Raw genomic sequence first — 56,290 nt, forward strand, 5'->3', positions numbered from 1 at the left:
GCGATGTCCAGGCGGCGCTTCATGCCGCCGGAGTAGGTGGAGGCGGGCTTCTTCGCGGCCTCCACCAGGTCGAAGCGCTCCAGGAGTTCGGCTGCCACCCGCCGTCCCTCGCTGCGCGAGAGGTGGTGCAGGTCCGCCATCAGGAGCATGTTCTCCTCACCGGTGATCAGACCGTCCACCGCGGAGAACTGGCCGGTGACACCGATCGCGGCACGCACCGCCTGCGGGTCGGCGGCCAGGTCGTGACCGCCGATGTGGATGTCACCGGAGCCGGCGTCTGCGGTGATCAGGGTGGAGAGGATGTTCACGGCGGTGGTCTTGCCGGCGCCGTTCGGCCCGAGCAGAGCGAACACGGACCCCGCCGGGATACACAGATCGATCCCGTCGAGGACGAGTTTGTCGCCGTAGGACTTGCGCATCCCGATGGCGGAGACGGCGGCCGGCGGCTCCTGGCCGTTTCCGCTCCTGGATGTGGGCATGACAGATGAAGGCATGGGGCCCTCCCGATCGAAGGCTGGAGTGGAGTGGCTGGAAGTGGAGCGGAAGGTGGGGGCTCAGGCGCGGGCGCGGCGCACGTCGATGTTGCCCCAGCGGGTCCGGGCGCGGACCTCGACGGTGTCCTCGGACTTCACCGGGCTCTCGGACGCGGTCAGCGTGTTACGTACCTGCCCGCGACCTGAGCTGACGTCGAGCCAGGCGGCGGTGCCCTCACGGATGCCGACCTCGATGGCGCCGTAGTTGGTCTCCAGGTGGACGGTGCCGCAGGCGACTTCGGCGACGCGCAGCGTGCCGTGGGCGGTGGTGGCGGTGACCGAGCTCTCGGCGCGCTCGATGGTGATGTCGCCGTTGGCACCGCTCACTCGCAGGTCGCCGGTCGCGGCGCCGACGGTCGTGGCGCCGTGCGAGTTCTTCAGTACGGCGGTGCCGTCGACGATGCCGACGCGCAGACTGCCGGAGCTGGTGGTGATCTCGGCGGGACCCTCGACCCGGTCGACGGTGATCGAGCCGTGGGACGCGGTCAGCTGGAGCGGCCCGGTCGTGTCGAGGCGGACGTCACCGGACGAGGTCTTCACGCGGACCTCGCCGAGTCGGCCGTCGCCGACCACCTGGGCCCAGGCACCGGTCATTTCGACGCGCGAGCCCGTGGGCAGTTCGACCGTCACGTCGACGGTGCCGGTGGGCCCGACGAGGTAGCGCGACTTGGGCGTCCTGACAGCCAGGACGCCCTTCGCGTACGTGACCTCGGTCTGCTCGGCGGCCCGCACATCCTTGTCCTTCTTCGGGTCGCGGGGTCGCACCTCGACGACCGTGTCGGCGCGGTCGGCCGCGGCGAAGTGGATGGACCCGGCGTCCACGTGGGCGTTGACCGAGATCGGCTGGGGAGTGTCGAAAGAAGGCATGGCTGTCCCGTCCTCTTGGGTCCTCTTGGGTGTTCGTGGCGTCCCGCTGGTGGGACGTGGTGGGGGCGACGTCGTATCCGCGGGGCCGGTCAGTGCACCCAGCCCGTGAAGTTCTGGCCGACGGTCGTGGTCTTCTGGGGGGTACGGGGGGTGGCGGCGCCCGTGTCGACCGCGGCCGAGACGACGCGTACGAGCCATGCGTTGACCGACAGGCCCTCGCCGGCCGCCGCCTCCTCGGCGCGGGTCTTGAGGTGGGCGGGCAGACGCAGATTGACGCGGGCGGTGCCGCCCTCGTCCGTGTCGGCGGGAGCCGGGGCCGGTGCGGGCGCCGACGTGCCGAGCGATGCGGACCGGTCCTCGTACTGCGGCAGCACCACAACGAAATCGGGGTCGAGACCCCGCAGTCGTACGTCGACCGAGCCGGGGGCGAGTTCACGCGTGATCTCGTCCATGGCGGCGGACAGCACATGGAGCAGGGTCAGGCGGGTGGCCGACTCCAGCGGCGCGGTGAGCCGCGCGGCGAGCTCGCGAGCTTCGTCACCCCCGGCTTCGGCGGCGACCGCCAGTTCCCTGTGGAGCTTTTCGACGTACGGCGTGAGGTCCATGACGCAATAGTGGCACCACTATGGCGCCACTGGCAAGCACAATGGCGCAACACGTGACGCCATCGAGAGGCTCAAGGTGTCTTCGGAATGAATCTCCACAGGTCAGAGACATATGAGCCTGTGGCACCAATGTGCCGCAGGGTGGCACCGCGCGGGGTCAGCGGGCCCCTCACGACCAGGAACTGTTCCTCGGGGTCGAGGAATCGATGGACAGCCGTTGCCGCTGAGGCCGATCATGATCGGGCCGACCTGGAGATCCTCTACGTCCGTAGCGGCCATCGCCGGGTGATCTCCGGTCGGCCTCACCACTGACAGAGGCCGCGCACCGGCACCGGCCCACGAAAGGTAGATCTTGCCCACCAAGACACTGCACGTTCCCACCGCCGACGGCCAGGCCGATGCCTTCGCCGCGTTCCCCGACCGTGGCGGGCGGCACCCGGGAGTGCTGCTGTACCCGGACGCCTTCGGCCTGCGGCCCGTACTGCGGGAGATGGCCCGCGAACTGGCCGAGCACGGGTATTACGTGCTCGTCCCCAACCTCTACTACCGGCACGGTCCTGCGCCGGTGATCGAACTTCCCGAGCACATCGGTGCGGAGATCCGGCCCGCGGTCTTCGCCCAGCTGATGCCCTTGATCCAGGAGCACACCACCGAACGCGCCCTGCGCGACGCCGATGCCTACCTCCGGTTCCTCACCACCCAGCCCGAGGTCGGCGCCGGACCGGTCGCCGCGATCGGCTACTGCATGGGCGCCGTCCTGGCGATGCGCACCGCCGCGGCCCACCCCGGCCAAGTCGCCGCCGTCGCCGGATTCCACCCCAGCCCCCTGGTCACCGACGCGCCCGACAGCCCGCACCGCCTCGTCCCGGAACTCACCGCCGAAGTCCACGTCGGCCTCGCCGAGAACGACATGAGTGCCGAGGACCTCAAGGAGCTCGACAAGGCCCTGGATGCCGCAGGTGTCGGCTACACCACCGAGGTCTACCCCGGAACCCTCCACGGCTTCACCATGTCCGACACCGAAGCCTTCGACCCCTCCGCGCTGCGGCGCCACTGGGACCGTCTGCTCCCCCTCCTCGACCGCACCCTGACCGACGGCTGACGCTCACCGGGCGACCAGGCCGCCCACCCGGGTGATCAGCGGTGGCAGGCCGGAACACCCGCTCATAGCCTCGGCATATGACCAAACGACAGATCGCCCACCTGGCATGCACCGTGGCCGTCGTGGCCTCGGGGCTGGGTGCGGCCGCCCCGACATCCAGCCATTCGACGGTTCACGGGGTGAAGCCCGGCGAATCGATCCAGAAGGCCGTGGACGCCGCGAAGCCCGGCGACACCATCGTGCTCTCCCCCGGCACCTACCGCGAGAGCGTCCGCATCACCACCCCGAACCTGACGCTCCGGGGATCGAGCGTCTTCTCCACCGTCATCGTGCCCGGTGAGGCCGCTGCCGGCGGCGCGTGCGCCAAGGACGGCCACGGCATCTGCGTGACCGGGACGAAGAGCCGTCCCGTCGAGCGCGTCACCATCCGCTCGCTGACCCTCAGGGGCTTCACCCAGGACGGCCTGTCGGCGACCTGGACGGACCAGCTGAGGGTCCAGCGGGTGACCGCCGAGAAGAACGGCAGGTGGGGCATCGCCCAGCAGAGGTCCGTGCGCAGTGTGCTCAGCCACAACACCGCCCGGAGCAACGGCGACGCCGGGCTGTTCGTGGCCAACACCGTCGAGGAGGAAGAAGGGGCCTCGGACGCCAAGGGGACGGTGATCAGCCACAACCGGCTGTCCGACAACCGGATCGGCGTCACGGTGAGGCGCCTGCGGAACCTGACCGTCGACCACAACGAGGCGACCGGGAACTGCGCCGCGGTGTTCGTGGTCGGCGACGAGTCCACACCGCGCGCCGGAGCGATGAGCCTGCGCGGGAACCACATCCACGCCAACAACAAGCACTGCCCGAAGACCCCCCGCCTCCCCTTCCTCCAGGGCTCGGGAATCGTCCTCACCGGCGCCGAGCAGACGCTGGTGGCGGACAACAGGGTCGTGGACAACGTGGGCACCTCCCCGCTGTCGGGCGGCATCGTGCTGTTCAAGAGCTTCGTGGGTGCCGTCAACGAGCGGAACGAGATCCGCGACAACGTGGTGCTGCGCAACGGCAATGCCGATCTGGCCAACCGGGACACGGGTAAGGGCAACACCTTCCACGGCAACACGTGCGGGGTCTCGGAGCCCGCCGGACTGTGCTGACCGGCCTGCTCCCCCTCCCTCTCCCGCGGCACGACAGCAAAGGCAGGTCAGCAGATGACGACGGTTGATCCCGCTCCCCCGCCGCCCATGCGGCTGAGGGAGCTCGTTTTCGGGGCGGCGTGCGCCGCCGCCGTACGCGCGGCCGCCCGCCTCGGCGTGGCGGACGCCCTGGACGACACACCCATGGCCGTGGAGGACCTGGCGGCGGCGGTGAAGACCCAGCCGCAGACCCTGCGACGACTGCTGCGCGCACTGTCCTGCCAGGGCGTCTTCGCTGAGCAGCCCGACGGCTCCTTCACGCACACGGAGATGTCCCGGCTGCTGCGCGAGGACGATCCGCACAGCCTGCGGTACATCGCGCTGTGGTGCACCGAACCGTGGACGTGGGAGGTCTGGCCGAAGCTCGACGAGGCGGTGCGCTCCGGCCACAACGTCTTCGAGGACGTGTACGGCAAGGAGTTCTTCCCGTACCTCAACGAAGACGCACCCGAGTCCGCGTACGTGTTCAACCGCGCCATGACGACCTCGAGCGAGCAGTCCGCGCGGGACGTCGCCGACCTGCTCGACCTGCAAGGCGTCTCCTCGGTCGCGGACATCGGGGGCGGTCAGGGGCGCGTCCTGGCGAGTCTGCTGGAGAAGCACCCCGGCCTGAACGGCACGCTGATGGACCTGCCGGGAGTCGTGGAGAACGCCGATCCGCGCCTGCGGGCAGGGGGTTCGCTGGCCTCCCGGGCCCGTGTCGTGGCCGGGGACTGCCGCGAGGACATCCCGGTCCACGCGGACGTGTACGTCATCAAGAACATCCTGGAGTGGGACGACGACAGCACCCGCAGGGCGCTGGCCAACGTCCGGAAGGCGGCGCGTCCCGGTGCCCGCGTCGTCGTGATCGAGAACCTCGTGGACGACACCCCCTCGATGAGATTCACGACAGCCATGGACCTGCTGTTGCTCCTCAATGTCGGTGGTGCGAAGCACACCCGGCAGAGCATGGTCGAGCGGCTGACGGACGCGGGTCTGGTCATCGGCGAGGTCCGCCCGGTCAACGCGTACCTCCATGCCTTCGAGTGCACCGTGCCCGCCTGATCAGGAGAACGAGGAAGCAAGCCGGAGGCCGCCGGCTCCGCGTCTGTCGCGGAGCCGGCGGCCTCTGGGTTCTCTGCCGCGTTCGGTTCAGGAACCGGCGTCCCGCTCCCAGGTGTAGAAGCAGTGCGCCATGGCGTCCTTGGGGCTGCGCCACGTCGTCGGGTCGTACGCGCTGACGTACGCCGACAGCTTCTCGCTGGCGCTCCGGAACTCGGGGTGCCCGGTCAGCTTCGCGATGGCGGGTGCCGGGTCCTGCTCGGCCTCGATGAGGTGCAGATAGACGTCGCCGAACTGGAAGAGGCTGCGCCTGGTGACGCCGACCAGGTGCGGGAGTTCGCCGCGGTCGGACGCGGTGAACACGTCGGCGATCGCGGGGGCCGAATCGGGCGCCATGCGGGCGACGATCAGGGCGTTGTGCATCGAGTGTCCTTCCTGGGTGTGCGGTCAGCCCGGCATGACGGGTGCGTGCCGGCGCTCGCGGGCGACCTGCTCGATACGGTCCCGGATGAGGGCCATCTGCGTGCGGGAGTTGCGGTTGATGTTGTCCGTCATCCAGTCGTCGTCGACCGGAGCGTCGGGCTTCATCGCGAAGTCCTGCACCCAGCGCATCTGTACGCCGCCCGGCATCTCCTCGTACTCCCACCGGATGTTCATGTGCGCGAAGGGTCCGGTCTCGACGCGGTGGGCGTGGACGGTCCGCTTCTCGCGGTCCACGGTGCGCTCGGAGACCCAGCTCCAGACCTTCCCGGACTCGTCCGGCAGCATGGTCAGGCGGAAGGTCGTCGCGTCGCCCTCGCGGGAGAGCACCTCGACTGAGGCGTACTCGCTGAAGAGCTGGGGCCAGTTCTCGATGTCGTTGGTGATGTCCCAGACGAGGTCGAGAGGAGCGTCGACGGTGATGCTGTTGTCGGTGTGTCCGGACACGTCAGACTCCCGTCTTGAGGGTGCTGTTGACGAGGCCGATGAACTCGCCGGGTGTCTTGCAGCGCTCCGCGTCGGTGGGCATCGGGCGGCCGTACCGGTTCTCCAGCTCGCCGACGATGCCCAGCAGGCCGAGCGAGTCGAGCCCGATGGTGCCGAAGGGTGCGTCCGGCGCCTTTTCGAGCTCCCGGGGGTCGACGGTGACTCCGGCCGCCCGCTTCATCAGCGCGGCCAGTTCGTCGTAGGACAGTTCCGTGGTGATCATGCGTGTTCTCCTTTCCGCCCGGTCCTACCGGGCGGAGTCGCCGCCGCGGCGCACTACCAGCGCCGCGTTGGATCCCATGAGTCCCCTGCTGAGGACGAGGGCTGTGCGCAGCTCGGCGGGCCGAGCCCGAGACATCACCAGATCGAGGTCGTGGCAGATGTCGAAAACATTGGGGGTGGGAGGCACGAGGCCGTGTTCCAGCGCGAACACCGCGGCCGCGGTGTCCAGCACGGGTGCCCCGCAGTAGGCCCGGCCGATCCCGGTCTTGGGCGCGGTGACGGGGACGCGGGTACCGTGCGCGCCGAGGGCGTCGGTGATCGCCAGCGCTTCGGCGCGGTCCGCCGCCGGTACGCCCAGGGCGTCGGCGAACACGACGTCGATCTCCTCCGGGGCGCAGTCCGCCTCGTCGAGAGCGCCCCGGATCGCGTGGGCGAGGCCCTCCCGGGACTCCTCCCAGCGCGAAGCTCCGGTGAACGTGGCGGCATGGCCGGCCAGGACGGCCCGGACGGCCGCCCCCCGGTCGAGGGCACGCGTCTCGTCCTCCACGACGAGCATGGCGCCGCCCTCCGCCGGGACGAAGCCGCAGGCTCCCTCGGTGAAGGGGCGGTAGGCGCGCTCGGGTTCCTCGACGACGCTGAGCTCGGGATATCCGAGCTGGCAGACGATCGAGTAGGGAGCGAGGGGGGCCTCGGCGGCGCCGACGACCATCGCGCCCGTTCCGCGCCGGACGGCACGGGCGGCGTGGGCAATGGCGTCCAGGCCGCCCGCCTCGTCGCTCGCGACCACTCCGCAGGGGCCCTTGAAGCCGCTCCGGATGGAGATCTGGCCGGTGCTGGCTGCGTAGAACCAGGCGATGGACTGGTACGGGCCGACGAACTTGGACCCCTGTCCCCACAGCTTCTGCAGCTCCCGCTGGCCGAACTCGCCGCCGCCCGACCCGGCGGCGACGACCACTCCGATGGAGTAGGGCTCCGCCGGGCTGTCCCGGCCGAAGCCGGCGTCGTCGAGGGCGAGTGAGGCCGCGGCCATGGCGAAGTGGCTGAACCGGTCGGTCTGGACGAGGAAGCGTTCCTCGATGAGGTCCGAGGCGTCGAAGCCCCGGACCTCACCCGCGACCCTGAGCGGCAGGTGCTCGCACCCCGCCCGGGTGATCCGGTCCAGGACACCGAGGCCTTCCCGGACGGACTTCCAGTACGCGTCGGCGCGCAATCCGTTGGGGGCGATCACACCGATCCCGGTGACGACCGCGCGCCGTGGACGCTGAGTGCTCATCGTGCCCTCCCGCCCGGCCCGCTCAGGAGCACCGCGGACTGGAAGCCGCCGAATCCGCTGCCGACGGAGAGCACGTTCCTCAGCTTCCGGGGGCGGGCGGTGCGCGGTACGTAGTCCAGGTCGCACTCGGGGTCGGGGGTCTCGTAGTTTGCAGTCGGAGGTACCACCTGGTGCGTCAGCGCGAGGACGCAGGCGACGACTTCGATCGCGCCGATCGCGCCGAGCGAGTGCCCCACCATGGATTTGATGGAGCTCATGGGCGTGGCGTAGGCGTGCGCGCCCAGCGACTGCTTCACGGCGGCGGTCTCGTGCCGGTCGTTCTGCCGGGTGCCCGAGCCGTGTGCGTTGACGTAGTCGATCAGCGTGGGGTCGAGCCGGGCCTGGTCGAGGGTGCTGTCGATCGCCCGGGCCATCTCCAGCCCTTCACCGGTCAGGCCGGTCATGTGGTACGCGTTGCCGTAGGTGGCGTAGCCGGTCATCTCGCAGTACACGTGCGCCCCGCGGGCTCGGGCGTGTTCGTACTCCTCCAGGACGAGGACCGCCGCGCCTTCGCCCATCACGAAACCGTTGCGGTCGTCGTCGAAGGGCCGGGAGGCGTGCTCGGGGTCGTCGTTGTCGGGTGACGTCGCCTTGATGGCGTCGAAGCAGGCCATGGTGATCGGTGTGATCGGCGAGTCCGACGCCCCGGCCAGGCAGACGTCCGCCCGGCCCTCCTCGATGGTGTGGAAGGCGTAGCCGATCGCGTCGAGACCGGAGGTGCAGCCGGTGGAGACGGTCTGCACCGGGCCGCGGGCGCCGAACCGTTCGGCCACGACCGAGGCGAGCGTGCTGGGCGAGAACGCCATGTGCAGTTTCGGCTCGGCCGTGCGGTGGTCCACGTCCCACCACTGCCCGCGCTCGCTGACCAGGACGTAGTCGTGTTCCAGTCGGGTGGTGCCGCCGACCGCGCTGCCCAGGGAGACCGCGACGCGCCAGGGGTCTTCCTTGTCGGTGTCGAGGCCGGAGTCGCGTACGGCTTCCCCGGCGGCGACCGTGGCGAACTGGATGTACCGGTCCGCGTGTTGGCACAGTTCCGGGTCCAGACCGTGCGCGAACGGGTCGAAGTCGCACTCGGCCGCGATGCGTGAGCGCAGGCCGGCCGGATCGAACAGGGTGATGCCACGGGTCGCGGTACGGCCGTTGGCGAGGAGGTCCCAGAACGCCGTCGCTCCGGTGCCGCCCGGAGCGACCACACCGATCCCGGTGATGGCCACTCGCCGGGTCACTCCATGGCCCCCATTCGCTCGGACGGCTGTCCGTGCTCCTGCGCGGACGCGGGCGGCCCGGTGGCGGCGAGCCCTGCGTCGTGCACGGCGTCGTCGGTGGCCTCCGTGTCGACGTGGCCGAGGCTCGGACGCGGGGCGAGCGGGCCCAGGTGGAAGACCATGCGGGCTTCCACGTCGCCGACGTTGCGGAAGCGGTGCCGCACGTCGATGGGGATCAGGAGCCCCTGATCGGGCCGGAGGGGGTACGTGTCGCCGTCCAGGTCCACTTCGAGCTCGCCCGAGACGACGTACACGAACTCCTCGGAGTACGGGTGGTAGTGCTCACCGATGCGCTCGCCGGGCTCAATGATGGCCAGGCCCATGAAGCCGCTGGTGGAACCCACGGTTGCCGGTGTGAGCATGGCCCGCAGGTCGCCTCCGCGCCTGCGGTTGGGTTCCGTCTCGCTCAGGTTCACGATGCGAGGACGCTGCTTGAGCATGGTTGATACCTCCGAGTGTGGCAGTGACGTGCGAGGGAACGGCTGCGGCCGGAGCCGCGGCACCCGTCAGGAACTCGCCGAGCTGCGGTCGGTGACAGGCAGCATGTCGGCGTGCGACAGGAGCCGGTTGATGTTGCGGTCCGCCTCCAGGGAGCCCTCGACGCCGATCGCGGCACCGTCGAGAAGACGCTCCAGCTCCGCGGCCTTCCCGGGGCCCTTGAGGCCGAGTGAGGCGACGGGGTCGAGGTCGAGGTCGCCCGTGATGTCGATGAGGCGCACCACGATGTCGTCGCGCTGGAAGACGGTGCTGCCGTACACCGGGCTTTTCGGGTCGTCCGCCGCGGCCTGGTCCTGATGGGCGAGCAGCCGCGCCAGCTCCATCCCGCAGCCTTCCTTCGCCGGGTAGTACAGAGCGTGACGCCGCAGGTCGGCCGGTGCCGGCCGGCCGGACACGATGTGCTGCACGGCCGGGAGCGCCGCCCTGGTGAAGAAGACACGCGCCGATTCGGGGTCGGTCAGGTCCCGGTCCTGCTCCAGGTACGGGTTGATGGCTTCCTCGACCGCTCGCACCTCGGGCTGGCGGGCGACGTGGCGCAGCGCCACGAGGAGGTCGCCCTCCACCTCCACGGCCCGCACGACGCGATTGCCGTGCATGAAGAGCGAGGTACGGCGCAGCCGTGTGTTCTCGTCGACCTGGGCCTGAGGTGACTCGTACCCGGCCAGGAGCTCCGCGACCTTCGATTCGGAGCCCGGCTTGACGGTGAAGGTCAGGGCGTGGCGTGCCACACCGTCGCCCACGCGGGCCGTCACCTGTTCACCCGTCGACGCCGGATCCGGCGTGAGCTGCTGACGCTGTCCGGTCTCCCGGAGGATGCTGTAACGCATCGACCGGGTGTCCCGGACACAGCTGTGCATCGGCCTGACTGTTTCGACGTGCTCCTCGCTGTTGACCCAGGCGAGGAACGGCGGAGCGCTCTCCCACTCGCTCGTGATGAGCCACTGCGAGGGGTTCTCGATGGACTGGCAGAGCTGGTCACTGATGTGACCGGGGACGGACGCGACGTGCTTGCGCATGAGTTCGTACGCGTCCAGGAACTGCTGCTGGGCTCCCTCGTACAGGTCGAGCAGCAGGATCACCCGCAGTTTGGAGCCGTCGAAGGCCGACTGTGAAATGCGTCCCGAGATGGTCACCCGGCGCACCTCTTCTCTGTTCATGGAGGGTCGGGAGGGACCGCCGTGCCCGAAAGGCCGGGGTCGTCATGTGCCGATCGTCGACGCGTTCCGCCTGTGCGCGCGAGTCCCACGGGGCGGACGAGTGAACCGCGCGTCATTCGGGTGCCCCGGCGCGCGAACCGTTCTTCGACGGGCATGAATCTGCATCTCACTCCTGACTCGCGTCGCAGGTGACGCTGGAGGCAAGCAATGAACCGATTCGAAGAGGCCGGCGAGGTCGGTCACCGCACACCCGTCCTCATCGTCGGCGGCTCTCTGGTGGGCCTGTCCGCATCACTGTTCCTGGGGCGCCTCGGCGTGCCTCACACACTTGTCGAGCGCCACTCGGGCACGTCGATCCATCCACGCGGGCGTGGCAACAACGTGCGCACGATGGAACTGTTCCGGGGCGCCGGTGTTCAGCCGCTCATCCAGGAGGCCGCGTCCGTCATGGCGCGGAACAACGGAATTCTGCAGACACCGAGCCTGGTGGGCGATGTCGGCGAGTGGCTGTTCAAGGAGATCGACCCAGGCGGCGGCCTCGCCCGCTTCACCCCCGCCGGATGGTGTCTGTGCAGCCAGAACGATCTCGAGCCGGTGCTGCTGAAGAGCGCTCGGGAACTGGGCGGGGATCTGCGGTTCTCGACGGAGCTGATGTCGTTCGAGCAGGACTCCGAGGGGGTGACCGCGCAGGTCAAGAGCCGCGACACGGGCGAACACACGACCATTCACGCGGACTACCTCGTCGCGGCGGACGGCCCGCGCAGCCCCATTCGCGAGCACCTCGGCATCGGGCAGAGCGGCCCGGGCGACCTGTTCCACAACGTGAGCATCACCTTCGTCTCCCGCGGCCTCGCCGACGTCGTCGGCGACCGGCGCTTCATCGTCTGCTACCTGACGAACCCCGAGGCCGACGGGGCGCTTCTGCCGGTCGACAACCTGGAGCGCTGGGTTTTCCACGCTCCCTGGCACCCCGAACAGGGCGAAACCCTGGAGGAGTTCACCGACGAGCGGTGCAGGGAACACATCCGGCGGGCCGTGGGAGTACCGGATCTCGATGTGGAGATCACGGGCAGAGCCCCCTGGCACGCCGCCGAGAGGGTCGCCGAACGGTACGCGGACGGCCGGGTGTTCCTCGCGGGCGACGCCGCCCACGAGATGTCGCCCACCGGGGCGTTCGGCTCCAACACCGGTATCCAGGACGCGCACAACCTCGCCTGGAAACTCGCCGCCGTACTGGGCGGATGGGCCGACCCCAGCCTGCTCACGTCGTACGACGCGGAGCGCCGGCCGGTCGCGGAGGCGACGAGCGCCCGCGCCTCGTCGCGTTCGGTCGAGCACAGCCACCCCGGTTACGCCCCCGGCCCCGGAGGCAGCGGCCCCGGGGGAAGGAAGGGTGGAATCCTCAACGTGGCACTGGGCTACCGCTATCCGCAGGGCGCGGTCCAGGGCGCCGACCGCGCGCTGCCGGTCGTACCCGACACGCTGTCGTTGACGGGTGAGCCCGGCAGCCGGGCCCCCCACATGTGGCTGAACCGCGCCGGTACCCGGGTCTCCACCCTCGATCTGTACGAGCGGTCCCTGGTGCTCCTGAGTTCCGGAGGCGGCGCCGGCGAGTGGCACACCGCGGCGACACGCGTCGCACAAGGGCTGTCGGTACCGCTCGACTCGTACCGCATCGGCGACGGGCCCGACGCGGACCTGTCCCCCGCGGGCGACACGGACTGGGCGGAGGTCCACGGCGTCACCGCGGACGGTGCGGTACTGGTGCGCCCCGACGGATTCGTCGCGTGGCGGTCCGAAGGAGCTTCGGCGGACCCCGGAGCGGCGCTGCGCAAGGTCCTCACGTCGATCCTGGGCCGGGGGTGACCCCTTCGTCGTCGCGCTGACGGGCACCAGCCGGAGGTGACCGCCTCGTCCCCTGACGGAGAGCGGTCGCCTCCGGCCGGCTCACGGCATCGGGGGCGAGTTCTCCCTTCGAGAGCTGAACGGTGGCTCGTGTCGGAGGAGATGTCAGCGGCGTGGTGGTGATGCCGGTGCGGAGGCGTCGTCCCGTATACGGGCGGCAGTGGTGCGCCGCGCGACGATCCGCGTGGGGCGGTGCGTGCCGCTGAGGGCGAGCGCGATCAGCGGGAGCAGGGTGAGCGTGGCGGAGACGGCGCCGACCAGGGCGGGTCCGGTCAGGCCGAGGGAGGAGTCCAGGGCCCGGCCGGCGAGGGCCGATCCGGCGGCGATGCCCGTGTTGTACGCGGAGGTGGTCAGCGCCGATGTGAGGGTGGGGGCGTCGCCGGCGAAGCGGACGGCCAGGGAGGTGACCACCGGGTTGACGGTGAATCCCGTCAGGGCCATGAGGAACACCAGGACGACGGCCGTGACAGGGCTGCTCGACAACGGGATCAGCAGGAAGAGGGTCAGGGCGGTGGCCGCCGCGGCGGTGACGGTGGTGGCCATGGGACGGCGGTCTCCGAGCCGGCCGCCGATGGCGGTGCCGCCGAGCGCGCCGATACCGAAGGCGATCAGCACCAGCGGGACCGCCCCGGCCGGGATGCCGGCACGACCGGTCAGCAGCGGGGTGATGTAGGTGTAGGCGGCCAGGACACCGCCCATGATCAATACGGCGGCGGCCAGGGCCAGCCAGAGCCGGCCCTGCCGCAGGGCACGGACCTCGGCCCGTACCGACACCTGGGCACGCTGCTCGGTCCGGGGGATGAACCGGCCGACGAACACGGCGGCCAGGCAGGCGAGGACGGCCAGGGCCCAGAACGGGCCGCGCCAGCCGGCCAGTTGGCCGGCGAGAGAGCCGATCGGCACTCCGACGACGTTGGCCAGGGTCAGGCCGCCCATCATGACGCCGACAGCCCGGGTGGCGTTGGCGGGACCCGCGGCGGCGGTGGCGATGACGAACCCGACGGCCCAGAACGCGCCGGTGGCCAGTGCGGTGACGGCGCGCGCGACGAGGACGACGGTGAAGGAGCCGCTGAGCGCCGCGACGACGTGTCCGAGGGCGAAGACCGCCAGGGCCAGGACCAAGGTCTTCCGCTGCGGCAGGCGCAGAGTGGCCAGCGCCATGGTCGGCCCGCCGACGATCATGCCGATGGCGAAGGCGGTGATCAGCAGGCCCGCCTGGGAGACGCTGACGCCGAGGTCACCGGCTATCTCCGGCAGCAGGCCGGCGATGACGAACTCGGTGGTGCCCATCAGGAACGTACCGGCGGCGAGGACCCACACGACGAGGGGCAGCTCGCCGTGGGTGGTCCCGGTCGGGGAGGACATACGTGTGCTTCTCTCCTTGAGGGTGGCCGGCGGGGTCAGGAGGCGGCTTCGATGGTGATCCGGTCGGCGCCGGCCATCCGGTCGGCGTCGGCGTTGATGTGGCCGAGGATAAGCAGGTCGGCGTCGGCGGAGTCGCCGTCGCGGTGGAAGAGGGCCAGGTTGCCCCAGGGCGCGTAATAGGCCAGGTCACCGGCCTTGGGCGCGGTCGGCTCGGGAGCGCCGGAGATGTCCAGCGCGCGGGGCAGATCGGCGATCCGCTCCGTCTGGTGGAAGTCCTCCAGGTCCAGGGCGAGCGGGAGCAGCTCGGCGAAGTCCCGGGCGGTGGGGCTGTCGTTCAAGGTGGCGTCGACGGGGCGGCCGTCGAGGGTGACGCGGATGTCCATGGCGGTGTTCCTGGCGGTGTCGGTCGGTGGGGTGGCTGCCAACGTCTCCTGCTGCCCGGAGGGCGCCGCGGAGGCGGACGGCGGGGCGTCCGGTGAGCCGTCGGCACAGGCGGTCACGGCCAGCAGCAGCGCGGCTGCCGGGGCGGCGCGGACCAGGGCACGGCGGGCGGCCCTCATGCCGGGGCCGGCCCCGAGGAGAGCGAATGTGGTCACGGTGTGTCCTTCGCGAGGGTGCCCTGGGGCCGGGCGGGCCGTGCGTGCCCGGCCCCGGCGTCCGAGCGTGGTGGGGTCAGGGCTTCAGGAGGGCCTTGATGGCGCGGCGCTCGTCCATCGCTTTGTAGCCCTCGGCGACCTGGTCCAGGGGCAGGGTGAGGTCGAAGACCTTTCCAGGGTTGATCCGGCCGGTCAGGACGCGGTCTATCAGGTCGGGCAGGTATCGGCGTACGGGGGCGGGGCCGCCGCGCAGGCCGACGTGGGAGAAGAACAGCTCCTGGCCGTCGATGGCGACCTCGTGGGGGACGCCGACGAAGCCGACGTTGCCACCGGGCCGGGCCGAGTGCAGGGCCTGCTGCATGGCCTGGGCGGTACCCACGCACTCCAGCACGCTGTCGGCGCCGATCCCGCCGGTGAGGTCCTTGATACGGGCGACGCCGTCCTCACCGCGCTCGGTGACGATGTCGGTGGCGCCGAACTCACGGGCGAGCTTCTGCCGGGGCTCGTGGCGGCTCATCGCGATGATCCGCTCCGCGCCCATCTCCTTCGCCGCGATCACCGCGCAGAGGCCGACGGCGCCGTCGCCGACGACGACAGCAGTCGAACCGGGCCCGACCTCGGCCGCCTCGGCGGCCCACCAGCCGGTGCCCATCACGTCGGAGACGGCCAGCAGGCCGGGCCAGAACGCTTCCGCGGGCACCTCGTCGGTGGCGACCAGGGTGCCCTGGGCGTTGGGGATGCGTACGTAGTCGGCCTGGCAGGTGCTCATGAACTCACGGTTCAGGCAGTTGGACTGGAAGCCGTTGCGACAGTTCGCACACGTGTTGTCCGAGGTGGCGAACGAGCCGACGACGAACTGCCCCGGCTTGACCGAGGTGACCTCGCTGCCGGTCTCCTCCACGATGCCGACGTACTCGTGGCCCATCGGGTGCGCCTCACCGGTCGGCTCCAGGCCGCGGTAGGGCCACAGGTCCGAGCCGCACACACAGGTGACGGTGGTGCGGATGATCGCGTCGGTCGGCTTCAGGATCTTCGGGTCGTCGAGGGTCTCGAAGCGGATGTCTCCGGGGGCGTGGATCACTGCTCCGCGCATGAGGGGTTCCTTACGTGCCGAGGCGTCCGATGCGGGGCTGTTCCTACGGACGCCGAGTGCGATTGCCTGCCCGGGCGGGGAGAAACCTTCCGTCCACCTGCCCGGGGCCGGGCATCCCCTTCCCGCCGCTCCGGCAGCGGGGCGGGAGTGCCACGTCATCCAGGTAACCGGATATCCCTGCGGGCAGCGAGTCACCAGCAAGGGGTGTACTGGCAGTGCACCCCTGTCGCGCGGTTCGGGACGTACGGTCGGGGTGTGGACAACCATGAAGAAGTCCGCGAGTTTCTGACCTCGCGGCGAGCAAAGGTCACCCCGGAACGGGCCGGGCTGCCCACCGGCTCCCGGCGCCGCGTGCCGGGACTGCGCAGGAGCGAGGTCGCCGCCCTGGCCGACGTCAGCGTCGAGTACTACGCGAAACTCGAACGCGGCAACCTCGCCGGCGCCTCGCCCGCCGTCCTGGAGGCCGTCGCCCGCGCCCTGCAACTGGACGACGCCGAGCGCGCGCATCTGCTCAACCTGGCCCGGGCCGCCGACGGCTCCGACGCCCTGACCCGGCCCCGCCGTCGGCGTATCAAGGGCCGGTGGACGCCGCACCCCAGCCTGCAGTGGACCCTGGACGCGATCACCGCCGGACCGGCGTTCGTCCGCAACGGCCGCATGGACATCCTCGCCGCCAACCAGCTCGCCCGCGTCTTCTACGCAGATGTGTACGCCGCCCGCCACAACCAGGCGAACCTCGCCCGCTTCAACTTCCTCGACCCCGCCTCCCGCCGCTTCTACCCCGACTGGGACACCTTCGCCGACGTCGCTGTCGCCATCCTGCGCACCGAAGCCGGCCGCAACCCGCACGACAAGGAGCTGCACGACCTCGTCGGTGAACTGTCCACCCGCAGCGAAGAATTCCGCACCCGCTGGGGTGCTCACAACGTCCGCCATCACGGCACCGGCACCAAGCGGTTCCACCACTCGGCCGTCGGCGACCTCACCCTCGCCTTCGAGGGCCTGGACATGGCCGCGGAACCCGGGCTCACGCTCACCATCTACACCGCCGAGCCCGGCTCGCCCTCCGAGGAGGGCCTGCGCCTGCTCGCCTCCTGGGCCGCCACACAAGAAGCCGACCCACAAGAAGCCGGCACCGACACGGAACCGTCCACGGCAGGGTGACCACGGTCGACGCGTCAGCCGGATGGAGAAGTCGCCCACGGCCGAGGGACTGGCGGTCCGGGGCGAAGAAGCCGACCGGGCCGACGGCGACATCAAGGCCTGGCTGCAGCGCGTCGGCCTCGCTGTCTCCTGAACCAACCTGGGCGTTCCAGGGACGAGGCGAGCGAAGATGCGCACCACGTTCTCGACCGCGTGGTCACACATCTTCTGCACCGCGATGACGCTCTCGGCTCCGCGTACGCATCCGGTTCCTTGCTCCGACCCCCTGGCGCCGAGGGGCCCAAGGCCCGCCCAGGAGAGACCGCGACCCGCAAACCCATGGGCAGATCGTGCACCAGCTTTGTGCCTTCGCCGACGAGAGCACCGCGGCATTCGCCTTGCTGAAGCGTGAGCTCTCATGCGATCCCGAGCCCGGGCAGGTGGCCGAAGGGCGGCCTTGCCGGCTTCCGTAGGCGTATCCCGCCGGGGGTACATACGGCCCCCTACGGGGTACATTCCCGGGTCCGGTAGGGGACGCCCCCGATAGGCCGGAAACCTGCGGCCTGTGAGTCTGCCGATATGACCTCCAAACTCGCCGCCAAGCGCAGCCCCGCCCTCGTCGCTCCGCTCCTACTGGCGCTGTACGGCGTCCTGCGACTCGTCGACGGATTGGACGGGACTCACGGCCCCGGCCTGGCCTGGAACCTCGGACACACACTGTTCTTCATCGGCTTCGTACTCTTCGGCGTGGTATCCATCCGGCTACGACAACTCGTCCCCGCCCCCACCCTTCGCGCTCGTCTCGTCGCGAACGTGGCTGCGACCGCCGGCCTGTTCGGCGTCGCCTGCTTCCTCTGGGTGATCCTCGGTGACCTGTTCGCAGACCTGGATGCCGCGGCACCGTTGCCTGAACCGCTGGAGATGATCGGCCCGCTCGCGTTCCAGCTGGGCTTGCTCACCTTGCTGGTCATGCTGGTAGCTACCAGGCCGCGTCTGCTCCCTGCGTGGAGTCCGCTGCTGGTCCTTGCGGGCTTCGTTCTCTTCGCGGCCAACCTTGATCTGCTGCCGATAGGCGCCCTGCTCCTGATGGCCGGGCTGACTCCGGTGGCCCGCATACCCACGCCCGCCAGGTCCGAACAGTAAGGCAGTACCGCAAGGAAACCGGCCCGACAGAAGTGCCCGACGACTCAGAGGGGCCGGACTCGGGTGCTCTATGACGTCGAACCCGGACCGCCCCCATCGAAGTCGGACCGGTGAGGTGGTGTCGGAGTGTTCATGCTCCGATCAGAGTCTCGGCCGCGACACGGTCACTTCCAGACGGCGACCGTTTCGCTCTGGCTGCCCTTGACCCACGTCACGTCGGACGGCGCCGCACTGTCGCCCTGGTCGGTGAGGTAGATGGAGCAGGCTTCGTAACTCTCCCCAGTGGCTGCCTTGTTGAAGTCGGTGTAGGAGTGCTCGTCGGTGCACTTGTCGAACTTCGGCGCCTCGGACTGGCTGAGTTCGCCGTCCTCGCCGACGGTGGGAGACGGGAAGCCGGGCATGATGTTCAGCAGAGTGAGCCGCTCCCCGTCGGCCGCCACGTCGAAGTCGGGCCCCTTGACGGAGCCGTCCTTGGTCTTCGTGACGCGGTAGTGAAGGTAGTACGGCGTCCGCCCGGCGTACTCCGCGGCGTCTTCCAGCACGGCCAGGTCCTCGTCGCTCCCCGCATCCACTCGCAGCACCGTCACGTCGATGTCGTCACCAGTGGCCTTCTCCCCGTACCTGAGCTCCTGACCGGGTCCGGAGCAGGCGGTGAGAACGGCGGCGCAGACGGCGACGGCGAGCAGGAGGGCGAACTGCGGTCGGCTCTTCACGAATGGTTCCTCTCGGGGAAGGACTGCTTGCGGGTTTCTCCCAACGCCGATGAGGTGAAGGGAGACTGGAGATAAACGTCGGGTGATCTCCCGTACGCCGACCTCAGGCCGGTACGTGCGGAGCCCTTGCGGCGCTGCTCGGGGCCGGTTGTTGAAGGAGGAGACCTGCACGCTGTTGCCGCGGCGGGTCAGCTCAGTGAGCCGAACACATCGCGGGCGGCGCCAAACGGCGGCGTCCCCAGCTCCTCGCCGAGCCCACTGGTCGACCGGGAATCCTCCTTCTTCACGTCGTACGAGCCCTTCGCCCCGGATCTGACCGAGAGACGCACCGCCGACTCCAGAAACGGCTGGCTCCGGGGACGGACCGGGGAATCGGCTGCAGGGTCTCACTCACGTGGCAAGCCCTCTCACAACATCGCCAACCCTGTCCCAAGGCACTGCAAAGCCGATGAAATCCTGCTGAAGCAGCGGACTCTGTCGGCACTGGGGCCGTCCTGTCATGCCATCACGACGGGGACTAAGCCCGTGCCGGCTGTCGGCTCGACGGTGGAATCCGTAACGGTCAGGCCAGGGAACAGTTGGTGTCACGGGGCATCTTCGGCTCCGGCAAGGCGATCCCGAACGACACGATGCATCCGGGCAACCACCCAAGGATGATGGCGAGGTCGGTCACGGTGGCCGGATCGACTGGTCGATGGCGAGCGTCGCTTCAACCTCCTGCCGGGACCATCAGCACGCCACCGGGGCTCATAAGAACCCCCACGAGCGCCGTGAAAGACGCACTCCCCGGCAGCACCGCCCCGACGAGAGACAGGGTGGACAGCTCACCCCGGTCATGGAACGCATCCGCATCGTCCGCCGCAGTGGCGGACATCCGCGCATGCGGCCTGACCATCTCGGCGGCGACAAGGCACACTCCCCCGCCGCAACTGCACCGCTACCTGCACGAAGAGGCAGCAAGGGCGGCCGACCCGCAGGCTTCGACAAGGCGATCTGCGAGAGAAGGAGCGAAATCGAGCCAACGATCCGCGCGGTGAAGGACTCCCGGGCCGTGGCCACGCCAGGCAGGTGACGCACCTGCATTCGAGCAGGTCATGGCCCGCACCCGAGTGCCGCGCGTCGTCGGTAGGCCACGAACGACTCCGAACGTGGTCCTTGCGGACACGACGTACTCATCCCGCGCGATCCCCACCCACCTGCGCCGACGCGGGGTATGGGCAGTCATCCCGCAATCTGCGGACCAGATTGCAACCGAAAGAAGCGAGGCAGTGCAGAAGGCAGGCCACCGGCCTTCGACCGCGATGCCTACCGACAGCGCAACACTGTCGAGCGGTGCATCAACAAGCTCAAGCAGTGGCGTGGCCTCGACACCCGATACGACAAGGCCGCCACCATCTACCTCGCGGCTCTCCACGTCGCCGGAATTCATATCTGGTCCGCAAGGTGACCCGGAAGCGGGAGCTGAGATCTCAGATGCGGAGCTCCTGCGGGAAGCCGGTCCAGCGGAGTTCAGCGGGGAGATGGCCAGTGTCGTTGAAGAGGAGAACCGCCGGGGGACGGCCGGGCGCATAGCGGATGACGGTTAGCGCCGCGTTGGCGTGGTTGATGCCCATCCAGCGCCACTTCGGGGTATCGAGGGCGGCACGGAAGAGCCAGCCGACGAGGAAGTTGTGTGTGACGACAAGTTCGTGGCGCGGCTCGTCGCCGACGACGGGCCCGGTGAACTCCGCGAGCGCCGCCTCCGCAAGGCCGGGGCCTTGCTCGCGATCCTCGACTGGGAACTGGTGCAGGAAGCCCAGCATGGCATCGGCAGTCTCCGAAGGCAGTTCGTCGCGCGACGGAAGGTAGGGGATGTAGTCGCCGGCCGTAGCGGCGAGCTGCAGGGGGACGCCGTCGAGCTGTTCACCGACCAGCCGCGCGGTCTGTGCGGCACGAGAGAGCGGCCCGTGATGGATCGCCGTCAGAGGGACCCCACGCAGCCGCTCTCCGAGCAGGGCGGCCTGGCGGCGGCCGGCCTCCGTCAGCTCGCTCTCGTCCGACGTGGCCTCGCCGTGTCGAGTGAGGTACAGGTAGCGGGCGGCTGTGCGGGTCATGCGCGAGTCCTCCGTGGGAGTCGATCTTGCGGACTCCTGGAGTGACGCAGACGCGTGCAGGCCGGTTCCGCGGAGAGCTGGTATCCGTCATGAGGCGGCTTAACGCGTCGTGGACGCCGACAAGATCCAACAGACACGGCCTAGTCGCCGGTCGTGCCGTCGAGCATCTCGCGCAGGATGTCCAGGTGGCCATTGTGGCGGGCTGTCTCCTCGGTGAGGTGAAGGAGGATCCAGCGCAGATCGACGTGGAGGCCGTTGCGGACGGCTCGCTGGGCTTGGCTGTCCAGGCCGTTACCCGCGACCAGTTCGCGGTAGCGCGCGCTCTGTTCGGCGTATTCGTCGAGCAACTGCGTGAGCGGGAAGTCGACGGCGATACGCATCTCGCGGTCGGGGTCCTCGTCGGTCCAAGGGCCCCGGTCTTCCTCACCGAGGAAGACCACCTGGAACCAGTAGTACTCGACCCAGCGGAGGTGGTTGATCACTCCGCTCATGGTCATCAGCGGTGAGCCGGGCAGGAGCGCCTTGCGTGCGTTCTCTGCGGAGACGTCCTGGCACTTGGCGCGGGCGGTGTCACGTGTGTAGTCGAGAAACGTGGTGAGCTGAGTGCGCTCGTCCCACGCGGGAGGTGTGTCGTCGATTCTGTTCATCGCGCGAAGCGTCCCCGATTACCACGACCGGTGTCCAGGTATTTATCGACGGGACCTACCTGCACCACCTAGCCCTTTGTCCGGCGGCTCGCTTCAGCGAATCCGCCCCGTGGGCCGCCCGGCATGACCCGCCGGGCAGCCCTAGGACCTGTCCGGCGGATCATGCTGGACAGGCACCGGTCCGGGGAGCCGGGCGGCGCGAGTGGTGAACCGGGGCCGCCCGCCCGGATCAGTGGTGCCACGCGTCACCCTTCACGTTGTGGATCATGCGCTGGAGGACCTTGAGGGTGTGGGCGTACTCTTCGTCCGGAATGCCCTCATGTACCTGGCGGCGCAGCTCCGACTGCCGCGCCGCCGCACGGGAGTACAGCTCCGCGCCCGATTCGGTCCGCAGCAGGTGTCCGTCCTCGCTCTGAAAGACCAGGCCCCGGGCGACGAGGCTGTCGATGTCGCCGGGCAGGTCATCGTCGGGGCCCGGGTAGTAGCTGAGGAATTCGGTCAGTTCCGCGCGGCCCCAGCCCTTCGGGCGCTCGCCGAGGTGGTGCAGGACCCACCAGGCGGGCTGGGTCAGGCCGAGGACGCCGAGCGCGGTCCGGATGTTCTGGACGACGGCCTGGCCGGCCGCGTTGGCCCAGTATCCGATGGGTTGGGCGATGAGGCCGGCGTCGTCGTGGGAGGGGGCGAAGGGGGCTGAGGTGCTGCTCGAAGTGGTCATGGGAAGAACGTAGAAACTCAACTTGACTTGAGGTCAAGCGCCTTGGGGTAACGAGTCGGGTCGGACGGCCGACGGGCGGACTTGTCCGGTCGCTCATGTTCGGAGCCAGATAGTGAGGGCTGCGGCTGTTGCGGTGCCGAGGAAGACGTAACCGTGCTTGTCGTATCTGGTCGCGACGGCTCGGAGTTGTCTGAGCCGGTTGATGGCTCGTTCGACGGTGTTGCGTTTCTTGTAGCGCTCTTCGTCGAAGCCGGGTGGTCGTCCGCCGCGTGAACCTTTGCGTAGGCGGGCGGCCTGGCTGTCGGTCTTCTCCGGGATGGTGTGCCGGATGCCGCGTCGCCGCAGGTACTCGCGGCAAGGCCCGTTGGTCGGCCCGCCGCGCGAGCGGCCCAGGCCCTCACCTTCCGCACACTTTCATCAGCCGGGCGCGGAGGTTCTACCACGCGGTTTCGCCCTGGTGTTCTGGGCCTTCGGCCCCCTTTGAAGCGGGGATGGGCGGCGGGTCGATGCGGGCGCCGGCGGCGTGCTGATGCGCCCGCACGATGGTGGAGTCGACCGATACGTCCCAGTCAATTTCGCCGGCCACGTCCGCCGCGGCCTGGACCTGTCGAAGCAGACGCTCCCAGGTCCCGTCACCGGACCACAGTCGGTGCCGTTCGTAGACCGTCTTCCACGGACCGAACCGTTCAGGCAGGTCACGTCACTGAACACCCGTTCGCACCCGGTGCAGAATCCCGTCGATCACCTGCCGGTGGTCCCGCCAGCGGCCACAACGCCTGTTGCTGACCGGCAGGAACGGCCGCAGCCGTTCCCACTCGGCATCACTCAGATCACCCCGCCCCATGTCCACATCAACGACCCGGACATGAAGTAGTCACATGATCGACCGGACAAGCCCTAGCCGTCCGAGGCAGTAGCCGACGGCGGTACCTCGACGACGAAGAACAAGAAGGTGGTTTTGGTCGAGAGGTCATGGAAGCCGTCAGGGAACAGTTCTCGGGCGGCCGGGTCCGGCTGCGGCTCGCTGATGACGGAAAGGCGGAAGCCGGCGGCGGTGAAGGCATCGGTCATCGCGTGCAATGGCTTGCGCCAGAACCGCATCGGGACGGACTGCCCGTTGAACGTCCAGTCGAAGGTGTAGCTGGTGGTCGCTGAGTAGTCGGGCCGAGGATCCTGGAACGTGTAGGCCACGAAAGGGTGGTCCACCGACGCGATCAGCCGGCCGCCGGGCCTGAGCACGCGCCGGATCTCGGCCAGCGTCGGTCCCCAGTCCTGCAGGTAGTGCAGGACCAGCGACGCGACCACGTCGTCGAACGTCTCGTCGGCGAACGGCAACGGGTCGCTCAGGTCGACCGCATGCAGGGCCACCTCGTCACCGAGCCGCCGCCTGGCCAACGCCAGCATCCCGGCACTGGCGTCGATGCCGGTGACGACGGCACCGCGGTCGCGCAGTGCAGCGGACAGGGGGCCTGAGCCGCAGCCGGCGTCCAGAATCCGGCGACCGGCCACATCTCCCGCGAGGGCTATCATCGCGGGCCGCTCGTAATACGCGTTCGCAAGGCTGTTCTCGTTCTCCGCCGAATACGCCTCGGCGAAGCTGTCGTAGTCGTTCACCTGGACCGAATCTGCAGGCTGGGCGAGACTCTCGGGCACGTTGGTTACGCGTTCCATCATCGCAGCCTAGTAGTCACACGATCCCCCACCGGCAGGCCGACCGCGAGCGGGGACGTGGATGGGGCGAACCTCAACTCCCCCGCAGCGGCCGTCAACTCCGCAACGGGGGTGGACGGCCACTACGGGCATCGGGCTGGGCCAGCACCAGCATCCGCTTCCGTGCGGTACGCCCGATACCCATGGCGACACCATTCCGGACGTCCGGACCGTCCGGCACCCACAGCGCGATCTGTTTCTACGTCGGCTCCCGTACGGCCCTGAGCAGGTCATCCGGCACGAAGCTCGTGAGCAACAGCGGAGAAGGCTGGGAGAACAAGGGCGTCCACCCCGTGACGTAAGGGCGGCGCCGCGCCCACGCCGCAAGCGTCCCCGCGAGGCCGAGCGGGATGGCGCAACCCGTGTCGGCGAGGTTGCCGTCGTGGTCCGGGCCCGGCGGGGTGGTGCGCGCAGAATCAAGAATGACTGCGCCGACGGGCAATGACGTCGGCATGCGGCCGAGCGCAGACTCGTCGCAGGGGGCAAGGGGCGGACACACGAGGTGCGTGGTGCGAAAGGAAACGAGCCCGCGCGCGAGCCCTCGTTCGTCACGGTCCAGGCTCCGACCCATCTCACGACCTAGGAGCGAAGATGCGCAGACGAGGTCTGTTACTGACGGCACTGGCTACGTTGAGTCTCACAGCGGGTTCCGTCGCGACGGCCGCCCCCGCGAGCGCGGACAGTTGCGTCGACGGGTGGTTCTGTCTCTACTACAACTCGGGCGGAAGCGGTTCGTTCGTCAGGATCGGCGAAAACATTCCCAACCTGTCGAGCATCACGTTCGACGCGTGCGGAACAAACTGCAATGGCATCGGGCAAAGCGTCTGGAACAACGCCGGTTCGGCGCGGAACACGAGCGATTACTACGATGCCATCGTCTTCTACCGGTTCGACTACAAGGGCCCGAGCGACTACGTCCCGACCAACTACCTCAGCAGCCTGCCGAATACGTACAACGAAGACGCGTCAGTGCTGTTCGGGCCGTGATGAGAGGGACCGTAGTCACGGCGTGTGCTGTCGCCATGTGTGTGGCGGTCGGCGGCGCGGTGGGATACGCGACGACCGCCGGCGACGGTACGGAGAGAACCGGGACCGCACGGGCCGAACTCCCCGTGCAGGCATATCTGCTCAGTTACCAGCAGCGCGACGACCTGAACAGGGCGTACGAACGGCTGGTGGAGCGCTGCATGCGTGAACGGGGCGCGCCGGTGAAGGCGCTGACGCACGTACGCCCGCCTCTGAAGGACTTCTTGGAACGCCGTTACGGCTTGACCGACCTGCAACAGGCCGAGCGGTACGGCTACGGGCTTCCCCCCTCCAGAGACGCCGCGCCACCCACCGCGCCAAAGCTGACGGCGGCCCAGCGCCGTGTCTACGACGGCGCGTCCGGCGGAGGAAGGCAGCCACAAGGCTGTGTGGGCTGGGCCGTACGCAAACTCGGCGACACCTCCAGGGCGCGGAACACCCCCTTCGCGATGGAACTGCAACGGAAGACATGGGAGGCGTCGGCCAAGGACCCCCGTGTCGTCGCGGCGGTGGCCAGATGGGCGTCGTGCATGAGTGCGCGCGGCTACCACTTCTCCTCGCCCATGGACACGCACGGCAAGGCAGTCGTCGGCAAGACCGCGGAGCGGGCACAGGCCACTGCGGAGGTTCGCTGCAACCGGTCTTCCGGCGTCGTCCGCGAGTGGTTCGCGGTCGAGGCCGCCTACCAGGAAGAAGCGATCGAACGTGACAAGGACACCCTGAACGCCGAACGATCCACCGCGTTGCGAGTCGTCGACCGGGCACGAGCGGTGCTCAACGACTGACGCGGCGGCCGGCTCATAGCGGGGACTGTGGCCCCGGTCCACACGGCGCTTCGGGGCGCCGACGGTCAGTTGGCGAGCAGGGGTGAGGGGGCGCTAGCACAGCTACCGCCCCCTCACGAGGGTCTTCTCCGCACGAAAGGAGGTGAGCCGCCGACCACCACAAAGCCGACGTACTGGTTCCGGTCGGGGCCTGATTACGCCCGCCACCGGCTTGCCGGAATTGAGGCTGCTTCTGCCGCATACGAGACCTGAGAGGTCCCCGGGAGACGGCTCCCCCCTCGCAGTCTCGGAGGAGAATCAGGCGAGGCAGAACTCGTTGCCCTCGATGTCCTGCATCGTGATGCACGACTCGTTGACGCCATCGGCGCGCTGCGTCAGCACGTGTTTCGCGCCGAGCGCCATCAGCCGTGCGCATTCAGCCTCGAGTGTGGCCAGGCGCTCATCACCCACGAGCCCTGTGCCGACCCGCACATCAAGATGCACCCTGTTCTTGACGATCTTGCCTTCGGGAACTCGCTGGAAGAGCACGCGCGGGCCCACACCCGAGGGATCAGCGCACGCGAAGTAGACCTCCTCCTCAGGCGGCAGCGAGTGGTGGTACTCCTCCCACGTGGCAAAGCCCTCCGGGACTGTCGGTACGACGTACCCCAGCACCTCGCACCAGAAGTCGGCGAGGCGCGCAGGTTCCGCGCAGTCGAAGGTCACTTGGAACTGCTTGATCGTTGACATCGGCGCACGATAACAGGGGCCCTGCTCATCCCCCCGGGCGAGTGGACCCACACGTTGCCGGGAGGACGGCCCCTGCCATCCGCTGCTGTGTCGTGCGGTCACCGGGGTGAACCGACGTCGGCGCCTCTTCCAAAGGGCGGGGCCCAGGATCCGATCTCAGCCGGCCACTCTCGTGCCAAACGGATTGGCGTCATCCGTCGGTCAGCTGCTGGATGGCCTTGAGCGCCTGGCCCGCTCCGTTCTCGGTCATCAGATGTTGCGCCGCTGTTGCGGCGGCTCGACTGTGTGCCTGCTGCTTCACTACTTGGTCAAGTGAGTCGGCAAGCCGTTCGGCGGTGAGGGATCGGAAGGGGATCGGGTCGGTGGCGGCGCCGATGGCGGCAAGTCGCGCCGCCCAGAACGGCTGGTCCGCAGTCACCGGTACGGTGACCGCGGGCACTCCAGCACGCAACGCGGCGGCCGAGGTGCCGGCCCCGCCATGGTGGACCACCGCAGCCAGCCGTGGAAACAGCAAGGCGTGCGGTACGTCCCCGATCGTGAGCACGTCGTCCCCGTCGGCGGCAAGCCCGGCACTGCCGGCTTGGAGTATGCCGCGCAGCCCGGCGCGGCGCAGGGCTTGCACAGCGATCTCGCTCAGCCGCTCGCCGTCACCGGCCGCCATGCTGCCGAAGCCGATGAGGACGGGTCGGGGTCCGGCACGCAGGAAGTCCTCCAGATCAGTAGGCAGCGGTTCGGCCGCCTCATGATGGGGCCACCAGTTGCCCACGACCTCCAGGCCGGAGCGCCAGTCGGAGGGACGAGGCACCAGGACCGTGCTGAAGCCATGCAGGATGGGCCAATTCGCCTGAACCTGTCGTCGACGCATCTCGGAAGGCGAGGCAGGGGGCAGCTGGAGGCGGCGGCGCAGCTGCGCGACAGCTTGTTCGTAGACACGGTCGGCCATGCGCAGTGCGAAGCGTCCGGTGGCTCGGTTGGCGAGACGGCCCAGTGAGCGGGAGCCTGTGACGACGGGCGGGAAGTCGCCGGTCGGTGCGGTGGGTTGGAGGTACACGCCGAGGCTCGGTGTGCCCGTGGCCTCGGTGAGGTGCCAGCCGAGCGGAGCCGTGGTGGTCGACAGCAGGAGCAGGTCCGTGCCATCGTCCATGACGTCGGCGAAGCCCTGACCCAGTTCGGTGATGAACGCGGCAGCAGTGCGCATCAGTTCACGTTTGCCTGTGCCGCTGCCACGCACCCGTGTGTCGGCGGGGAGGCTGCGAAATTTGAGCCCTGCGTCGCGTACGAGGGGTGCGAAGGTGTCTGTGGTGGCGAGGGTAACGTCGTATCCGGCTCGGCATAGTTCGGCGCCCAGACCCGTATAGGGCGCGACGTCGCCGCGCGATCCGGCTGCGGCGATCAGGATCCTCATTGGTCCTCCTCGGAATCGGTACGGCCACCTGCGTGGCGGGCCGCGTTGGCGTGAACCGCCTTGCGCGTATAGGCGGCCAGGCCCGGGCGTTGCTGCGACGGCGGTATGACCAGAGCGAATGCGCGCGGGTCGGCGACGAAGTCGTCCGCGATGCGCCGGTGCATGTCGGGCGGGCAGGAGGTGAACCATCGTGAGATGTGCAAGCGGTGCTCCTCGGCGAGGTCCATGGCCCGCTCGCCGTTGCTCAGCTCCCCCTCGTCGAAGGCCGCGAGCAGCTCCGCGCGCCAGGCGGCGGCCTCGCCCATGAGCTGACGCCAATCCTCTTTGGTGTGAGCAGCCGCGCGCGCCATCGCCTCGCGCTGTCCATCCGAGTGCGCCCACTTCAGTTCTGCCTCGGTGGCATAGCTCAGGTCGAAGGTGATCTCACCGAAGACCTCGAAGCGTTCCTGAGGAGTCAGGGACACCCCGGTCTGCTGGACCTCCATCGCCCGTTCCGCCACCTCGGCCAGCCGCTGCAGCCTGGCGATCTCCTCACTCAGCTGCCGCTGCCGCGCCCGGAGCCGCTCCAAGGGGTTCACCTGCGGATCCTTGAAGATCGCGGCGATCTCGTCGAGAGGGAAGCCGAGCTCACGGTAAAAGAGGATCTGCTGGAGACGGACCAGGTCAGCCTCACTGTAGAGCCGGTATCCGGCGTGGCTGCGGTCACTGGGCGAGAGCAGTCCCGCCTTGTCGTAGTGATGCAGAGTCCGCACCGTCACCCCGGCGAAGGCCGAGACCTGTCCCACGGAGTAACTCATCCACCTGCCCTTTCGTCGGTACACAGCTTCAAGCCTGACGTAAGGGGAGGGTCAACTCCTGCCCGCTGGGCCTCGGAGCGCGGCCGTGCCTACCTCAAGTCCTGGAGGATCGTCCGTCCCGCCCACTGCAACCACAGACGGAGGGGTACGACACCGCCCGCCGGCAACGCATCGGCTACATCGACCCGCAGGCGGACGCCAGGATGGCGCTGTGCCGTGCCGGGCAGGACGCCGAGGTGCCCTCGTACCTGCGGGCGCGGCCGGCGATGCGGTGATGGACGAAAACGCGGCGAACTGCCAGGTGTCCGGCCGGCTACATCAGCCACCAACCACCAGACCCCACCGTCAGGTTGGAAAGGACTCAGTGCTCGGACCTCGCTGCACCGTGGGGCCGAGACCCGCCGCACCGGCGACGCCGGCAGAAGACGCGAACGTCTCCTGTGCACCGTCCGGCTCGACTGCCTCGAACGTAGTCACCCGGCTGCCCATCAGCACGGGCCGCGATCCGTCGGAAGGCCGCCGCCTGGCGGATGACGCTCCCCACTGCCGACAGCAGCAAACCCTGCACCACCAGGGTGGTGACGATGACACCTCAGGTCACGAAGACGATCGTGTCGCGGTCGGGGAAGGGCGCTGCCGAGTCGAGGACCGCCGGTACTGCCAGGGCGACTGCCGGCGAGACCGCGCCGCGGAAGCCGGACACGGCACTGACCACCCGGGAGCGGTAGTTCACGCGGCGAAGACGCTGCTGCGGGCGGCGGTCCAGCAGTCGAATCAGGCGGTCAGCCGAGAGCGCGGATCGCGGCGAGGACATCCGTCATCAGCGCCGGGTCCGCGTCCTGGGCGCCGCTGACGGAGAGGCGATCGACCACGCCGGCGTAGCGGCGGTGGATCTCCCGCGCGACCGCGTCCGGTTGCCCGGACACCGCGAACGTCTCGAACACCCCGTCGTCGATCAGCTCGCCCATCTCCGTCCACCGTCCTCGTACGGACAGCCGGTGCAGCTCCTCGTGGAGGGAGATCAGGCCGTGGGTCTCCATGACGGGCCGGTAGGCGGGCGTGGAGGCGTAGAAAGCGACCCGTTCACGTACCGCGACGCGACTGGCGCGGATCTCCTCCTCGGTACGGCCGGTCGCGGTCAGGACGTTCCCCACGACTTCGAAGGGGCGCTTCGTCCAGACCTCACCGGCCTCCTCCGCCTTCGCACGGGCCTCGCGGACGCCCGGGAGGACCTTGCGGGTGAGGTATTCGACCGAGGTGAAGGGGTGGCTGAGGAAGCCGTCGGCGACCGCGCCCGCCGTGGCGGTCATCAGAGGTCCCACACCGGCGAGGAGGATGCGTGGGACACCGCCGGGCACCGGGTCGGGGGCGAAGACCGGGGTCATGAGGGTGTGGGTGTAGAAGTCGCCCCGGAAGGCGAGCCGTTCGCCGGTCTGCCAGCTGTTCCAGATCGCCCGGACCGCGTGGACGTACTCCCGCATGCGGGCGGCCGGGCGGTCCCACGGCATGCCGAAGCGACGCTGAATGTGCGGCTTGACCTGGGAACCGAGGCCGATGACCGCCCGTCCGCCCGAGGCTTCGTGCAGACCCCACGCCTCGTAGGCGAGGGTCATCGGGGTACGGGCGAAGGCGATCGCCACCCCGGTGGCCAGCTCGATCCGGGAGGTGCGGTCGGCTGCCCTGGCCAGCTGGATGAACGGGTTGTGCGAGGTCTCGGCGACCGTCACCCGGTCCATGCCGCGGCTCTCCGCGTCCATCGCTGCCGCGAGGATGCGGCCCGGATGCGCGGGAGCGGAGACGTCGAGGCGGAGACGGCCGGACGGAGTGGCGGGTGCGGTCACGTCGGGCATTCTCCTCGGGGTACGGAACGCGCCGTGCACCGCCCCCCTGCGCTCAGAACCGGACCCCGCCGACCGGCGATCCCAGCGGCCGCCTCGTGATCCACAAGTTCAACCGGACCGTGGACCGGCTGGCGACCCGGCTGCTTTCGCCGGCCAGGTCGTCATCTGACCCGACGGTCATCTCCAGCTCGGGGTGCTGCGCCATTACCGTAGGGCAATAGTTGCCATGTGGCGATAGTCTCTGCGAGGAGCTCCGAGTGCGGGGGCCTCTTCACCCTACGACCCCCGCCACCTGCGTGAACTGATCACGCTGGCCATTGGCGGCCGTTGAGCGCACCGAGGCGGAGCGGCCCTGGTGCGACCCCGGGGGCTTTCCCCTGCTGGGACCAGCGTGCTTATATTTGCCACATGGAAACAGTTGAGCGGGCAGAGGTGCTTGCCCTGGCATCCAACGCGGGAGGTCCGCTACGGGGTGTGCCGTACCTGGACGGTTTCGTCGAAGGGATCAATGAGTGAGTAGCAGTGAGGCCATCATTCGGCAGCGCGTGACGAAGGCCCTGCACGGGCGTGCGGACGAGATCGCTGATCGGTGGGTCGAGCTCCAGCAGAGTCAGCCGGAGCTGGAGGCGGGCATCTCCGAGCGTGAACTGCGTGAAGAGGCCGATGCCTTGGTCGCCGCTCTGGTCGCCGGGATGGACGGCGCGCTCCCGGTGGACAGAATCGTGAACTCCCACAGCGAGCTCAAGCGAGCGGTCAGCGATTTCTCCCTGCGCCGGGCGAGGGTGGGCGCGACACCCACCGCCACGTCGCTGGCCCTCCTCTCGATCAAGGAGGCGGTGCTTGAAGCCGTGCAGCGGAGCACCGACGAGTCGGAGGAGCTCTTCTTCGACGCTTTGCTGATCAACCGGCTGCTGGATGCGGCGGGCGCCCTGTCCTTCGAAACCTATGTCGAAGGCCGGGAGGAGATCATCCGCAGGCAGAGTCGGCAACTGCTGGAGCTGTCGACGCCCGTCGTACGTCTGTGGCAGCAGGTACTCGCTGTCCCCCTGATCGGCACGCTCGACACCGCCCGCACCCAGGTGGTCATGGAGAGCCTCCTCCAGGCGATCCAGGACCACGAAGCGCTCGTGGCCATCATCGACATCACCGGGGTTCCGACGGTGGACACAGCCGTCGCGCAGCATCTGATGCAGACGGTCAACGCCGTTCGGCTGATGGGGGCGGACTGCGTCATCAGCGGCATCCGTCCGCCGATCGCGCAGACCATCGCCCAACTGGGCATCGATCTGTCGAAGATCCTGACGCGCGCCACTCTCGCCGACGCGCTCTCCGAGGCGATCAAGCTCACCGGGGGCGCCGCGCCCGCGACCCGTGGGGCGGCCCGTTGACGGCCGACCGCCCGACGACGGGTGTTCCCATTCTGCGGCTCGGCGACGTGCTGGTCACCGGGCTGCTCAACGAACTCGACGACAAGACCGCCCTGGCCTTCATCGATGAACTCACCGAACGTATTTCGGCGGAGCGCATCCGAGGGGTACTGATCGACATCTCGCGACTCGAGATCATCGATTCCTTTGTGGCGCGCACCGTGATGGAACTGACCACCATGGCACGGTTGTTGGGCGCTCGGACGATCGTGGCGGGCATGCGGCCACCGGTGGCCATCACGCTGGTCGAACTGGGAGTCGAGCTCGTCGGTGTGGAGACCGCCCTCGACGCGGAGCGCGGCATGGCCGCCCTGGGATGGCGTCACGTTCCGCAGCCCCCGGAAGGGGCACGACATGACGCAACTCGCTAACGACTCCAGCGCTGCGGCAGACGGCCTCGAAGCCGCTTCCGCCGCACCGGAGTCCTGCACCCATATCGTGCTGCGGACGGAGGAGGACCTCCTCGCCGTCCGCCACGCGGTGCGCGCCGCGTCGCTGAGGCTCGGCTTCGGCATCGTCGACCAGACCCGAGTGGTGACCGCGGCCAGCGAACTGGCGCGCAACGCGTACATCCATGGCGGCGGCGGAGCTCTCACCATCGAGTATCCGCGCCGGCAAGGAACACCCGGAGTGCGCTTGACCATAAGTGACGGCGGCCCCGGCATCCCGGACCTGGAGGCCGCCCTCACCGACGGCTTCACCACCGGCGCCGGCCTCGGCCACGGCCTGGGCGGGGCACGCCGGCTCATGGACGACTTCGAGGTGCATTCCGCACCAGGCGAGGGCACGACCGTGATCGCCACGCGGTGGGTACGCCCGTGATGTCCGTACCCGCAATGGCGACCGTCCGCGTGCCCATCGATCACTACAGCGCCGTCCACCTCGCCGCCGCAACCACCCGCGCACTCGCCGAGCGGTGCTGCCTGCCCGGAGCTATGCCGGATCAGGCAGCGGTCATCGCGTCGGAACTGGCCAGCAACCTCGCCAAGCACGCACGCGACGGCGCTCTGTACATCCAGCCGCTCCCGCTCGGCGGCGGTCTGGAGATCATGGCCGCCGACCGCGGCCCCGGCATGTCCGAGCTCCAGCACTGCCTCACCGACGGCTACACGACCACCGGAACCATGGGCGCCGGCCTGGGTGCGGTGATGCGCATCGCGACCGACTTCACCGTCCGGACAGACACCGGATCGGGCACCCTGTCCTGCGCCAGGCTCGCCCTGCCCGACCGGACAGAGGCAGCACGGCAAGAGGTCGGACTCGTCTGCGTGCCCGCGGACAGCGAGCAGTTCTGCGGAGATGCCTGCGCCGTCGTCGACACGGATGAGGTGCGCACGGCGATCGTCATCGACGGGCTCGGCCACGGCCCGCACGCCGCCGAAGCCGCGCAGACCGCTCTGCGGTCCTTCCACGCGTCCGTGGACCGTCCGCTGACGCACATCCTGACGGCGATTCATCGGTCCCTGCGCCGAACCCGCGGCGCGGCCGTGGGGATGTTGCGCCTCGAAGCGGAACGGGCCGAATACTGCGGGGTCGGCAACGTGCGCGCCGTGGCGACGTCCCCCCACCAAGTCCACCACCGGCTGACCGGACAGCCCGGCGTCGTCGGCTGGAACATGCCGGCCCCGCAGTGCCACTACGTGCCCCTGGTCCCGGGCACGACAGCTGTACTCCACAGCGACGGCATCGACAGCAGATGGACGCACATCCCCTCGCGCTTCCTGCTGCGCCTGCCTCCGCCCCTGCTTGCCGGCGCAGTCGCCCACGGCCACCGTTCCACCCGTGACGACGCCACCGTACTCGCCGCCAGGCCCCATCAAAGGCACCGATGACCGAGAAGTCCTTCTACGCTCCGCCGCAGTTGCGCCAAGCCGTGCGGCACATGGCCGACCACTACCGGCTCCCCGTCGAGGTCCGGGCTCGCCTGGTGCTCTCCGTTTCCGACGTGGCCGCCGAGGAGCTCGGCGCAGGCCGGCCCGTGGTGCTCAGCTCGGCCCACGAGACCGGTTCGCACGACGACTCGACCGTCCTCGCCATCGCCCTGCGAGCCCCGCGGGCACGCCGGCCGCTGAGCGCCGCGGACCTGCCCATGCCCGCTGTGGCGACCGGCCCTCACTCGATCGTCTGGCGGGTACCCGTGCCCCACACACCGGGCTTGTCGCTGCCCGGCAGGCCCCCCGGCCGGAGCACCGACTGCGTACGCCCGGAGCTCCCGGCCGGACAGCCGTCGCCGGTGGAATCCCGGGCCCTCGACGAGGAGCTCCGCGCCACCGTCGCCCAGGCCGACTCGCTCACAGCCGAACACCGCCGCCTCAAGCACGAACTCGCCGAGACGAACGCCGGCGTGGTCGCCCTCTACGTACAACTCGAAGAGCGCGACGAACAACTACGCAAGGCGCACGGCCAGATGCTGCGCGAACTCGAAGACGCGCTACGCCCCCAGCCACTGGAGATCGACGGCCTGGAACTCGGTGTCCACTACGCGCCCGCGGACCCCAACACCCCCACTGGCGGCGACCTCTACGACTGGTTCGCCCTGCCCGACGGAACGCTGCACATCACCGTCGTCGACGCCCTCGGCCACGGGGTACGAAGCACCCGCAGCGCCCTCAGCGTCACCCACGCAGTGCGTACCCTCGCCCTCGAAGGCCACGAGCTGCAGTCGATCCTGGCGCGAACCCACGAGATCCTCATGCCGCTGGCACCGGAACTCATGGCGACCGTTCTCCTCGCACGACTCGACCCGGCCACCGGGAAACTGCAACTCGCCAACGGAAGCCACCCTCCCGCGCTGCTGCTCAGGGCCGACGGCACGTCGAGCTACCTCGAAGTACGTGGCCGAGGCATCGGATTCCCCCTGCCGGGCAGCGAGGAACTGCTGCACGCCGAAGTCCACTTGGGCGATGTGCTCATCCTCTACACGGACGGCCTCACCGAAAGCCGGAGGGACCCGTGCGAGGGCGAACTCCGGCTGGTCGAGGCGGCCTGCCGGCACGCGGGAAGTCCTCTCGCGGAGATCCCCAGCGCCATCGCCGCTGAGATGCACACCGTCGTGCTGCACCCTGACGACACCCTGGCCCTGGCCATCCGCCGCACCGGCCCCCTGCCCTAGGCGGAGGTAAACGCGTCCGGCTGCCAGGGCACCCATGTCTGCTCCACAGCAATTTCCTGGCACCGCCGGCCAGACCCCCGAAGTGTGGCGTGCTCACCCCACGACCCGTGCGCCTGCCCTCAACGCCCCCGCCTCCCCACCACTGGGCCCGGCGCCCAGCCCTTCCCGTCGCTCACCACCGGGCGCGGCCTCCTGCGATTGCGACGTGATCTGCACATGCCCGTCCGGTACGCCCCATGAAGTTTCCGTCCAGCGGCACCGGCCGCGTCGGCAGCAGACGCCCCTGCGAGGCGCGGCGCCCGCCCCCCCATGTGCGGGTTTCTCCGTGATGTTGCCCGCGCTGGCCATGAGGCCGTTTCCGCGGTACTCCGGGTAGAGCTCTTCGTCGACTTCACCCATCACCGCATAGGGCTGCACATCAACGGATCGGCCCGTCTGTCGGGTGACCGGGAGCTGCGGGCCGCCCACCCTTCGATACCGGTGGATTCGGCACCGGGACGACAGCCGGACATGTGGATACATCTCACCCTCCACGAGGCCTACGTCCATTGCTCCAAGCACATCCCCCGCCTCGAACCGGTGCCGCACCCGTACCGCCGTCCGCCCGAGCGGCCCAAGGACGGCGACTACTTCACCGAGCCGGTCGCTCACCGGCACCGTGCGCAGGGGTAGGCCCGCACACACCGAGGGCAGTGACTCTCAGGGGCGGGGGCCGCGGTCAGGGGCACTGCGCTTAACGGCGGCGCCACGCTCAGGGGCGGGGGCCGCGACCGAACCAGTCGAGGCAGACGACCAACGCGTCGTCGTCGGCGTCGGCGCTGAGATACGACGAGAGTTCCTGCAGGATCGCGCGGGGCACGGCGGCTGCCGGAAGAAGGCTCGCTGCCTGGATCGCGCGTGCCAGCTTCCGCTCGCCGTATGCCTCACCTGCCTCCGTGGCAGCGGCATAGACACCGTCGCTGACGAAGACCAACCGGTCACCCGGCAATGTGTCGAACTCCTGCGCTACGTACTCGGTCTCCTCGAACATCCCCAGGGGCAGCTGCGCCTCGAAGTTCACACGTTCCACGGTCTTGTCGCGCTGGCGCCACAGCTGGGGCGAGCCGGCGTCCACCACCTTGGTGTGCCCTGTGGCCAGATCGAAGGAGAGCAGGAGGGTCGAGACGTACTCCTCGCCCCGGTGCTGTGCGTAGAGGGCCTGGTCCGCCAAGGCAGCCTGGTCGGCGATGCCGATCCCGGCTCTTCGGGCATTGCGCAGAGCGTTGACGGCGAGGTTGGTGAGGAGGGACGCCTGAATCCCTTCACCCATGCCGTTGGTGACACTGAGGGTGAGCGTCTCGGAGGTCGTTGCCCAGTCGAAGTTGTCGCCGTGGATGGCGTACGCCGGCTCCAACTGCGCACCGACGGCGTATTCCTCGCGGGTGCAGGCCCGACCCGGGAGCAGCTGCCACTGCATTTCGGCGGCCAGGGTGAGGCGGCTGGCCCGACGGGCCTGAAGGTAGAGATCGGTGTCCCGCTCGGCGACGACGATCTCGTGTCCGAGCAGTTCCGCAAGTTCGGTGAGCTCCTGCATGCTCTGTTCCGTGCATCTCTCTTCCGGGAGCCGCACGGAAAGGATGCCGAGTCTGTCACCGCGAACCGTCACCGGAAGATGCAGATCCACGGCACCCTCACGGCTCACGAACTGCCCATACGGCTCCTGGCTGCCGAAGGCGCGGCCTTCGGGGCTGTCGTGTACGGGCAAGGGCTGGGCGGTGTGAGGCAACTCGGTAACCGGCTGGAGAACGGTGAGGCTGTAATCGGCCATGAGCAGGTCGACCTCTATGGCTTCATAGTGCTCGACCAGCGCGGCTCGCACCGTGTCGAGAAGGTCGTGCGGCGCGGCCGTACGCACGGCACGTTCCACAGCCAGGAAATTCGTCACGGTGAGGCCTTCTTCATCGGTGGGTCGACTGGTGCCGAGTGCCTGATGGGTCCGGGGCGGGCCATCGAGTCGCCCACAGCCTGGAAGAACGCTCCTGGCGGTGTACGTCTTTCACTCGGCCGGCCTTGACCGCGGTGCCCAGCAATGCGCGGCGTGCTGAGCCGAGCGGAGACTTCATGGAGCCGCGAATATTGCTATGCGGCAACTATCGATTCTACCGTTCGGCCGTCACGGCACCGCGCCAGGCTCGGGAGCGGCCCCTGCCAGGCTCCACAGGGGTCCCGGCCAGGCTCCACAGTGGTCCCGCGGCCAGGTCCGGCCACAGTCCCTCGTCTTCGGCTCCCACGACGGGCGGACTTGCTGTGGGACACCGGGGATACTTTCGACTGAGCGGGCAGAAGACCATGACCATGCACTGGACTCGACAGGCACGTGGCATGAAGTCCTTGACGCGCGAAGAGTGCGCATCTGTTCATGGGGAGTGAAGGCCGAATAGACCGCGAGGGGCCAATGGGCGATTCCCCGCATGAGGTGACCGAGGCGACGACCGAGGCTGTGGAGTCATTGGTCTCCCTGTGGGCACTGGCATCCCAGACCACCTCTCCCCGGCTTTCGGCCCTGCAGCTGGAAGCTCTGCTCATCACACGTCGAAATCCAGGCCTCAACCTCACCGGTTTGGCCGTAGCGGTGGGTGCGGCACCGCCCGCCGTCAGCAGACTGTGCGACCGGCTGGAAGCCGCAGGACTCCTGCGTCGCGAAACGGTGCCCACCAGCCGACGGGAGATCCAATTGGTGCTGACACCGCAGGGGAACGACATAGTCGACACATTGTTCGCCCGCCGTTCCGAGCTGTTCGGCGCCGTTCTGAGCCGCATGCCGACTGGCTCGCGGCGCGAGTTCCTGGCGGGGCTGGAAGCATTCTCGGAGGCAGCACGGACAACCGATTTGCACTCCGGCGAACAACCCGACGCCGGCCCTCGGTGACGCCTGGGTCCGGCCGGGCGACGGCTGCGTGGGAGTGGTCTGCAGCGAGGGAAGGTGGGACGAGTGCAGGACCGACGTTACGAAGCGATGGCCTCGGAAGGTCCATCCCCTGCGCTCGCGCTGTCAGACAGACAGACGCTGTCAGACAGACCGATATGTGCGGCAGCAGCTGCTTGGAACAGCTCCAGCCCTTCGGCCAACTTCGCCAAATGAGCCGGTGACATCGTCTGCAGGACCGATTCGACCTCGCGCACTCGCAACGTACGAATCTCGTCGAGGACGGCAGATCCGCGACGGCTCAAGCACAGATCGACTTCGCGGCGACTGGTTGCGCTGGGAACCCGCTCGATAAGCCCGGCGGCCTCCAGGCGATCGCACAAACGGCTCACAGCCGACGGCCGCGAGCCGAGCGCTTCACCAAGGGTCCGCTGGTTTACCTTGCGCCGCTCCTTGATCACCGTCAGTGCCCGGAACTGTGAAGGCGAGAGCGGCCCCGAAGGAGCGGCTTCCTGGCCGCGGCCCCACAGCACATGCAGCAGTTCCGACACACCGTAGGCAGCATGTGCCACCTGCTCATGGCTGTGGGAGGGAAGGCTTCTGGGCATTGAAACACTCTCTCACTAGAAAGTGAGCTTGTCAGTCATTGAGCTTACTGGTGAACCGGTGCCGATAGCTCCTGCCATTGTCGGGAGGGCCGACCGAGGTGCCCGTCCGGCATCTATTGCAGCCTTGTCATCGCAGGACCTTCACGACTCTCGCGCCGTTGGACAGACTGGGCTGCGCAGGCCCGGAAAAAGGCGTTCCTGCGGATGACCAGGTCCGTCTCGTGACGCAGATCACCAGGCGGTCGGCGGGGCACGACCGCGATCTGGCCCAACACGTTGTCGGCGCCCGTCCAGGAACCGGCGGCCATCCGTTCGAGCACTCGTAGCTGCAGGTGCCACACGGTCGGAAATGCGGTGGTCACACGGTCAGGCGACCGATGTCCTGGGGGTCGAGACCGGTCAGCTGAGCGATGCGCGGCGCCGGAATGCCCGCGGTCAGGGCACGGTGCACGAGAACTTCCCAGTCCTGGGTCGTCTCCCGGAATTCGAGCAGTGCGCTCTCCATGTCCGTGACGGCTTGGGGCGCACATTCCTGTTCCACCCGCAGGGCCTCCGCCTTGCTCAACGGAACGAGCAGGCGCTCCGCTTCGGAGGGGATGAACAGCTCCGATTCAGAGGGGAGGATGCGGACCTGTTCCGAGGAAGCTGATACGTCGTGGGCTTGCAGCCAGCCGTGTACGGCGGGCGTTTCCGCACACTCCAGAACGCCGACGGCAGCCAGGGCTGCCCCCAGCCGAGGGTGGCGGTCAGGAAGAAGGAACAGGTAAGCGTCATCGGCCATCGCGCGAAAATCGCCCTTCTCGATCGGACATCAGCGGCGCACTGATGTTAGCTCTCCCACACACCACCGAATCCCACGCTCATCCAGCCTGCTGAACCCACCGCCGGACGAACCACTTTGAGGCCTGCCTGTCCGTGCCGACTCCGGCGGGTGGGTGCGGGCCCGCCGGTACCCGGCGGGCGCGCACCATTTCAGCCGACGGAGGGTGAACTGGCCGACGTGACGGTGCGTTGGTGTTCGGCGTTGATGCGCTGGGCTTCTTCGAGCTGGTCTTCGAGGATGACGATGCGGCAGGCGGCCTCGATGGGGGTGCCCTGGTCGACGAGTTCACGCGCGCGGGCGGCGATGCGCAGTTGGTAGCGGGAGTAGCGGCGGTGTCCGCCGGCGGAGCGGAGCGGGGTGATCAGGCGGGCTTCTCCGATGGCGCGGAGGAAGCCCTGGGTGGTGCCGAGTATCTCGGCGGCCCGGCCCATGGTGTAGGCGGGGTAGTCGTCGTCATCGAGACGGCCGAACGAGTCGTCTGCTGTCATCGCACCTCTCTGTGGAACGCGTGGAGGGGCCCTGGTGCCGTATGGCACCAGGGCCCCGAAGGAACTGCTACACCATCTGCCGGCCCTGATACCGCGCCGGCCTTCTGTTTCCGCGGACCCGACCGTGATGCTGTCGGGGGTGCGGGGATCGCGGTTGCTTGACCGGAGACCACCTCACTATCGATGTCCTGCGGTACCCGGGCTCAAGACATCGGCCCGGGCGATCCTGATGGCGCTCAACTCCTCCGTTCTTCCCTCTGGACGAGCACTTGCCGAAACCGGAACTGCGTACTGCTGGTACTGCTGGTACTGCGAACTACGTGTGGCTTCGAACAGCGCCACTCTTCGGCAGCCAGCCCCGTCGCCCGTCCTGCGTCTGCTCTGGCTTGGAACCCCACTGCCGAACTTCCCGGTACGCGCGTCCGCAGCCGACGCCTTTACCGAGGGACCACTGACAACCGCGCTGCTGGGTCCTGCGAACTGCACATGCTGAACTGCTCATGGCGGCCCCTGATCACTGCGGGCCCCCCGGTCCGGCCGTCAGTCCCGTCGCCGTCCTGCAACCAGCCTGGCTTCGAAACTCCACCACCGCACCGTCCTGCGTACTGCGTGATGCCTGCCCGGCAGTTCGTGTCTGCCGGGCCTTGCTCGATCTCGACTACGAGAGAAACCATAACCACACCGCCATCCAATGTCTACCCCGGCCGACATAGATTTCCGTGCGGGAACCAGGGAGATAGTCGACCGGGGCCGCCGAAAGGGGCGGGAAGGTCACCCCACCTGCGACCACCGGCTCCGACCAGAGCCGTTGCGCCGGGGCGCTGCACGGTTAGCGGGCCGCCGACTGGGCCACAAGCACCGGCAAGACAGGGCCCCCGTACGGCCGACAGAGACCAGGCCGACTCATGGGCACGATGAGCGTCAACGTCTCACCCGCCCGCTCGGCCACAACTGTCGCCAGCGCACGCAAGACCGCCGATACGCCAGCACCACGGCCACCCAACCCCACGGACCGTCACCACCACGCTCACGCACCACCCGCAACAGCCGCTAACACAGGCCCATCCGCAGACCGGCGAACGCCTCAACCCGCGGGCGCGCGAGTCACTGGAAGCGATGCCGCGGCCGGGCCAGCCGGGCCCGAAGACCCCTGCTGCCCGGCCGTACGACGCGTCAGAACATGCGTCAGAACATGGCGAGCCGGTCCACCACCAGCTCCGCTCTCCACTCGGCGTCCCCTGCGGGTAGCCGCCCCGCCCTGGTCAGGGTCGCCAGCCCGTGCAGGGCCGCCCAGAACACCTCGGTGAACAGTCCCGGGTGGACGCCCTCCCCGGCGACCTCACCGAGAGTTTCCAGCAGGGCGGCGAAGGCGTCCTTCAGAGGCTCCGGGGTCTCCTCGTCCGCGAACGCCAGGCCGCCGTCGAGCTGGAACATGGCGTCGTAGACAGCCGGGTTGCGCTCGGCGAAGTCGAGGTAGGCGCGGGCGAGGGCGGTGACCCGGGCGCGCGGGCCGTCCGCGGCGGAGGCCGTGGCTCGCAGCGCCGCGGCCATCTCGGCGGCGCCCTCCAGGGCGACGGCGCCGATGATCTCGCGCTTACCGCGGAAGTGGCTGTAGAGGACGGGCTGGCTGTACTCGATGCGCTCAGCTAGCTGGCGGGTGGTGACCGCGTCCCAGCCCTGCTGCTCGGCGAGTTCGCGGGCCGTCGCCACGATGAGGCGCTCGCGGACCGCCCGTTCGCGCTCCTTGCGTTCCTGTACCGACATGACTCGATTCTAGCATCGCTAGACAAGCGAGCGACATAAGCGCTAGCGTTGCCCCATCATCTAGCAACACTAGATTCCAGGAGCGGCAGTCATGCTCAATGCACTTGAGATAGTCACCACCGTGATCGTCGGCCTCATGGTGGGGGTGGAGTTCTCCGTCGCCTTCGTCATCAACCCGATCCTCAACGCCCTCCCCGACGACAGCAACCAACGCGGCCGAAGCCATGGCGGCCGGATGCTCGGCGCCGCCATGCCGGTCTGGTACATCGGCTCGCTCGTCCTCGTCGCGGTCTGGGCCATCGCCGGATGGCACCACGACGGCGTCGGCCTCGTCGTCATCGCCGGCGCGCTGCTGATCCTCAGCGTGATCATGTCGCTCCTGCTGCTCGTCCCGATCAACAACCGGGGCAAGACGTGGACCCCCGAGGACCGGCCCGAGGACTGGAAGGAGCAGATGAACCGCTGGGACCGCTTCCACTATGTCCGCGTCGCCGTCATCATCGCCGCCTTCGCCCTGTTGGTCACCGCCCTCGCCTGAGTCCGCGAGCCGACACCACGCTGGTGGCGCACCATCCCCACTCCCCGGGCGGCAGCGGGCCACCCCCGCGCTCCGGTTCGCGACCCCTGCTATCAGCCACTTCAGCAGGGACTCGAAAACACCGGCGTCGCGCCACTGCCGGAAACGGATGCGGACGGTCGCCCAGGCGCCGAACTGCTGCCACAGCCGCACCGAGTACGGGCCGACTCGCCGATCAGCAGGGACGGCTCGGTGAACTCCCGCTCCACACCGATACGTTGCACAGTTCCCACGCGAGACGATCCACCGGATCGAAGGCCAGCGTGAGGGGAGAGCCCGCTCATGGGTCACGACCCGATACGCGCCCTGTCAGGTCCGCCCCGCCTCAGCAGCCATGCGGATCTCCTGGGAAATGAGCAACAGAGTCGCCCTGGTACGGTGCGCCAATGTCGACGATCAAGCAGTTCCAAGTCACCTTCGACTGCGCAGAGCCTGAGCGTGTGGCTCGTTTTTGGTGCGAGGTGTTGGGGTACGTCATACCTCCGCCACCGGAGGGATTCGCCACTTGGGACGATTTCAACCGTGCGCAGCCCCCTGAGCAGCAGGGTTCATGGGCTGTCTGCAAGGACCCTTCAGGTGCGGGCCCGCGCATGTACTTCCAGCGCGTTCCTGAAGGGAAGGCCGCCAAGAATCGATTGCATCTCGACGTACGGGCCGGCACCGGACTCGTGGGGGAAGAGCGCCTGGCCACGCTTGAGGCCGAATGCGCACGACTGGTCGCGCTCGGCGCAGTACATGTGCGAACGCTTGTCGCCGATGAAGAGAACGAGTCCTGCATCGTGATGCAGGACGTCGAGGGCAACGAGTTCTGTCTCGACTGAGCATCCTCCGTGTCGGCGAGGCGGGGAGATGTCTCCCTCAGCGTCAGCCTCAACCAAATCCAGCGTCCCCACACCCGGGTTGACCCGAGAACGGGCCGTCCAGGCCCGGAAGTTCTCCAGCGTGTAGCCGGCCGACAACCGCTCGGCCCCCGACGCGTTCCCGCAAGGGGGCCTTCGATCAGCTGCTCCGTGCGGTGGCCGTCGGGGAAGCGGCGGGGGCTCAGGCCATCATCGGCGCGGCCTTGACCCCCATGACCAGCGAATAGAGCGTGTCGTTCGCCGTAATGAAGAGGCGGTTCCTTCTCAGGCCGCCAAAGCGGATGTTGGAGACCTTGTTGGGCACCAGGATGCGGCCGAGCAGGGTCCCGTCCGGGGCGTAGCAGTGCACACCGTCGTCCATGGCCGCAGCCCAGAGGTGGCCCCGGTCGTCGAAGCGGATGTTGTCGAAGCGGCCCTCCTTGGTCCCTTCGGCGAAGATCCTGCCCGCCGAGAGGGTGCCGTCTTCGTGCACGTCGAAGACCCGGATGCGGTTGGCCCGGCTGTCGGACACGTACAGCTCACGCTCGTCGGCCGAGAAGACCAGGCCGTTCGGCCCGCTGAATCCATCGGCCACAATCCGGACCTCGGCGGTGTCCGGGTCGATCCGGTAGACGTTGGTGGCGCCGATCTCGGGCTCGCCGCGCACGCCCTCGTAGTCGCTGGTGAGCCCGAAGTCCGGGTCGGAGAACCAGATCGAGCCGTCGGACTTGACGGCCGCGTCATTCGGGCTGTTGAGCCGCTTGCCCAGGTAGCGGTCAGCGAGCACGGTGACCGAACCGTCGTGCTCGGTCCGGGTGACCCGGCGATTGCCCTGCTCACACGTGATCAGACGGCCCTCGCGGTCCAGGGTGTTGCCGTTGGGGTGCCCGGCGGGCGAGCGGAAGAGGCTGACCGTGCCGGTGGTCTCGTCCCAGCGCAGCATCCGGTCGTTCGGGATGTCGCTCCAGATCAGCTGGCGCCAGGCCGGTATGTACAGCGGCCCCTCCGCCCAGCGGGAGCCCACGTGGAGCGTCTCGAGTTGCAGATCACCCGCGGCGCACTTCTCCGTGCGGAACCTGTCGTCGAGCACTTCGTACAGCGCGGGGCGGCCGGTGGCCATGTCCGTTCTCCTTCAGTCGTTCCGCGTGCCAACTGCTGAACATCATCCTACTGATGATGAGTATTGCAGGATGCCGTATGGTCGAGCACGTCTTTATGTGGAACTGGTTTGGAGGAGAGCATCGTGGACGATGTGGACCGGAAGCTGCTCAAACTGCTGCAGGAGGACGCCACACAGGCGTACGCCGCCCTGGGCAAAGCGGTCGGACTCTCCGCGGGCGCGGCCCATGAGCGCGTCCGCAAGCTCCGCGAATCGGGGGTGATCCGCCGTACGACGGTCGAGGTGGACCCCGCCACAGTCGGCGGCGGGGTCCTGGCCTTCGTCATGGTCGACTCGTCCGCCTGGATGGGTGACTCCGCCGAGGACTTCGCCGCAATTCCCGAGTTGCAGGAGGCCCACATCATCGCGGGCAGCGCATCGGTCCTGGTGAAGGTCAGGACTGGGACAACCGAACAACTGCAGGACGTACTAAGGCGGTTGTACGACATCGAGGGTGTCAGCGGCACGCAGGCCACAGTGGCCCTGGAGACGTTCTTCGAGAGGCCGGTGTCGACGGGAGCCTGATGCGCCCATGAGGTCGAGCGAGTGCGTTGGTCCGGCGCCTGGTGCAGCGGAACGGTGTGTGACGGTGCGCAGGGGCGCGGAGGCCGCCACCATGGGAGAACGTCTCGCGACCAGGTGCGGCCGAGGCCGCCACGCCCACGGCCGCACGATTGCGCCGGTCAGATTTCCCCGAGGCCCTGTCCGCGTGGCCGACTGGTCCCGATCACCGGGGAGCGATTCCCGCCATGCGTACGGGTTTCGCTGCTCACGAGTGGTAGAGCACCCGCACGACCATCACGTCGGCGGGCAGGCTGTCCAGGTAGGCGTTGAACATCCGCGCGTATTCGGGGCCGCCGCCCTCCACCCACCGTCCGTCGAGGGTGAGCAGAGCGGGAGTGGGCAGCACGGTGGTCACGTGGCGGTCCACGTAGGTTTCCAGGTCCTCGTCGAAGTGGAGGGCGGGGTCGGAGGTGAACCGCTCCTCCAGGACGGGGTCTGCCTCGATGGCCTGGATCAGGGGCTGTTCACGGAAGGCGGCGACGGCCGCCTCTCCGGCGTGTTCGGGTTCCAGGGTCCTTGCCCGCTCGGCGAAGTGGTGGAAGGGCAGCGCGGGCGGATAGCGGTCGGCGAAGGCGTGGTACGCCGTCCAGGTACCGGCTGCCCGGCGGGCCTCGGCGGCGCGGGGCGTGTCGAGGTCGAGGATGCCGCGCGGGCCGCCGTGGCAGCGGGAGGGCGGCAGGTCCTCGGGAGGTTCGGTCCAGTCGTCATACCGCACGAGCCGGGGGTCGTCCTCGTGGCCGGGCAGCACGTCGAAGAGACAGCCCGCCCCTGAGACGAACCAGTAGCTCCACTCCCCCACCCAGTCCGGGTGGGGGCGGTCCTCACGGTCGTACCAGAAGGGCGCCATGGCTTGCCCGATCGCCTGCTTCAGCAGGTCGGGGCCGGCAGGCGGCAGACAGACAGTGATGCGCTGTTTGCCCATGGTGTCTCCTCGTGTGGTGCGGTCGTGCGGGGTGCGGTTGTGCGTGGTGCGGTTGTGCGGTGCGCGGTCGTGCAGTGCACGACCGCGCAGCGTGCATGGTGCGGTGCGCGGCCCACCTTGGCAGGCCGCGCCTGTCAGGCTGTCGGCGGGGGCCCGCAGGAGACCACGACGTCGTCGCAGCCGCGTTCCAGTGTCTTCCAGCCCTCCCAGATGAAGGCCAGGTCGCCGAGGATGCCGGCACCGTTCATCATTTTGCCGCCGAGGCCGCCGCCGCGCTTGCCGCCGCCTGCCTTGTCGCTGCCGCGGCCGCCGGTCTTGCCGGTTCCTGGGGCGTCTCCGCCCCGGAATCCGCCCGACGCGTGGGTGTCGAACATCGTGGACCCCGGCTTCCCGTCACCCGCGAAGATCACTCGCACGTTGGCGTTGCCGACGAACTTGTCCGCGACGGCCTGGGCCTGCTCCATGCTGTTGGCGACGAAGACGACCTTCTGGCTCTGTTTCTTCCCCTCGGGGTCGAGCTTGTTGTTGATGGTCTTCTCGATGTCACTCGTGGTCTTCGCGTCGGCGCCCCGGGTGGATTCGTTGGCGTCCCAGGTCTCCACGTCGACAACCTTGCCGTTCTTCCAGGTGACCTTGATGAAGTCGGCGGTCGTGCCGGCCGCCCGGTGGTTGCCGTTCGCGTCGTGGACCAGACCCTTCTTGGGGATGACCCCCTGGTCGTCCTGCCAGATGTACTCGCTGCCGTTGCCCGTCTTCGGGTCGTAGAGCTGCAGCGAGGAGCGCAGGTCGTCGTTCATGTACGTGATGGCGACGCGCTCCGACTGGATCTTCCCCGGATCGCCTTCCTGGTGGGGCACGCCCCGGTCGTCATAGAAGACGCGGTAGGTCTTGTTGTTCTTGACGACCTTCCCCACCGTGTGTGCCTTGGCCGGCTTCACCTTGTCGTTCTTGGCGCTGACGATGCGTCCGCCGCTGCAGACTGCGATGCCTTCCCAGCACTCGATGGGCTGGAGCCCGTCGGGGTCGCTCTTGGTGATTGGGTTGTTGTTGGCGTACGCGTATCCGTTGATCTGGAGCGGGTCGGCGAAGTCGACCACGGGGTCGGCGGAGAGGAAGCGTCCGCTGGACTGGTCGTACTCGCGGGCGCCGATGTGGGTGAGCCCGGAGTAGGTGTCGTCGATGCCGGTGCCGAGATAGCTGCGGGCGTTGGGCCAGCTCTCGGGCCGGGTGCCTCGCACCTCGCCGTACGGCTTGAAGGAGCGGCGGGTGACGGGCTGGCCGGTGCTCTGCTCCACAGAGGTGGTGGCCGTGCCGACGGTGTCGTTGAGCAGCACGCTCAGGACGTGGCCTGAGCCGCCGTACTTGCTGACGCGGACGACGGAGGGGGCCCCGGGGTGCTGGTAGATCCGGCTGGCCTTGATCAGGTTGCCCGCGGGGTCCGTGGTGACCTCGGTCTCGCCCAGGAACAGGGTGGTGCCGGCCGCGGACTTCTGCAGGATGCGGTTGCCGCCCGCGTCGTAGACGTACGTGGTGCGGTCGGCGAGCGCCCACTGCTGGGCGGCGCCGGTGGCACACGTGAGGACCTGGAGGTCGGTGCCGTTGGTGTCGGAGCCGCCGGGCACGGCCAGGCACTTGCCGGTCGCGGCGTGCACGAACGCCTTGTCGGAGGTGCGCAGGGTGAACTTCTGCGCTGTGCTGCCGTTGCAGACGGCGAGCTGGACGAGGGCGCCGTTGACGGTGGCGCACTTGCCGCGGATGCGCAGGATGTCGCCGGTGGTCTGCCACGCCTGTGCGGTGGTGCTGTTGCAGCTGTTGAGCTGGAGCGGCGTGCCGTCGGTCAGGACGTTGCTCTGGAGGTCGACGCACTTCCCGCCGAGGCCGGTGATCGGCCCGGCGCCGTCGCCCGTGCCGGTGACCGAGGCGACCTTGTTCTCGGCGTTCCAGTCCAGGGTCTGGTCGCCGCCGGCGAGGTGACGCTCGGTGGTGTTGCCGGTGGCGTCGTTGACGTAGGTGGGGTCGGTGCCGGTGGGCCGGTCGACCTTGGTGAGCAGGTGGGGCTGGGTCAGGGTGGGGGCGCTTGTGCCGTCGCCCGCCACGGTCTTGCCGTAGCTGTAGGTGGTGCGGACGTCCAGGGCCGCGTTGGCCGGGTCGTGCTCGGTGAGGGACGCCCTGTTGCCGACGGCGTCGAAGGTGAACGACTGGTAGTAGGAGCCGGCGGCGGTGGCGACCGACCCGGTGGCGGGTGCCGCGGCGTCGAGGGACGCCTGCATCGCGGTGTCGGGCGCGGCGGCGTTGGGCGCCTCGGCGGTCGGTCCCGCGCTGCTCTGGCCGTCACTGCGGTAGCCCCAGGCGGTGCCGGAGGCGGACTTGCAGCCGGTGGCGGCGGTCACGGCGAGGCCGGAGGTCCAGGCGTGGACCAGCTCACCGAGGTAGTCGTAGGTGAAGCACTGGTTGTCCCAGGTGGACGTGGTGCCGTCGGTCTGCTTGCGGGCCGCCGAGGTGAGGTTGCCCGCGCGGTCCCAGGAGAAATAGGAGTCGGAGATACGGTGCGAGGACGCGGTCTCGCGGTCCCAGACGGTCCGCTGGAGGCGTCCGGTCTCCTGGTCGATGAAGTTGGTGGTCCAGACCCGGTAGGGCTGGGGTCCGCTGACGGTCCGCAGGGGTTCGCCGTACGCGGAGTAGGTGACGTCCGAGGTGTACCAGCTCAGGCCGGAGGTGGACTCGGCGAGACCGTCCTCGTTGTAGCGGGTGATGACCTTCTCGGCGGCCAGGCCGCCGATCGCGGGCACGCTGACGGAGAGCTGCTTGCCGCCCTCGGTGTAGGCGTAGCGGTAGGTGTAGGTGCCGGCGAGCTTGGGCCCGGCCTGGGACGGAACGACGATCTCGCGGGTGGTCGGACGGTACTTGTCGTCGTAGGCGGTGATCCGGTCGATCCAGTCAGCGCCGCTCTCGTGCCGGGTGGAACTCGCGGCCTTGCCCAGCGCACCCGGCAGGTCGTACGTGAAGGACTTGACCGGGTCGGCGGTCGCCGAGCCCTGACGGACCTTCAGGACCCGGCCGATCGCGTCGTACTCGGTGTACGTGGTGCGCCGGCGCGAGTCGGTGGCGCTGGCCTGCCGCCCGAGCGCGTCGTAAGTGAACGAGGCGCTGCCGATGTCGGGGTCGGTGGCGGAGGCCAGCAGACCGCGGGCGTTGTAGGTGTACGTCCAGAGGTTGTCCGCATGGTCCTTGATCTGGGTGCGGTTGCCACGGGCGTCGAAGGAGTAGCTGGTCGTGCGCCACTCGTCCTGGGTGCGGTTGGTGGAGTGGTCGACGCGGGTGATCCGGCCGCGTGCGTCGGAGTAGGCGCGTACGGCGGGGGCGGCGCCGCCTGCCGGGCGGGAGATGGTCCAGTTGTCGCCGTACTCGACGGTGCCGGAGTAGACGGAGCTGCCGCTGTGCACCGTGGTCTTGCGCACGGGGCGGCCGAGACCGTCGTAAGTGTTGCGCACCAGGTTGGGCACCATGGTGTCGCTGACGCGCTTGAACTGGCCGCTCTCCGGCTCGCCCTTGGCGAGGTAGGCACCGGTCTGCTCGGAGACGAGTCCGTGGTCGTCGTAGCGCGTGTCCTGGACGATACGGCCGGGGCCGTGGGCCTCGTCCTGGGTCTGCACGGGGCGCATCAGGCCGTCGTAGACGGTCACCTGGCGGCTGTAGTTGCCGTTGTCCTTGAGCGAGCGGACGGTGACGGCGGTGGGCCGGGTGACGCTTGGGGTCGCCGTCGCCATCTGGTAGTCGATGAGGACGTCGGGCGTCGCGGCGTCGGCCGACCAGCCCTTCACCAGACGGCCGAACGCGTCGTACTCCATGCGTGAGACGTGCCCGTTGACGTCGGTCACCGACAGGGCGAGGCCGCGGCCGGGGTCGAGGGCGGTGGTGGAAGCGTGCCCCTTCTGGTTGATCTTCTTGATCGCGGTGACGGGGCCGCCGGTGTCGGCGGGGGTGTACTGGGTCTCCGAGACGCCCTTGAGCGGGTCGGTGATCTTCCGCACCCGGCCCAGCGGGTCGAAGGTGCTGGTGGACACGATCGAGTAAGCGGTGCCGTCGTCGTTGAGCGTCGCCGTGGTGGTGGCGAGGCCCTTGGTGGGCGCCGCTCCCCAGGCTCCGCCGTCGTAGCTGGTGCGGACCGCGCTCATCACCTGCGTCGCCGGGTCGGCGGTGGCGTGGTCGGCGCAGGAGGTGGAGGTGGAGCGGATCTCCTTGGGCAGGCCGACGAGGTTGGCGTCCTCGTTGACCACGTAGAGCGTCTTGGCGCAGGACTGGTCGCTGAGGGTCTCGCCGCCGGTGCCGTTGGGCTTGACCACGGCGGATTCGATCTGCTGCGGCAGTCCGTAGGTGTCGTCGACGACGGTGGTGGTGCGCACGCCCTGCCAACTGCTTCCGAGCGTCTGCAGGGTGTCGCTGCGCTGGAAACCGCTGCGGTACGCGATCAGTGGCGCGAGCCCGCCGCCGCGTTCACGGGAGGCGGTCTGCTTGGCCCAGGGCCGGTTCAGGACCCGGCTGGTGACCTTGCCGCCGGTCCCGGTGTACGTGATGGTCTCGGCGGTCATGCCCGCATAGGGGGCGATGTCGTCGGCGACCAGGGTCACGTTGCCGGTGGAGTCCTTGACCGGACCGCCGGTGCCGCGGAAGTAGCGGGTGACCGCGTAGGACTGGGTCTGGGGGCGGCCGGGGGCGGGCGAGATCTTGTTGCCCTTCGACATGGCCACCTGCTGGTAGCCGCGCCACTCGCTGTAGGTGCGCAGGGCGGGCTTGCTGAACTCGTCGTCGCTCTTGCCCCAGGCGGCGCCCGAGTAGTCGTACCGCGTCGACATACGGGCTGAGACGCCGGTGATCCGGTCGGTCTCGGTCACGGTGTGGACGACGTACTTGTTGAACCAGGCCAACGCGGGCTTCTCGGCCTCGGCGTCGGGCGACCAGTGGACGGGGAAGCAGGTGCCGTGGTTGTCCTCGGGCGCCACGCTTGGCTGCACACGGCAGCCGCCCTTGTACGTGATCTCGATGTCGGCGCCGTGTTCGGTGGCGACGGCGCCGATGCGCGGCCGGGTGAAGCCGGGGCGCGGGTCGGAGGAGTTGCGCGGCACCAGGTTGGGGAGTTGCTTGTCCTTGAGATAGGTGGTGAGGGGGTGCGCGGAGCCGGTGCCGACGACGTAGGGCTGGAAGCTGACGCCGGACTTGGTGAGCAGGGTGCCGCTGGTGTCACCGGGGCGGAAGCCGTAGTGCTGGATGGAGTTGAGCCACAGGCCGGGCGAGGTGTCGTACCAGTCGCGCGGGAAGGAGTGGTTGAGCAGATAGGTGTCGACCTTGGACAGGCCCGCAACGCCGGGGCGCTGCGCGTAGGTGGTGATGCCGCCGAGGCGCAGCCGGTTCCAGAAGGAGGGGAAGGCGGGGCACTGCTTGGAGTCGCTCTTGCAGTTGAGGTTGCCGGGACTGTCCCACCAGGGGCGGTATGAGGCGGGGTTCTTGGTGTCGTCGAACTTCGCCGATTCACAGACTGTGGAGTCCTGGAGGCAGCGCTGCCAGAGCAGGAAGTCGATCTTCGCGGCCGGGGTGGCGCCGAGGGCACCCTCGCGCAGCCCGTATTCGATGGAGTCGGGCAGACCGCCGCGTATGTACTTCTCGGGCGTCTTGAACTTCTTGTTGACGGCGTAGTAGTTCGTCGACTGGTGCCAGTTGACGACCATGACGTTGCCGTTGACGTCGGCGACCTTGTCCAGGCCCCAGTGCCATGCCTGCTGCTTGGCGGTGTCGCCCTGGCAGCGTGAGTCGGCGAAGGCGGTCGCGTGACAGGGTTCACCCGGGTGGTTACCGAAGACGGGGACGGTGAAGACGGAGTGGGTGTCCTCGTGGCCGCCGCCGATCTTGCTCAGGCCGTAGGTGTAGACGGTGCCGTCCCGCTTGGTGACGACCCAGTACTCGCCGTTGTTGTCGCCGTTGGTGGCACCGGTCTTGAGCTCGACGCGGGTGCCGTCGTCGTTCTGCGGGCGGTAGCGGTCGGTTTCACCGATGCGGACGAGTTCCGTCGTGGCGCCGCCGAGCGACATCACAGCGTTGTAGGAGACCCAGCACAGGTCGGAGGTCTTGGCCTTCTTGGCGGCGTTGTTGGCCGCGCCCGCCGCTGTCTCGTCGCGGTCGTCCTTGCAGGTGCGGTACCGGCGCTCGATGTAGCCGGGGTTGTAGTCCCAGCCCTCACCGATCCACGACGCCTGCGGCGACGAGGTGGATGTCTTCGCGTCCACGCTCTGTGAGTTGTAGTCGAAGGAGATCTCCGGCGCGGGGCCCGCGGGCGTGGGCGGGACCTCGACGGGATACGACCAGGTGAAGGCGCCGGACGAGCCGCCTGCCGACCACTTGCCGTTGGATTCGAGGGGCGTCGCCTTGAAGGAGCCGCTCTCCCCCGCGCCGGAGTCGACCGCGCCGATCACGGCACTGTCACCGCCGGCCGCCACCTGCCGGGCGCCGGTGCGGTAGGCGGCCTGGACGGTCCCGGACGCCGGCGGCTCCTGGGCCCCTGGGGACGCCGAAGAATCCGGGGCTGTGGCTGCCGAGGCGGGCGTCACCGTGCCGTCGGCCGCGGGGTCGACGGTCGCGGTGAGGGTCTTGGCGCTGGTGTCGTTGAGGGTCTCCAGCTCTTCGTAGGCCCGGCACTCCTCGACGTCGGGCGTCGTGCGGTAGCACTCGGGGAACTGCACGAAGGTGAGCCGGGAGGCCCAGTCGGCGCCGTAGAGGTTCTGGTACGCCTTGTAGTCGAGCTGCACCGAAACGGGCACCGAGCCGGTTGCGGGGGCGGTGACCGTGACGAGCGCGCCGTCGATGCCCTCGGCCTCGGGGGCGGTGCGCGGGGAGACGCCGACCTCCCAGGTGCCGGTGGGCAGGGCGGCGCCGACGGCCTGGCCCAGCTTCACGGGCAGGGTGCCGACGGGTTCGAGGGCGGCGGAGGCGGCGGTGCGGACGGCAGCCTGCTGGGCGCCCGCGGCGCCGAAGGTGACCGAACCGGTACCGCCCGTGGGCGGGGTGATGGTGCCGGCCGGTGCCTGTTCCTGGTCGGCGGGCGGGGCGGCCTCGATGCTGTCGAGCCCGGCGTTGTGCGTGCTGCCGGCGATCCGTTGCTCGACCGGGATCTCCTCCAACGACACGTCGTCGCGGGCTACTTCGGCCGACTCGGGATTCGGCGGCTGGGCAACCGCCGTGAACGGCAGCAGCCCCACGAGCAGAGCCGCGCCGACGACGGGCACCACAGCGGAGCGCAGGCGCGTACGGCGAGCGGACAGGAAAACAGGCACGGACGAGGTCCCCCCGGGCGACAGAAGGCCGCACCCGGACAGTGCGCGGGTGCGGCCAGCGAACGGCCTGATTCTGTGGGTCACTTGTGAAGAAACACCAGGTGAGCCGTGACCATGTGATCATCGTCACTGGCTCAAACCGGTCGGCCATGTCGCCAGTTACGGCAAAGGATCACTCATGCCGCCGATCATGCTCCATAAACATCTGCGGCACTTTTGGGACCTGCCACCCCAGTTCCGCCCCAACCTTCCCAAATTCCTTCTCCACGTGTCGCGTTGTGTCCTGGTTTAGCGCCTGGTCGCCCGTTGGAGGCGCAGGTCGGGGGCGTTTCCGTGTCCCGGACGGCGCGGGACTCCGCACGCCGTCCGGCGTCGTCCGCGCCATGACGCCAGGTGACGACCCCCGGTAGCTGAGCCATGATCTGTCGGCTGTTGTCGCAGCTTTCACAGCTGTTTCACAGGGGGAAAGGGAACTCTCATGCCGAGCCGATGGCGCCGATGGCGCCGCTCGCCCGCGCGCCGGCCCGTCGCGGCCGTCGCCGCCGCCGTCATCGCTGCGTCCGGCCTCACGGTCGTGGCGCTCAACGGCCCCGACCAGGAGGCTCAGCCGCGCCGCCCGGCCGCCCGCCCGGCGGCGCCACTGGCGGAGACCGACGCCGCCGCCCGCGCCAAGAAGACCGGCAGGGCCGTCGAGGCGACCGCGCTGCGGACCGCGTACGCGACGACCTGGGCACGCCCCGACGGAATGCTCCAGCGCCGGATCCACGCGAGCCCGATCCGGGCCGAGGTGGACGGGGTCTGGAAGGCCATCGATACGGACCTGCGCCGGGTGGAAGGTGGCTGGGCGCCCAAGGCGACCAACGTGGGCATGGTCTTCTCGGACGGTGCGGGCAAGCCGTCGGGAGGCAAGGAGGCCAAGCACTCTTCGGACTCCGGCGCCGGTCCGGGCGAGCGGGGCGCCGAGCGCGCCGACCGCTCCGCTCAGCGCCAGGTCTCCGTGCTCGGCGGCATTGCCACCACCAGGCATGCCACCACCAGGCATGCCATCACCAACACCGCTGCCGTCGCGAACCCGCTGGTGACGCTCACGGTGGACGGCCACGACATCGTGCTGACGTGGCCGGACGCGGTGCCCACCCCCATCGTCGACGGGCCGCGCGCCCTGTACCCGGAGATCCTGCCCGGCGCTGACCTCGTGCTGACGGCGGCCGACGGCGGGTTCGCACAGCTCCTCGTCGTCAAGAACCGTCAGGCCGCGGCCGACCCGCGCGTGGCACGCCTGGCGTACGGCCTCAGCTCCCCCGACCTGAACTTCGCGCTCGACCCGGTTACCGGCATCGTCTCGGCCACCGACACCAGCGGCGCCGACGTGGCGGAGGCGCCGACCCCGCTGATGTGGGACAGCGCCGGCACCCCGGCCCTCACCGACAGCCAGGCCGGCACCAGCGCCTCACCGACCGCGTCCGAGGTCATCCCCTCCGAGTCGGCCGTCACCGGCACCCCGGAGGAGGAGCCGTCCGAGTCGCCCGAGCCGACCGACGAGATGGCCGACACCGACCAGGAGGACCCCACCCCGGAGGCGCTGCCCGAGGCGACGGACGAGGCCGCCGATCCGTCGGTCATCGCCGAGATGGAGGGCACCTCACCGCCCGTACCGCCGGAGCCGAGCCCGCTGCCCTCCCAGACCGGTGCCGCCGCCACGCTCTCGCTGTCCGGCGTCAACGGCCCGCAGCCCGATTCGCACGGCTCGCTCGTGGACGTCGACCTGGACGCCGGCACCTGGGTGTTCAGCCCGGACCAGGTGTTCCTCGACGACCCGACCACCGTGTACCCCGTCTTCGTCGACCCGTCGATCAAGAAGCACACCAACGACTGGACGACCGCATACAGCCGCCACCCCACCGCCACCTTCTACAACGGCAAGAACTTCAACCGGGGCGGCACCGACGAAGCCCGCGTCGGCTTCGAGTCGGACACCTGGGGCACCTCGCGGTCCTTCTTCAGCATCGACTGGGACCCGGACCTCAAGGGGTCCACGGTGCACAGCGCCAAGCTGCGCGCCCTGGAGACGTACTCCTGGTCGTGCAGCGCCCGCAGCATGACCGTCCATCTCACCGGGACGATCAGTTCGAAGACGAACTGGAAGAACGCCCCGTCGATGAACAGCGGCAACAAGATCGGCGGAGGCAGCTTCGCGCACGGCTGGAAGTCCAGCTCGTGCCCGGACGAGTACGTCGTCTTCGACGTCAAGAGCAGCGCCAAGAAGGCCGTCGCGGGCGGCTGGAAGACGATGACGATCGGCATGCGCGCCTCCGACGAGAACTCCCAGTACTCGTGGAAGAAGTTCCAGGCCAACGGCGGCAGCGACCCGTACGTCGACCTCTCGTACAACCGGCCGCCCGCCACCCCGAGCAGCCTCGACCTGGACCCGGACCTGAGTTGTGACACCACATCGCCGTACATCAACGTCGGGGCGTCGTCGCTGACCTTCTGGGGCAACAGCTCCGACAAGGACGGCAACCTCGCCTCCGTGAACTTCGAGCTGTGGCCGACGGGCGGCAGCGCGAGCAACCTGCTCGGCAGCAAGGGCAAGGTGTCGGTCGGCAGCCAGAACAGCTCGGCGCGTGTGCACACCGATCCGTTCTCGACGGGCAGCACCGGTCTGAAGCTGGTCAACGGCACGACGTACTCGTGGCGTGCCAAGTCCGTCGACAAGTTCGGCGCCACCTCCCCCTACTCCCACAGCAAGATCCCGTGCCGTTTCGTGTACGACACCTCGAAGCCGTCGCCCCCGCTCGCGTCTTCCACGCAGTTCCCCGACGCCGACGCCGCCGACAACGGTTTCGCGAACGAATCCGAGGACTCGAAGTGGTCCACGGTCACCTTCGGCACCGCGGGCACCTTCACCTTCCGGGCCCGGCAGACCGACGTGGTCCGCTTCGAGTACGGCTTCAACCAGGCGTCGTACCCCTTCTCCGTCAACCGCGCCAACGGTGCCGCGACCACCACGACGACGCCCGTATCGACCGTGAAACCACCGCTCGCCGGGCCCAACGTGCTCTACGTACGTGCGGTGGACGACGCGGGGAACGTGTCGCAGCCACTCAAGTACTTCTTCTACGTGACCCCGAGGGACAAGGCCGACGCGCCGGGGGACTTCACCGGTGACCGGCGGCCCGACCTGATGGTGGTCGACGGCAACGGCAATCTGCGCCTCTACCCGTCCGAGTCCACGACGGACCTGGCCAAGGGCACCGGTGACCTCGACTACTCCATGTCGGGCGCCTACCGGGGCAACCCCGCCAAGGACCCCAACGGCGACGAC

At 68.9% G+C, this 56,290-nt stretch carries 52 protein-coding genes and 2 pseudogenes (1 of these 54 cut by a window edge); 21 read left to right on the forward strand and 33 right to left on the reverse strand.

Annotation, left to right across the window (positions count from 1 at the left end):
* The 3 genes from AC07FA_RS31160 to AC07FA_RS31170 all read right to left on the reverse strand — a co-directional run.
* The coding region (locus tag AC07FA_RS31160) for an ABC transporter ATP-binding protein (protein ID WP_479079678.1) at positions 1-479 on the reverse strand (479 nt) is incomplete at its 3' end.
* 75 nt (positions 480-554) lie between these two features.
* Positions 555-1,400, reverse strand: a complete 846-nt coding sequence (locus tag AC07FA_RS31165; RefSeq protein ID WP_479079679.1) for a DUF4097 family beta strand repeat-containing protein — start codon at positions 1,398-1,400, stop codon at positions 555-557.
* An 89-nt stretch (positions 1,401-1,489) separates the two neighbouring features.
* Positions 1,490-2,005, reverse strand: a complete 516-nt coding sequence (locus AC07FA_RS31170; RefSeq protein ID WP_479079680.1) for a hypothetical protein — start codon at positions 2,003-2,005, stop codon at positions 1,490-1,492.
* Between the two features lie 352 nt (positions 2,006-2,357).
* Between AC07FA_RS31170 and AC07FA_RS31175 the strand changes: the two genes are divergently transcribed.
* From AC07FA_RS31175 to AC07FA_RS31185, 3 genes are all read left to right on the forward strand, one after another.
* Positions 2,358-3,107, forward strand: coding sequence for a dienelactone hydrolase family protein (locus AC07FA_RS31175; protein ID WP_479079681.1), 750 nt, complete (start codon positions 2,358-2,360; stop codon positions 3,105-3,107).
* A gap of 77 nt (positions 3,108-3,184) precedes the next feature.
* Positions 3,185-4,249: a right-handed parallel beta-helix repeat-containing protein gene (locus tag AC07FA_RS31180; protein WP_479079682.1), complete on the forward strand. Its 1,065-nt coding sequence runs from the start codon at positions 3,185-3,187 to the stop codon at positions 4,247-4,249.
* A 54-nt stretch (positions 4,250-4,303) separates the two neighbouring features.
* Complete coding sequence (locus AC07FA_RS31185; RefSeq protein ID WP_479079683.1) at positions 4,304-5,332, forward strand: methyltransferase; 1,029 nt, start codon at positions 4,304-4,306, stop codon at positions 5,330-5,332.
* An 87-nt stretch (positions 5,333-5,419) separates the two neighbouring features.
* Here the strand turns inward: AC07FA_RS31185 and AC07FA_RS31190 are convergent, their stop codons facing one another.
* The 7 genes from AC07FA_RS31190 to AC07FA_RS31220 form a co-directional block, all read right to left on the reverse strand.
* The gene (locus tag AC07FA_RS31190) at positions 5,420-5,752 is read right to left on the reverse strand and encodes a TcmI family type II polyketide cyclase (protein ID WP_479079684.1); all 333 of its coding nucleotides are present in this window, start codon (positions 5,750-5,752) and stop codon (positions 5,420-5,422) included.
* Positions 5,753-5,776: 24 nt separating this feature from the next.
* Positions 5,777-6,256 carry an SRPBCC family protein gene (locus AC07FA_RS31195; protein ID WP_479079685.1) on the reverse strand — a complete coding sequence of 160 codons (480 nt, stop codon included), beginning with the start codon at positions 6,254-6,256 and terminating at the stop codon, positions 5,777-5,779.
* A gap of 1 nt (position 6,257) precedes the next feature.
* The gene (locus AC07FA_RS31200) at positions 6,258-6,518 is read right to left on the reverse strand and encodes an acyl carrier protein (protein ID WP_479079686.1); all 261 of its coding nucleotides are present in this window, start codon (positions 6,516-6,518) and stop codon (positions 6,258-6,260) included.
* A gap of 24 nt (positions 6,519-6,542) precedes the next feature.
* The gene (locus AC07FA_RS31205; RefSeq protein ID WP_479079687.1) at positions 6,543-7,790 is read right to left on the reverse strand and encodes a ketosynthase chain-length factor; all 1,248 of its coding nucleotides are present in this window, start codon (positions 7,788-7,790) and stop codon (positions 6,543-6,545) included.
* On the reverse strand, positions 7,787-9,055 hold the full coding sequence (locus AC07FA_RS31210; protein WP_479079688.1) for a beta-ketoacyl-[acyl-carrier-protein] synthase family protein: 1,269 nt from the start codon (positions 9,053-9,055) through the stop codon (positions 7,787-7,789). Before AC07FA_RS31210 ends, AC07FA_RS31205 begins: the two co-directional genes overlap by 4 nt.
* The gene (locus tag AC07FA_RS31215; protein ID WP_479079689.1) at positions 9,052-9,534 is read right to left on the reverse strand and encodes a cupin domain-containing protein; all 483 of its coding nucleotides are present in this window, start codon (positions 9,532-9,534) and stop codon (positions 9,052-9,054) included. The genes AC07FA_RS31210 and AC07FA_RS31215 overlap by 4 nt, the downstream gene beginning before the upstream one ends.
* A gap of 66 nt (positions 9,535-9,600) precedes the next feature.
* On the reverse strand, positions 9,601-10,725 hold the full coding sequence (locus tag AC07FA_RS31220) for a SchA/CurD-like domain-containing protein (protein ID WP_479079690.1): 1,125 nt from the start codon (positions 10,723-10,725) through the stop codon (positions 9,601-9,603).
* Positions 10,726-10,956: 231 nt separating this feature from the next.
* On the opposite strand from AC07FA_RS31220, the gene AC07FA_RS31225 reads away from it, so the two are divergent.
* Positions 10,957-12,615 (forward strand): FAD-dependent oxidoreductase, encoded by a 1,659-nt coding sequence (locus AC07FA_RS31225; protein WP_479079691.1) that lies wholly within the window; start codon positions 10,957-10,959, stop codon positions 12,613-12,615.
* 144 nt (positions 12,616-12,759) lie between these two features.
* Here AC07FA_RS31225 and AC07FA_RS31230 read toward each other — a convergent pair whose 3' ends face one another.
* From AC07FA_RS31230 to AC07FA_RS31240, 3 genes are all read right to left on the reverse strand, one after another.
* Positions 12,760-14,019: an MFS transporter gene (locus AC07FA_RS31230; protein ID WP_479079692.1), complete on the reverse strand. Its 1,260-nt coding sequence runs from the start codon at positions 14,017-14,019 to the stop codon at positions 12,760-12,762.
* Between the two features lie 35 nt (positions 14,020-14,054).
* Positions 14,055-14,579 (reverse strand): cyclophilin-like fold protein, encoded by a 525-nt coding sequence (locus AC07FA_RS31235; RefSeq protein ID WP_479079770.1) that lies wholly within the window; start codon positions 14,577-14,579, stop codon positions 14,055-14,057.
* 112 nt (positions 14,580-14,691) lie between these two features.
* Positions 14,692-15,708 (reverse strand): zinc-dependent alcohol dehydrogenase family protein, encoded by a 1,017-nt coding sequence (locus tag AC07FA_RS31240; RefSeq protein WP_479079693.1) that lies wholly within the window; start codon positions 15,706-15,708, stop codon positions 14,692-14,694.
* Between the two features lie 255 nt (positions 15,709-15,963).
* Between AC07FA_RS31240 and AC07FA_RS31245 the strand changes: the two genes are divergently transcribed.
* Positions 15,964-16,872, forward strand: coding sequence for a helix-turn-helix transcriptional regulator (locus tag AC07FA_RS31245; RefSeq protein WP_479079694.1), 909 nt, complete (start codon positions 15,964-15,966; stop codon positions 16,870-16,872).
* Positions 16,873-17,430: 558 nt separating this feature from the next.
* Positions 17,431-17,994, forward strand: coding sequence for a hypothetical protein (locus AC07FA_RS31250; protein WP_479079695.1), 564 nt, complete (start codon positions 17,431-17,433; stop codon positions 17,992-17,994).
* Positions 17,995-18,158: 164 nt separating this feature from the next.
* On the opposite strand, the gene AC07FA_RS31255 is transcribed toward AC07FA_RS31250, so the two are convergent.
* Together AC07FA_RS31255 and AC07FA_RS31260 are read right to left on the reverse strand one after the other, a co-directional pair.
* Positions 18,159-18,707 (reverse strand): hypothetical protein, encoded by a 549-nt coding sequence (locus AC07FA_RS31255; protein WP_479079696.1) that lies wholly within the window; start codon positions 18,705-18,707, stop codon positions 18,159-18,161.
* Positions 18,708-18,895: 188 nt separating this feature from the next.
* The gene (locus AC07FA_RS31260) at positions 18,896-19,036 is read right to left on the reverse strand and encodes a hypothetical protein (RefSeq protein WP_479079697.1); all 141 of its coding nucleotides are present in this window, start codon (positions 19,034-19,036) and stop codon (positions 18,896-18,898) included.
* Positions 19,037-19,768: 732 nt separating this feature from the next.
* Here AC07FA_RS31260 and AC07FA_RS31265 point away from each other — a divergent pair.
* A pseudogene (locus AC07FA_RS31265) lies at positions 19,769-20,154 on the forward strand (transposase); the annotation flags it as partial.
* A gap of 22 nt (positions 20,155-20,176) precedes the next feature.
* Here AC07FA_RS31265 and AC07FA_RS31270 read toward each other — a convergent pair.
* The 5 genes and pseudogenes from AC07FA_RS31270 to AC07FA_RS31290 all read right to left on the reverse strand — a co-directional run bounded on the left by AC07FA_RS31270 (position 20,177) and on the right by AC07FA_RS31290 (position 23,833).
* Positions 20,177-20,800, reverse strand: coding sequence for a histidine phosphatase family protein (locus AC07FA_RS31270; RefSeq protein ID WP_479079698.1), 624 nt, complete (start codon positions 20,798-20,800; stop codon positions 20,177-20,179).
* A 140-nt stretch (positions 20,801-20,940) separates the two neighbouring features.
* The gene (locus AC07FA_RS31275) at positions 20,941-21,447 is read right to left on the reverse strand and encodes a DinB family protein (protein WP_479079699.1); all 507 of its coding nucleotides are present in this window, start codon (positions 21,445-21,447) and stop codon (positions 20,941-20,943) included.
* 229 nt (positions 21,448-21,676) lie between these two features.
* On the reverse strand, positions 21,677-22,162 hold the full coding sequence (locus AC07FA_RS31280) for a MarR family winged helix-turn-helix transcriptional regulator (protein ID WP_479079700.1): 486 nt from the start codon (positions 22,160-22,162) through the stop codon (positions 21,677-21,679).
* Positions 22,163-22,255: 93 nt separating this feature from the next.
* Positions 22,256-23,006, reverse strand: a pseudogene (locus AC07FA_RS31285) (IS5 family transposase).
* Positions 23,007-23,059: 53 nt separating this feature from the next.
* The gene (locus tag AC07FA_RS31290; protein WP_479079701.1) at positions 23,060-23,833 is read right to left on the reverse strand and encodes a class I SAM-dependent methyltransferase; all 774 of its coding nucleotides are present in this window, start codon (positions 23,831-23,833) and stop codon (positions 23,060-23,062) included.
* Between the two features lie 182 nt (positions 23,834-24,015).
* Here AC07FA_RS31290 and AC07FA_RS31295 point away from each other — a divergent pair, with 182 nt between their 5' ends.
* The 3 genes from AC07FA_RS31295 to AC07FA_RS31305 all read left to right on the forward strand — a co-directional run bounded on the left by AC07FA_RS31295 (position 24,016) and on the right by AC07FA_RS31305 (position 25,683).
* The gene (locus AC07FA_RS31295) at positions 24,016-24,174 is read left to right on the forward strand and encodes a hypothetical protein (RefSeq protein ID WP_479079702.1); all 159 of its coding nucleotides are present in this window, start codon (positions 24,016-24,018) and stop codon (positions 24,172-24,174) included.
* A gap of 289 nt (positions 24,175-24,463) precedes the next feature.
* Entirely contained in the window at positions 24,464-24,859 is a 396-nt protein-coding gene (locus tag AC07FA_RS31300; RefSeq protein ID WP_479079703.1) for a peptidase inhibitor family I36 protein, read from the forward strand.
* Between the two features lie 35 nt (positions 24,860-24,894).
* A complete protein-coding gene (locus AC07FA_RS31305; protein ID WP_479079704.1) occupies positions 24,895-25,683 on the forward strand; it encodes a hypothetical protein in 789 nt (262 codons plus the stop codon).
* Positions 25,684-25,980: 297 nt separating this feature from the next.
* Here the strand turns inward: AC07FA_RS31305 and AC07FA_RS31310 are convergent, their stop codons facing one another.
* The 5 genes from AC07FA_RS31310 to AC07FA_RS31330 all read right to left on the reverse strand — a co-directional run bounded on the left by AC07FA_RS31310 (position 25,981) and on the right by AC07FA_RS31330 (position 30,455).
* Complete coding sequence (locus AC07FA_RS31310; RefSeq protein ID WP_479079705.1) at positions 25,981-26,412, reverse strand: VOC family protein; 432 nt, start codon at positions 26,410-26,412, stop codon at positions 25,981-25,983.
* A 190-nt stretch (positions 26,413-26,602) separates the two neighbouring features.
* Complete coding sequence (locus AC07FA_RS31315; protein WP_479079706.1) at positions 26,603-27,817, reverse strand: glycosyltransferase; 1,215 nt, start codon at positions 27,815-27,817, stop codon at positions 26,603-26,605.
* On the reverse strand, positions 27,814-28,614 hold the full coding sequence (locus tag AC07FA_RS31320; RefSeq protein WP_479079707.1) for a MerR family transcriptional regulator: 801 nt from the start codon (positions 28,612-28,614) through the stop codon (positions 27,814-27,816). The genes AC07FA_RS31315 and AC07FA_RS31320 overlap by 4 nt, the downstream gene beginning before the upstream one ends.
* Positions 28,615-29,206: 592 nt before the next feature.
* A complete protein-coding gene (locus AC07FA_RS31325; protein WP_479079708.1) occupies positions 29,207-29,347 on the reverse strand; it encodes a hypothetical protein in 141 nt (46 codons plus the stop codon).
* Positions 29,348-29,396: 49 nt separating this feature from the next.
* On the reverse strand, positions 29,397-30,455 hold the full coding sequence (locus AC07FA_RS31330) for a TIGR03617 family F420-dependent LLM class oxidoreductase (RefSeq protein ID WP_479079709.1): 1,059 nt from the start codon (positions 30,453-30,455) through the stop codon (positions 29,397-29,399).
* A gap of 512 nt (positions 30,456-30,967) precedes the next feature.
* Between AC07FA_RS31330 and AC07FA_RS31335 the strand changes: the two genes are divergently transcribed.
* The 6 genes from AC07FA_RS31335 to AC07FA_RS31360 all read left to right on the forward strand — a co-directional run bounded on the left by AC07FA_RS31335 (position 30,968) and on the right by AC07FA_RS31360 (position 35,666).
* Positions 30,968-31,843 (forward strand): STAS domain-containing protein, encoded by an 876-nt coding sequence (locus AC07FA_RS31335; RefSeq protein ID WP_479079710.1) that lies wholly within the window; start codon positions 30,968-30,970, stop codon positions 31,841-31,843.
* Positions 31,840-32,253: an STAS domain-containing protein gene (locus AC07FA_RS31340; protein WP_479079711.1), complete on the forward strand. Its 414-nt coding sequence runs from the start codon at positions 31,840-31,842 to the stop codon at positions 32,251-32,253. Before AC07FA_RS31335 ends, AC07FA_RS31340 begins: the two co-directional genes overlap by 4 nt.
* Positions 32,237-32,704, forward strand: coding sequence for an anti-sigma regulatory factor (locus AC07FA_RS31345; protein ID WP_479079712.1), 468 nt, complete (start codon positions 32,237-32,239; stop codon positions 32,702-32,704). Before AC07FA_RS31340 ends, AC07FA_RS31345 begins: the two co-directional genes overlap by 17 nt.
* Positions 32,704-33,714 carry a SpoIIE family protein phosphatase gene (locus AC07FA_RS31350; RefSeq protein ID WP_479079713.1) on the forward strand — a complete coding sequence of 337 codons (1,011 nt, stop codon included), beginning with the start codon at positions 32,704-32,706 and terminating at the stop codon, positions 33,712-33,714. Before AC07FA_RS31345 ends, AC07FA_RS31350 begins: the two co-directional genes overlap by 1 nt.
* Positions 33,711-34,994, forward strand: coding sequence for a PP2C family protein-serine/threonine phosphatase (locus tag AC07FA_RS31355; protein WP_479079714.1), 1,284 nt, complete (start codon positions 33,711-33,713; stop codon positions 34,992-34,994). The genes AC07FA_RS31350 and AC07FA_RS31355 overlap by 4 nt, the downstream gene beginning before the upstream one ends.
* A 510-nt stretch (positions 34,995-35,504) precedes the next feature.
* Positions 35,505-35,666, forward strand: a complete 162-nt coding sequence (locus tag AC07FA_RS31360) for a hypothetical protein (RefSeq protein ID WP_479079715.1) — start codon at positions 35,505-35,507, stop codon at positions 35,664-35,666.
* Positions 35,667-35,745: 79 nt separating this feature from the next.
* Here the strand turns inward: AC07FA_RS31360 and AC07FA_RS31365 are convergent, their stop codons facing one another.
* Positions 35,746-36,918 (reverse strand): PP2C family protein-serine/threonine phosphatase, encoded by a 1,173-nt coding sequence (locus AC07FA_RS31365; protein ID WP_479079716.1) that lies wholly within the window; start codon positions 36,916-36,918, stop codon positions 35,746-35,748.
* Between the two features lie 510 nt (positions 36,919-37,428).
* On the opposite strand from AC07FA_RS31365, the gene AC07FA_RS31370 reads away from it, so the two are divergent.
* Positions 37,429-37,902 (forward strand): MarR family winged helix-turn-helix transcriptional regulator, encoded by a 474-nt coding sequence (locus AC07FA_RS31370; RefSeq protein WP_479079717.1) that lies wholly within the window; start codon positions 37,429-37,431, stop codon positions 37,900-37,902.
* Between the two features lie 77 nt (positions 37,903-37,979).
* Here the strand turns inward: AC07FA_RS31370 and AC07FA_RS31375 are convergent, their stop codons facing one another.
* The 4 genes from AC07FA_RS31375 to AC07FA_RS31390 all read right to left on the reverse strand — a co-directional run bounded on the left by AC07FA_RS31375 (position 37,980) and on the right by AC07FA_RS31390 (position 41,582).
* A complete protein-coding gene (locus AC07FA_RS31375; RefSeq protein ID WP_479079718.1) occupies positions 37,980-38,507 on the reverse strand; it encodes a MarR family winged helix-turn-helix transcriptional regulator in 528 nt (175 codons plus the stop codon).
* 358 nt (positions 38,508-38,865) lie between these two features.
* Entirely contained in the window at positions 38,866-39,288 is a 423-nt protein-coding gene (locus AC07FA_RS31380) for a DUF6003 family protein (RefSeq protein WP_479079719.1), read from the reverse strand.
* A 191-nt stretch (positions 39,289-39,479) separates the two neighbouring features.
* Entirely contained in the window at positions 39,480-39,818 is a 339-nt protein-coding gene (locus AC07FA_RS31385) for a helix-turn-helix domain-containing protein (protein WP_479079720.1), read from the reverse strand.
* Positions 39,819-41,003: 1,185 nt separating this feature from the next.
* Complete coding sequence (locus AC07FA_RS31390; RefSeq protein ID WP_479079721.1) at positions 41,004-41,582, reverse strand: TetR/AcrR family transcriptional regulator; 579 nt, start codon at positions 41,580-41,582, stop codon at positions 41,004-41,006.
* Between the two features lie 91 nt (positions 41,583-41,673).
* Here AC07FA_RS31390 and AC07FA_RS31395 point away from each other — a divergent pair, with 91 nt between their 5' ends.
* Together AC07FA_RS31395 and AC07FA_RS31400 are read left to right on the forward strand one after the other, a co-directional pair.
* Complete coding sequence (locus AC07FA_RS31395) at positions 41,674-42,120, forward strand: anthrone oxygenase family protein (protein ID WP_479079722.1); 447 nt, start codon at positions 41,674-41,676, stop codon at positions 42,118-42,120.
* A gap of 425 nt (positions 42,121-42,545) precedes the next feature.
* Entirely contained in the window at positions 42,546-42,980 is a 435-nt protein-coding gene (locus tag AC07FA_RS31400) for a VOC family protein (protein ID WP_479079723.1), read from the forward strand.
* A gap of 220 nt (positions 42,981-43,200) precedes the next feature.
* On the opposite strand, the gene AC07FA_RS31405 is transcribed toward AC07FA_RS31400, so the two are convergent.
* Entirely contained in the window at positions 43,201-44,118 is a 918-nt protein-coding gene (locus tag AC07FA_RS31405; protein WP_479079724.1) for an SMP-30/gluconolactonase/LRE family protein, read from the reverse strand.
* A 123-nt stretch (positions 44,119-44,241) separates the two neighbouring features.
* Here AC07FA_RS31405 and AC07FA_RS31410 point away from each other — a divergent pair, with 123 nt between their 5' ends.
* Positions 44,242-44,682 carry an Lrp/AsnC family transcriptional regulator gene (locus tag AC07FA_RS31410; RefSeq protein ID WP_479079725.1) on the forward strand — a complete coding sequence of 147 codons (441 nt, stop codon included), beginning with the start codon at positions 44,242-44,244 and terminating at the stop codon, positions 44,680-44,682.
* Between the two features lie 244 nt (positions 44,683-44,926).
* Here the strand turns inward: AC07FA_RS31410 and AC07FA_RS31415 are convergent, their stop codons facing one another.
* The gene (locus tag AC07FA_RS31415; protein ID WP_479079726.1) at positions 44,927-45,643 is read right to left on the reverse strand and encodes a hypothetical protein; all 717 of its coding nucleotides are present in this window, start codon (positions 45,641-45,643) and stop codon (positions 44,927-44,929) included.
* A 134-nt stretch (positions 45,644-45,777) separates the two neighbouring features.
* Entirely contained in the window at positions 45,778-52,965 is a 7,188-nt protein-coding gene (locus AC07FA_RS31420; RefSeq protein ID WP_479079727.1) for a ricin-type beta-trefoil lectin domain protein, read from the reverse strand.
* Between the two features lie 478 nt (positions 52,966-53,443).
* On the opposite strand from AC07FA_RS31420, the gene AC07FA_RS31425 reads away from it, so the two are divergent.
* Positions 53,444-56,290 carry the 5' portion of a DNRLRE domain-containing protein gene (locus AC07FA_RS31425; protein WP_479079728.1) on the forward strand. The gene runs 750 nt beyond the window's last position, so only the first 2,847 of its 3,597 coding nucleotides appear in the window; the start codon lies at positions 53,444-53,446; its stop codon lies beyond the right edge, outside the window.

It is taken from the genome of Streptomyces sp. NPDC045968 (genome assembly GCF_056430475.1).

Coding starts and splice junctions, on each gene's coding strand:
- AC07FA_RS31165 (WP_479079679.1), bottom strand. CDS start 1,400: ATGCCTTCTTTCGACACTCCCCAGCCGATCTCGGTCAACGCCCACGTG.
- AC07FA_RS31170 (WP_479079680.1), bottom strand. CDS start 2,005: ATGGACCTCACGCCGTACGTCGAAAAGCTCCACAGGGAACTGGCGGTC.
- AC07FA_RS31180 (WP_479079682.1), top strand. CDS start 3,185: ATGACCAAACGACAGATCGCCCACCTGGCATGCACCGTGGCCGTCGTG.
- AC07FA_RS31185 (WP_479079683.1), top strand. CDS start 4,304: ATGACGACGGTTGATCCCGCTCCCCCGCCGCCCATGCGGCTGAGGGAG.
- AC07FA_RS31190 (WP_479079684.1), bottom strand. CDS start 5,752: ATGCACAACGCCCTGATCGTCGCCCGCATGGCGCCCGATTCGGCCCCC.
- AC07FA_RS31200 (WP_479079686.1), bottom strand. CDS start 6,518: ATGATCACCACGGAACTGTCCTACGACGAACTGGCCGCGCTGATGAAG.
- AC07FA_RS31205 (WP_479079687.1), bottom strand. CDS start 7,790: ATGAGCACTCAGCGTCCACGGCGCGCGGTCGTCACCGGGATCGGTGTG.
- AC07FA_RS31215 (WP_479079689.1), bottom strand. CDS start 9,534: ATGCTCAAGCAGCGTCCTCGCATCGTGAACCTGAGCGAGACGGAACCC.
- AC07FA_RS31225 (WP_479079691.1), top strand. CDS start 10,957: ATGAACCGATTCGAAGAGGCCGGCGAGGTCGGTCACCGCACACCCGTC.
- AC07FA_RS31230 (WP_479079692.1), bottom strand. CDS start 14,019: ATGTCCTCCCCGACCGGGACCACCCACGGCGAGCTGCCCCTCGTCGTG.
- AC07FA_RS31235 (WP_479079770.1), bottom strand. CDS start 14,579: ATGAGGGCCGCCCGCCGTGCCCTGGTCCGCGCCGCCCCGGCAGCCGCG.
- AC07FA_RS31240 (WP_479079693.1), bottom strand. CDS start 15,708: ATGCGCGGAGCAGTGATCCACGCCCCCGGAGACATCCGCTTCGAGACC.
- AC07FA_RS31250 (WP_479079695.1), top strand. CDS start 17,431: ATGACCTCCAAACTCGCCGCCAAGCGCAGCCCCGCCCTCGTCGCTCCG.
- AC07FA_RS31270 (WP_479079698.1), bottom strand. CDS start 20,800: ATGACCCGCACAGCCGCCCGCTACCTGTACCTCACTCGACACGGCGAG.
- AC07FA_RS31275 (WP_479079699.1), bottom strand. CDS start 21,447: ATGAACAGAATCGACGACACACCTCCCGCGTGGGACGAGCGCACTCAG.
- AC07FA_RS31280 (WP_479079700.1), bottom strand. CDS start 22,162: ATGACCACTTCGAGCAGCACCTCAGCCCCCTTCGCCCCCTCCCACGAC.
- AC07FA_RS31290 (WP_479079701.1), bottom strand. CDS start 23,833: ATGGAACGCGTAACCAACGTGCCCGAGAGTCTCGCCCAGCCTGCAGAT.
- AC07FA_RS31295 (WP_479079702.1), top strand. CDS start 24,016: ATGGCGACACCATTCCGGACGTCCGGACCGTCCGGCACCCACAGCGCG.
- AC07FA_RS31300 (WP_479079703.1), top strand. CDS start 24,464: ATGCGCAGACGAGGTCTGTTACTGACGGCACTGGCTACGTTGAGTCTC.
- AC07FA_RS31305 (WP_479079704.1), top strand. CDS start 24,895: ATGTGTGTGGCGGTCGGCGGCGCGGTGGGATACGCGACGACCGCCGGC.
- AC07FA_RS31310 (WP_479079705.1), bottom strand. CDS start 26,412: ATGTCAACGATCAAGCAGTTCCAAGTGACCTTCGACTGCGCGGAACCT.
- AC07FA_RS31315 (WP_479079706.1), bottom strand. CDS start 27,817: ATGAGGATCCTGATCGCCGCAGCCGGATCGCGCGGCGACGTCGCGCCC.
- AC07FA_RS31320 (WP_479079707.1), bottom strand. CDS start 28,614: ATGAGTTACTCCGTGGGACAGGTCTCGGCCTTCGCCGGGGTGACGGTG.
- AC07FA_RS31345 (WP_479079712.1), top strand. CDS start 32,237: ATGACGCAACTCGCTAACGACTCCAGCGCTGCGGCAGACGGCCTCGAA.
- AC07FA_RS31350 (WP_479079713.1), top strand. CDS start 32,704: ATGTCCGTACCCGCAATGGCGACCGTCCGCGTGCCCATCGATCACTAC.
- AC07FA_RS31355 (WP_479079714.1), top strand. CDS start 33,711: ATGACCGAGAAGTCCTTCTACGCTCCGCCGCAGTTGCGCCAAGCCGTG.
- AC07FA_RS31360 (WP_479079715.1), top strand. CDS start 35,505: ATGTGGATACATCTCACCCTCCACGAGGCCTACGTCCATTGCTCCAAG.
- AC07FA_RS31370 (WP_479079717.1), top strand. CDS start 37,429: ATGGGCGATTCCCCGCATGAGGTGACCGAGGCGACGACCGAGGCTGTG.
- AC07FA_RS31375 (WP_479079718.1), bottom strand. CDS start 38,507: ATGCCCAGAAGCCTTCCCTCCCACAGCCATGAGCAGGTGGCACATGCT.
- AC07FA_RS31380 (WP_479079719.1), bottom strand. CDS start 39,288: ATGGCCGATGACGCTTACCTGTTCCTTCTTCCTGACCGCCACCCTCGG.
- AC07FA_RS31385 (WP_479079720.1), bottom strand. CDS start 39,818: ATGACAGCAGACGACTCGTTCGGCCGTCTCGATGACGACGACTACCCC.
- AC07FA_RS31390 (WP_479079721.1), bottom strand. CDS start 41,582: ATGTCGGTACAGGAACGCAAGGAGCGCGAACGGGCGGTCCGCGAGCGC.
- AC07FA_RS31395 (WP_479079722.1), top strand. CDS start 41,674: ATGCTCAATGCACTTGAGATAGTCACCACCGTGATCGTCGGCCTCATG.
- AC07FA_RS31400 (WP_479079723.1), top strand. CDS start 42,546: ATGTCGACGATCAAGCAGTTCCAAGTCACCTTCGACTGCGCAGAGCCT.
- AC07FA_RS31405 (WP_479079724.1), bottom strand. CDS start 44,118: ATGGCCACCGGCCGCCCCGCGCTGTACGAAGTGCTCGACGACAGGTTC.
- AC07FA_RS31415 (WP_479079726.1), bottom strand. CDS start 45,643: ATGGGCAAACAGCGCATCACTGTCTGTCTGCCGCCTGCCGGCCCCGAC.